This window comes from Acinetobacter sp. SwsAc6, assembly GCF_013391565.1.
GTDB lineage: Bacteria > Pseudomonadota > Gammaproteobacteria > Pseudomonadales > Moraxellaceae > Acinetobacter > Acinetobacter cumulans.
Map to the genome: position 1 here is coordinate 1 of NZ_JACAXE010000017.1, position 57,671 is coordinate 57,671.

At 40.5% G+C, this 57,671-nt stretch carries 52 protein-coding genes and 1 tRNA gene (1 of these 53 running past the window's edge); 23 read left to right on the top strand and 30 right to left on the bottom strand.

All coding sequences use genetic code 11. The features are described 5' to 3' along the window. A partial coding sequence (locus HYG93_RS11910; RefSeq protein WP_178962509.1) for an integrase core domain-containing protein occupies positions 1–147 on the top strand: 147 nt, incomplete at its 5' end. Positions 148–170: 23 nt separating this feature from the next. Here the strand turns inward: HYG93_RS11910 and HYG93_RS11915 are convergent. After that, positions 171–725 (bottom strand): hypothetical protein, encoded by a 555-nt coding sequence (locus HYG93_RS11915; protein WP_178962510.1) that lies wholly within the window; start codon positions 723–725, stop codon positions 171–173. Between the two features lie 29 nt (positions 726–754). Further along, on the bottom strand, positions 755–1,375 hold the full coding sequence (locus HYG93_RS11920) for an FMN-binding negative transcriptional regulator (protein ID WP_121533380.1): 621 nt from the start codon (positions 1,373–1,375) through the stop codon (positions 755–757). 151 nt (positions 1,376–1,526) lie between these two features. On the opposite strand from HYG93_RS11920, the gene HYG93_RS11925 reads away from it, so the two are divergent. Further along, the gene (locus HYG93_RS11925; protein ID WP_106984644.1) at positions 1,527–2,024 is read left to right on the top strand and encodes a phosphate-starvation-inducible protein PsiE; all 498 of its coding nucleotides are present in this window, start codon (positions 1,527–1,529) and stop codon (positions 2,022–2,024) included. A 94-nt stretch (positions 2,025–2,118) separates the two neighbouring features. Here HYG93_RS11925 and HYG93_RS11930 read toward each other — a convergent pair whose 3' ends face one another. Beyond that, positions 2,119–2,610, bottom strand: coding sequence for an RcnB family protein (locus HYG93_RS11930; protein ID WP_227865854.1), 492 nt, complete (start codon positions 2,608–2,610; stop codon positions 2,119–2,121). A 171-nt stretch (positions 2,611–2,781) separates the two neighbouring features. On the opposite strand from HYG93_RS11930, the gene HYG93_RS11935 reads away from it, so the two are divergent. Continuing rightward, complete coding sequence (locus HYG93_RS11935; protein WP_117007211.1) at positions 2,782–3,240, top strand: hypothetical protein; 459 nt, start codon at positions 2,782–2,784, stop codon at positions 3,238–3,240. Positions 3,241–3,327: 87 nt separating this feature from the next. Here the strand turns inward: HYG93_RS11935 and HYG93_RS11940 are convergent, their stop codons facing one another. Both HYG93_RS11940 and znuD read right to left on the bottom strand, forming a co-directional pair. Next, the gene (locus HYG93_RS11940; protein ID WP_178962511.1) at positions 3,328–4,794 is read right to left on the bottom strand and encodes a phospholipase D family protein; all 1,467 of its coding nucleotides are present in this window, start codon (positions 4,792–4,794) and stop codon (positions 3,328–3,330) included. Positions 4,795–4,909: 115 nt separating this feature from the next. Further along, entirely contained in the window at positions 4,910–7,021 is a 2,112-nt protein-coding gene (znuD, locus tag HYG93_RS11945; RefSeq protein ID WP_178962512.1) for a zinc piracy TonB-dependent receptor ZnuD, read from the bottom strand. 145 nt (positions 7,022–7,166) lie between these two features. On the opposite strand from znuD, the gene HYG93_RS11950 reads away from it, so the two are divergent. The 4 genes from HYG93_RS11950 to HYG93_RS11965 all read left to right on the top strand — a co-directional run bounded on the left by HYG93_RS11950 (position 7,167) and on the right by HYG93_RS11965 (position 11,440). Continuing rightward, positions 7,167–7,946: a DUF4184 family protein gene (locus tag HYG93_RS11950; protein ID WP_178962513.1), complete on the top strand. Its 780-nt coding sequence runs from the start codon at positions 7,167–7,169 to the stop codon at positions 7,944–7,946. Between the two features lie 160 nt (positions 7,947–8,106). Then, positions 8,107–9,891 carry an aspartate--tRNA ligase gene (aspS, locus tag HYG93_RS11955; RefSeq protein WP_106984639.1) on the top strand — a complete coding sequence of 595 codons (1,785 nt, stop codon included), beginning with the start codon at positions 8,107–8,109 and terminating at the stop codon, positions 9,889–9,891. Positions 9,892–10,226: 335 nt separating this feature from the next. Beyond that, the gene (locus HYG93_RS11960; protein WP_121594153.1) at positions 10,227–11,102 is read left to right on the top strand and encodes a lysophospholipid acyltransferase family protein; all 876 of its coding nucleotides are present in this window, start codon (positions 10,227–10,229) and stop codon (positions 11,100–11,102) included. A gap of 119 nt (positions 11,103–11,221) precedes the next feature. Beyond that, the gene (locus tag HYG93_RS11965) at positions 11,222–11,440 is read left to right on the top strand and encodes a hypothetical protein (RefSeq protein WP_106984637.1); all 219 of its coding nucleotides are present in this window, start codon (positions 11,222–11,224) and stop codon (positions 11,438–11,440) included. Between the two features lie 150 nt (positions 11,441–11,590). Here HYG93_RS11965 and HYG93_RS11970 read toward each other — a convergent pair whose 3' ends face one another. From HYG93_RS11970 to HYG93_RS11985, 4 genes are all read right to left on the bottom strand, one after another. Further along, positions 11,591–12,613, bottom strand: coding sequence for a glycosyltransferase (locus tag HYG93_RS11970; RefSeq protein ID WP_121594152.1), 1,023 nt, complete (start codon positions 12,611–12,613; stop codon positions 11,591–11,593). Positions 12,614–12,680: 67 nt separating this feature from the next. Continuing rightward, positions 12,681–13,790, bottom strand: a complete 1,110-nt coding sequence (gene glf / locus HYG93_RS11975) for a UDP-galactopyranose mutase (RefSeq protein WP_120365611.1) — start codon at positions 13,788–13,790, stop codon at positions 12,681–12,683. Next, positions 13,787–14,626, bottom strand: a complete 840-nt coding sequence (locus tag HYG93_RS11980; protein WP_120365612.1) for a DUF707 domain-containing protein — start codon at positions 14,624–14,626, stop codon at positions 13,787–13,789. The genes glf and HYG93_RS11980 overlap by 4 nt, the downstream gene beginning before the upstream one ends. Positions 14,627–14,696: 70 nt before the next feature. After that, positions 14,697–15,458 (bottom strand): glycosyltransferase family 25 protein, encoded by a 762-nt coding sequence (locus tag HYG93_RS11985; RefSeq protein WP_117007204.1) that lies wholly within the window; start codon positions 15,456–15,458, stop codon positions 14,697–14,699. A gap of 79 nt (positions 15,459–15,537) precedes the next feature. On the opposite strand from HYG93_RS11985, the gene HYG93_RS11990 reads away from it, so the two are divergent. Then, positions 15,538–16,422, top strand: coding sequence for a hypothetical protein (locus HYG93_RS11990; RefSeq protein WP_120365638.1), 885 nt, complete (start codon positions 15,538–15,540; stop codon positions 16,420–16,422). 4 nt (positions 16,423–16,426) lie between these two features. Here the strand turns inward: HYG93_RS11990 and HYG93_RS11995 are convergent, their stop codons facing one another. The 9 genes from HYG93_RS11995 to HYG93_RS12035 form a co-directional block, all read right to left on the bottom strand. Continuing rightward, positions 16,427–17,464: a glycosyltransferase gene (locus HYG93_RS11995; protein WP_120365613.1), complete on the bottom strand. Its 1,038-nt coding sequence runs from the start codon at positions 17,462–17,464 to the stop codon at positions 16,427–16,429. After that, positions 17,461–18,234 (bottom strand): glycosyltransferase family 2 protein, encoded by a 774-nt coding sequence (locus HYG93_RS12000; protein WP_106984633.1) that lies wholly within the window; start codon positions 18,232–18,234, stop codon positions 17,461–17,463. Before HYG93_RS12000 ends, HYG93_RS11995 begins: the two co-directional genes overlap by 4 nt. Further along, complete coding sequence (locus HYG93_RS12005) at positions 18,231–18,986, bottom strand: polysaccharide deacetylase family protein (RefSeq protein WP_121594150.1); 756 nt, start codon at positions 18,984–18,986, stop codon at positions 18,231–18,233. The genes HYG93_RS12000 and HYG93_RS12005 overlap by 4 nt, the downstream gene beginning before the upstream one ends. After that, positions 18,986–20,014, bottom strand: a complete 1,029-nt coding sequence (locus HYG93_RS12010) for a glycosyltransferase (protein ID WP_120401940.1) — start codon at positions 20,012–20,014, stop codon at positions 18,986–18,988. Before HYG93_RS12010 ends, HYG93_RS12005 begins: the two co-directional genes overlap by 1 nt. 158 nt (positions 20,015–20,172) lie before the next feature. Then, a complete protein-coding gene (locus tag HYG93_RS12015; RefSeq protein WP_120365615.1) occupies positions 20,173–21,060 on the bottom strand; it encodes an ELM1/GtrOC1 family putative glycosyltransferase in 888 nt (295 codons plus the stop codon). 41 nt (positions 21,061–21,101) lie between these two features. Continuing rightward, on the bottom strand, positions 21,102–21,848 hold the full coding sequence (locus HYG93_RS12020; protein WP_178962514.1) for a GT-D fold domain-containing glycosyltransferase: 747 nt from the start codon (positions 21,846–21,848) through the stop codon (positions 21,102–21,104). A 127-nt stretch (positions 21,849–21,975) separates the two neighbouring features. Further along, a complete protein-coding gene (locus HYG93_RS12025) occupies positions 21,976–22,902 on the bottom strand; it encodes a branched-chain amino acid transaminase (RefSeq protein WP_106984629.1) in 927 nt (308 codons plus the stop codon). An 18-nt stretch (positions 22,903–22,920) separates the two neighbouring features. Then, a complete protein-coding gene (gene glnE, locus HYG93_RS12030) occupies positions 22,921–25,680 on the bottom strand; it encodes a bifunctional [glutamate--ammonia ligase]-adenylyl-L-tyrosine phosphorylase/[glutamate--ammonia-ligase] adenylyltransferase (protein WP_106984628.1) in 2,760 nt (919 codons plus the stop codon). 85 nt (positions 25,681–25,765) lie between these two features. Next, positions 25,766–27,046 carry a sensor histidine kinase KdpD gene (locus HYG93_RS12035; protein WP_120367413.1) on the bottom strand — a complete coding sequence of 427 codons (1,281 nt, stop codon included), beginning with the start codon at positions 27,044–27,046 and terminating at the stop codon, positions 25,766–25,768. A 1,042-nt stretch (positions 27,047–28,088) separates the two neighbouring features. Here HYG93_RS12035 and HYG93_RS12040 point away from each other — a divergent pair. After that, on the top strand, positions 28,089–30,323 hold the full coding sequence (locus HYG93_RS12040; protein ID WP_106984627.1) for an NADP-dependent isocitrate dehydrogenase: 2,235 nt from the start codon (positions 28,089–28,091) through the stop codon (positions 30,321–30,323). A gap of 75 nt (positions 30,324–30,398) precedes the next feature. Here the strand turns inward: HYG93_RS12040 and HYG93_RS12045 are convergent, their stop codons facing one another. Both HYG93_RS12045 and HYG93_RS12050 read right to left on the bottom strand, forming a co-directional pair. Beyond that, the gene (locus HYG93_RS12045) at positions 30,399–31,091 is read right to left on the bottom strand and encodes a hypothetical protein (protein ID WP_178962515.1); all 693 of its coding nucleotides are present in this window, start codon (positions 31,089–31,091) and stop codon (positions 30,399–30,401) included. Positions 31,092–31,254: 163 nt separating this feature from the next. Then, positions 31,255–31,341: transfer RNA gene (locus HYG93_RS12050), tRNA-Leu, on the bottom strand. A 173-nt stretch (positions 31,342–31,514) separates the two neighbouring features. Between HYG93_RS12050 and queA the strand changes: the two genes are divergently transcribed. The 8 genes from queA (at position 31,515) to secF (ending at position 39,710) form a co-directional block, all read left to right on the top strand. After that, positions 31,515–32,555: a tRNA preQ1(34) S-adenosylmethionine ribosyltransferase-isomerase QueA gene (queA, locus tag HYG93_RS12055; protein WP_106984626.1), complete on the top strand. Its 1,041-nt coding sequence runs from the start codon at positions 31,515–31,517 to the stop codon at positions 32,553–32,555. Positions 32,556–32,566: 11 nt separating this feature from the next. Further along, positions 32,567–33,595: a hypothetical protein gene (locus HYG93_RS12060; RefSeq protein WP_121532153.1), complete on the top strand. Its 1,029-nt coding sequence runs from the start codon at positions 32,567–32,569 to the stop codon at positions 33,593–33,595. Between the two features lie 23 nt (positions 33,596–33,618). Continuing rightward, positions 33,619–34,185, top strand: coding sequence for a LemA family protein (locus HYG93_RS12065; RefSeq protein ID WP_121594149.1), 567 nt, complete (start codon positions 33,619–33,621; stop codon positions 34,183–34,185). Between the two features lie 50 nt (positions 34,186–34,235). Next, entirely contained in the window at positions 34,236–35,093 is an 858-nt protein-coding gene (locus HYG93_RS12070) for a DUF4303 domain-containing protein (protein ID WP_121594148.1), read from the top strand. Positions 35,094–35,210: 117 nt separating this feature from the next. Then, a complete protein-coding gene (gene tgt, locus HYG93_RS12075; protein WP_117007195.1) occupies positions 35,211–36,341 on the top strand; it encodes a tRNA guanosine(34) transglycosylase Tgt in 1,131 nt (376 codons plus the stop codon). A gap of 104 nt (positions 36,342–36,445) precedes the next feature. Continuing rightward, positions 36,446–36,775 (top strand): preprotein translocase subunit YajC, encoded by a 330-nt coding sequence (yajC, locus tag HYG93_RS12080; RefSeq protein ID WP_106984621.1) that lies wholly within the window; start codon positions 36,446–36,448, stop codon positions 36,773–36,775. Between the two features lie 54 nt (positions 36,776–36,829). Further along, positions 36,830–38,728, top strand: coding sequence for a protein translocase subunit SecD (gene secD, locus HYG93_RS12085; protein ID WP_106984620.1), 1,899 nt, complete (start codon positions 36,830–36,832; stop codon positions 38,726–38,728). Between the two features lie 7 nt (positions 38,729–38,735). Beyond that, positions 38,736–39,710, top strand: coding sequence for a protein translocase subunit SecF (gene secF / locus HYG93_RS12090; protein WP_171356329.1), 975 nt, complete (start codon positions 38,736–38,738; stop codon positions 39,708–39,710). Between the two features lie 110 nt (positions 39,711–39,820). Here secF and HYG93_RS12095 read toward each other — a convergent pair whose 3' ends face one another. The 5 genes from HYG93_RS12095 to cysM all read right to left on the bottom strand — a co-directional run bounded on the left by HYG93_RS12095 (position 39,821) and on the right by cysM (position 46,107). Further along, a complete protein-coding gene (locus HYG93_RS12095; RefSeq protein ID WP_106984618.1) occupies positions 39,821–40,432 on the bottom strand; it encodes a hypothetical protein in 612 nt (203 codons plus the stop codon). Between the two features lie 168 nt (positions 40,433–40,600). After that, positions 40,601–42,907, bottom strand: a complete 2,307-nt coding sequence (locus tag HYG93_RS12100) for a bifunctional (p)ppGpp synthetase/guanosine-3',5'-bis(diphosphate) 3'-pyrophosphohydrolase (protein WP_106984617.1) — start codon at positions 42,905–42,907, stop codon at positions 40,601–40,603. A 17-nt stretch (positions 42,908–42,924) separates the two neighbouring features. Beyond that, a complete protein-coding gene (gene rlmD / locus HYG93_RS12105; RefSeq protein ID WP_106984616.1) occupies positions 42,925–44,340 on the bottom strand; it encodes a 23S rRNA (uracil(1939)-C(5))-methyltransferase RlmD in 1,416 nt (471 codons plus the stop codon). Positions 44,341–44,346: 6 nt separating this feature from the next. After that, positions 44,347–45,165, bottom strand: a complete 819-nt coding sequence (locus tag HYG93_RS12110) for a 3'-5' exonuclease (protein ID WP_106984615.1) — start codon at positions 45,163–45,165, stop codon at positions 44,347–44,349. A gap of 21 nt (positions 45,166–45,186) precedes the next feature. Further along, positions 45,187–46,107, bottom strand: coding sequence for a cysteine synthase CysM (gene cysM / locus HYG93_RS12115; protein ID WP_106984614.1), 921 nt, complete (start codon positions 46,105–46,107; stop codon positions 45,187–45,189). A gap of 153 nt (positions 46,108–46,260) precedes the next feature. On the opposite strand from cysM, the gene HYG93_RS12120 reads away from it, so the two are divergent. The 5 genes from HYG93_RS12120 (at position 46,261) to rsfS (ending at position 52,187) form a co-directional block, all read left to right on the top strand. After that, the gene (locus tag HYG93_RS12120; RefSeq protein ID WP_106984613.1) at positions 46,261–49,074 is read left to right on the top strand and encodes an ATP-binding protein; all 2,814 of its coding nucleotides are present in this window, start codon (positions 46,261–46,263) and stop codon (positions 49,072–49,074) included. A gap of 104 nt (positions 49,075–49,178) precedes the next feature. Next, complete coding sequence (locus HYG93_RS12125; RefSeq protein WP_106984612.1) at positions 49,179–49,967, top strand: crotonase/enoyl-CoA hydratase family protein; 789 nt, start codon at positions 49,179–49,181, stop codon at positions 49,965–49,967. A gap of 34 nt (positions 49,968–50,001) precedes the next feature. Beyond that, entirely contained in the window at positions 50,002–50,871 is an 870-nt protein-coding gene (locus HYG93_RS12130) for an NAD(P)-dependent oxidoreductase (RefSeq protein ID WP_106984611.1), read from the top strand. Between the two features lie 46 nt (positions 50,872–50,917). Next, positions 50,918–51,706 (top strand): hydroxypyruvate isomerase family protein, encoded by a 789-nt coding sequence (locus HYG93_RS12135; protein WP_106984610.1) that lies wholly within the window; start codon positions 50,918–50,920, stop codon positions 51,704–51,706. A gap of 82 nt (positions 51,707–51,788) precedes the next feature. After that, on the top strand, positions 51,789–52,187 hold the full coding sequence (rsfS, locus tag HYG93_RS12140) for a ribosome silencing factor (RefSeq protein WP_106984609.1): 399 nt from the start codon (positions 51,789–51,791) through the stop codon (positions 52,185–52,187). 55 nt (positions 52,188–52,242) lie between these two features. Here the strand turns inward: rsfS and HYG93_RS12145 are convergent, their stop codons facing one another. The 4 genes from HYG93_RS12145 to HYG93_RS12160 form a co-directional block, all read right to left on the bottom strand. Then, positions 52,243–52,494, bottom strand: a complete 252-nt coding sequence (locus tag HYG93_RS12145; RefSeq protein ID WP_106984608.1) for a hypothetical protein — start codon at positions 52,492–52,494, stop codon at positions 52,243–52,245. A gap of 283 nt (positions 52,495–52,777) precedes the next feature. Further along, positions 52,778–54,232, bottom strand: a complete 1,455-nt coding sequence (locus HYG93_RS12150; protein ID WP_106984607.1) for an NAD(P)(+) transhydrogenase (Re/Si-specific) subunit beta — start codon at positions 54,230–54,232, stop codon at positions 52,778–52,780. Positions 54,233–54,235: 3 nt separating this feature from the next. Next, positions 54,236–54,556 (bottom strand): proton-translocating transhydrogenase family protein, encoded by a 321-nt coding sequence (locus HYG93_RS12155; RefSeq protein ID WP_106984606.1) that lies wholly within the window; start codon positions 54,554–54,556, stop codon positions 54,236–54,238. Between the two features lie 11 nt (positions 54,557–54,567). Further along, positions 54,568–55,695: a Re/Si-specific NAD(P)(+) transhydrogenase subunit alpha gene (locus HYG93_RS12160; RefSeq protein ID WP_106984605.1), complete on the bottom strand. Its 1,128-nt coding sequence runs from the start codon at positions 55,693–55,695 to the stop codon at positions 54,568–54,570. A gap of 889 nt (positions 55,696–56,584) precedes the next feature. Between HYG93_RS12160 and HYG93_RS12165 the strand changes: the two genes are divergently transcribed. Further along, positions 56,585–57,502 (top strand): DMT family transporter, encoded by a 918-nt coding sequence (locus HYG93_RS12165; protein ID WP_178962516.1) that lies wholly within the window; start codon positions 56,585–56,587, stop codon positions 57,500–57,502. Between the two features lie 43 nt (positions 57,503–57,545). Here the strand turns inward: HYG93_RS12165 and soxR are convergent, their stop codons facing one another. Beyond that, positions 57,546–57,671, bottom strand: the 3' portion of a protein-coding gene (soxR, locus tag HYG93_RS12170) for a redox-sensitive transcriptional activator SoxR (RefSeq protein WP_106984603.1). 375 nt of this gene lie beyond the right edge of the window; 126 of the gene's 501 nt are visible here — the last part of the coding sequence; the start codon falls outside the window, past its right edge; its stop codon occupies positions 57,546–57,548.

Genomic DNA, 57,671 nt, shown 5'->3' on the forward strand with positions numbered 1-57,671 from the left:
CGGACCATACGTTATAGTTGGCTGAGCAAGCATTTATTTGATACTTTGGATGAAGTACAAGATTATGCAACAAACTGGTTGTGGCATTACAACCATGAAAGACCACATCAAGCTAACAAAGGAAAGCTACCTCTAATGGCTGCTTAACCTCTACTTTTAACTTCGGTTATTTATGGGAGGATTACCGTCTTAGTAACATATTTACCTTCTGAAGTTGATAAAACAATACTTTTAGGAATTTTGGGATCACTCAAAACTTTAGTCAAATCTAACTTATATTCATTCGAACTATGCCAATGAATACGCTCAAACTCTCTCTGATGAACTTCATATGCTTTTAATATAAGTGGTTTCGATCTAAAGTCTTCAAGGAGAACATATGTATCGTAGCCTATTCTCAAATAAACTTTAAATACTACTATTGCTTTATCTTTTTCACTTTCAAGCAGATATTGATGAATGTAAGCTTTACCATAATGAGAGTCTGGGCTTGGAATATATGAAGCTTTTACACTAATTGATGATTTACGCCAATATGTTCTCAAGGCAAAAAAGAAAGCTATACAAGCAAGGACAAATGTTGCTAGCGGCAAATATTTGATAATTTTATCAAGGTCATATGTTATTAAAATTTTATAAATAGCAATAATATACAAGGGTATAACGATTATAGTTACAATATTCAAAAACCACTCTTTCAATTGGATACTAAATTGTTTAGACATATAAATTTATTTACCCTTATTTCAAATTATTATCGATACTGTCGAACTGACTCCGCCATTTCAGCATTCGAAATCTCTAGGGCCTTTGCGACATTTTCAGCATCTACAGCGCTACGGTTTTGACTCACTTTAAACTTACCCACAATTGAGTCTATTTCGATTTCAATCGCCACAATTTTCTCTAACTGTTCAGCAATAAAATCATTCGGTGCATCACCCATTTTCCATGGAACAGGTTGCTTCGCTTCATGAGTACGAGTTAAACGAGCCAAAATTCCACGCAAATATTTTTCATCTGCAATTTTACGTATCTTGCCTTTAACATGGACTACACGATAATTCCATGTCGGCACGACACGGTGATGTTCTTGTTTTCCTTCGTACCAATTTGGCGAAATATATGCCTGATCTGCATGAAAAATAACATAAGCTGATCGCTCATGTTCCAGTAAGTTAAACAGCGGATTTGCTTTGGCAATATGTCCACGAAGCATGCCCTTTTTGCCTGCTGAACGATCCAGTTCCAGCGGAATATGATTGGCCTCAATTTCCCCTTCATGAACCACCATCACACTGGCTAATGGATGCGCTTCAATACAGTCAAATAGCTCCGTTAAATCTTCCTGCTGAAAATGAGTCGGTAAATACATTCTATTTTTCTCAGACGAAATATTACCCGAACAACATAACATTAAAATTCAGCCGATTTATTTAAAAAAAAAATCTAATTTCGCTGTTTCATGTGCATGAAACTTGCTTGTTATTTAATGAAATTTAACACTTTATATAGGAGGATAAGCCATGAGCCACCGCGACCCACGAATTATAAAACTTGAATCCCTCCTCGATCGTTTAGGCAATCTTGCCGTAGAAAGCTTTCACTACATTGCTTTATTTATTATTGGCTGTATGGTGATTTGGTCTGCTGGACATACGGTTTTTGAAATACTCACCGTAAAAAAATTCGCGACTATTGACGATATTCTCTTGCTGTTTATTTACTTAGAACTGGGTGCAATGGTGGGGATATACTTTAAAACCAATCACATGCCCGTACGTTTTCTAATTTATATTGCCATTACAGCACTGACACGATTATTAATTGCTGACATCCAACACACGCACAAAGCCAGTATGGATTTGGTGATTATTACGGGGTCTATTTTAATTTTAGCCTTTGCCATTTTGGTCGTGCGCTATGCATCTTGGACATATCCATCGGTTATTCGTGATAAACACACCGAAAAACCACTACCTGAAGGCAAAACCCCACGCCCAGAAGATGATGAACTCGCATAGACTCTGATAGTGCCCGTCCTCACCTGAGCAAGCTTTAAAGCACTGCTTTAAAAGTGACGTGAAGTGAGGGTTCGGGATATCTGATAAAACCTGATCAATTCGATGCTAAGACATAACGACCATTTTCAAAGATCCAAAACATACCTGTTGGTGGTGCAGGCAAACCTAGTCGGTGCCAATCTGAAATCACACGATAAGTGGAACTCGAAATACTGGCCGTAGCAGGATCACCATTGACCCAACTATAACTTTGCGAATTTTGAATAATTGTTGTGGGTGCTTGGTACTGGATACTAATACCATTTTGAATTGGTGGACGGTGCTGTGGCGGACGCGGTTGATTTGGGTAAATGGGCGGACGATGCTGTGAATTGTTTGGATACTGCGGATAATGCTGAACATTAGGCTGTTGTGGATAGTTAGGACGGTGCCCCTGTTGCTGATAACCATTATGCGGTGGCATAGGTCTGTTTTGCTGCGCACTCGGAACACCCTGATAGTTTGCCCATTGATTTTCAGCAAAGGTCAACGGACTCGCACTGAGTAATCCAGCTGTTAGACTTAATGCAAATAATGCTGTTCTCACAAGATGCTCCTCCTCTATATGTGCATTCATTATAAAAGCATTTTTAGGAGAAAAAATGAACACTGCAGGGATTTTTTGCAATGCCGTAGATAAGCATGAATAAGATTGAATGAGCATTCATTACAGTGGAATATGCTAATATTCTTTTTATTTCGTTGTGGATCCAAAGCTGTGTCTGAATTAAGTTTTGACCGACTTTATCAATTCTTCTGTAAAGTTCCGAGTGTGCAACAAAACCATATTGACTCTTATGGTACAGATGGTAAAAGTGCATGGTGGTTTAAATTTCAAATTAATGTCGATCATCCCTTGGCATGGCAAACCGTACAAGAGCTTGGCCATGTGTTGAACTATATTTCTAAAAATGAACGCTTACCGACTCAGTTTTTACCGGTATCACCACCACCCTATATGAATGGTGAAGCTAAACAATTTTTAGCATGGGTCATTCAATGTAATCATGACGACTTTCCACCCGATGTGGTCTGTGATTGGCTTGAGGCACGCTTGCCACAACCTGTAGAAGATGAAACCAAGTGGAAAATCAAAACTGATTTGCATGAATTGGATAATATGACGGATAAGGATTTAGATACCTTAGTACCACCAAATCCAGAACCGAAGAATTAAAACTGATTAAATCCCTCCTAACCTCCCTTTAAAAAGGGAGGAAAGTCCCTCTTTTGAAAAGAGGGATTGAAGGAGATTAATACAATTCTAAAAAGTAGATAACCCGCTCCATTCCATAAAACGGTATAAGGCATATTTCAGTTTAGATTCATCAGCATATTGACGATATGGCACACTCATTTGACGGCCATCTAAATTTGACCATGCACGATTAAAATACTGATTGGCTTGTGTAAATACCTGAGCATCACGCCCACCAATAACATTTAAATCTGTTTCCAAATTATAGTTTTTTAAATTGCGCGCAGTGAAATTTGCCGAACCTAAAATCAATTGAGTCGTATACATATCACGTTTTAACAGCATTTTACTGTGGCACTGCTCGCCTTGGGTATTGCACCAACGCACATCAATACCCGCATTGTTCAGCTCAGCCGCCACTGGCCGGTTAGGAATACCATTTTTAGTACGGCCAAACGCATCTTTATTTGGATCTAAGAGTACTCGGATTTTTACACCACGCTTATGTGCTGCAATTAACTGTTGAATAATCTGACGCTCAGATAAATAAAACATTGCGATGTCGATTTCTACGCCAGCCTTTTGACTACTTTTAATCGAGTCAAGTACCGCCTGATAAATCGCACCTTCAGTCAGCACTTGAACTTGCGGTAATGTTTTCGCCTCTTCAAATTCGCCCGTAATCACTGCCGGCAAATTGGCTTTCGACATTGCACCAACAGCTTGTTCTGTCTGCAGCACATCCAGTGCGGTTTTGCCTTGAACTAACAATGCCACATTTGAATGGCGTGAGCTTCCATCATGTGGATTCATGGAACTAACTAAGGCTTTCCAACCATCAACCGTGTCCACCACCATAGTTTTACGATGATTGGCTTTAAAATTTAGAAGCTCAAAGTAGCTACGCAAAGTGATTTTTTCATTGCCAAATGGATTCGGCAACCAGCCTGATTCCGTGTTATTTCCCATTCCCTGACAACATAAATACCAAATGCCAGACCACGTTGGATTAGATGCACGCAATGGACTTAAATCGGTTTCAATCACATCAATCCCAACTTGGCGCAAGTCATGGTATTGCTCAGAATACACACCACCATAAACGGTATTGATTGGATCAGTGATGAACTTAATTTCGAGATTAGGATTGTATTTACGCTTCTGAATAAGCGCATTCGTCAATTGTTGCATAAGCGCTTGATGCTGTACTTTAGAATCGCCTACTTGCTGATTAAACAAGAACATATCGATCACAATCGTGCTTTGCGCCTGCTCAATCAATTGAAGCATTTGCTTGAAAATTTGCTGATCTACATGTTGCTGACCTGTTGTATCGAGATAAGTTTGATCAACCAAAAATTCCACATTTGCATGACGTAATTTACCCGTGTAATCCAGCCCTTCTGGTAAAGGGTTATACATGTGATATACAGCGGAAGATAAATAGCCTAGCGCCAATAACCCTACAACCAGCCCCACATATCGACGTGTAGACCAATTGAGTTTACGGTGGATTCGCTCAAAAATACGCATAATAAAAAACCTAGTCCAATATACTCAGACTAGGTATTATCCATTGATTTTTCAAGCGGATTTCTGTGATTGTATGCAATCAAAGAGCTATTGCGCACTCATGATTGCAACTCATTTAAAAGCCGAACTCTACGCCTACGCTAAAGTTACGGCCAACTTGTGGAATGGTCGATAAATACGATGCATGTGAATAAACTTGATCATCTAACAGGTTATTGGCTTTAAAATACACACGATAATCGTTGTCTTTGGCATATTGTCCTGCATACGATACGCCTAGGTTCACCATATTATAGCCTTGCGTCTCTTGCTCAAAGTCTGCAAATTTATCTTGCTTAAACACATGATAATACTCTGCTAAACCTGACCACTGATCCGTGAATTTTGCATCCACTTTAGTCCCTAAACGGCCTGAAGGTACGCGCGGTGCATTGGCGCCATCAATTTTACCTCGTACATAATCACCAAATAAGCTGATTTTATACAGATCGCTCAGTTGATAGCCTGTTTCCGCCTCTACACCATAAAATTTCGCTTTGTCTTGGGTATAGTCCACTAAGCGGAAGTTGTCATGTGTCGCCGTTGTTGCTGCATAAATATAGCTGTCATACCAGTTGTGATATACATGTACATGGTAGTCCAACTTATCAGCTTCGTAATGTAAGCCCAATTCAACATTATTCGACTTTTCTACACCCAGATTTTCATTGCCACGTTCATAGGTATTAGTTGCAAAGTGTTTGCCATTGGCATACAGCTCTTGCGCCAAAGGCAAACGTTCTTGATGTGATGCCACAAAGGATAGTTTATAGTCTGGTGCAAATTCCCAGTTGACTGCACCTGAGTACGAAATTGCATAATCGCTAAAGTCTTTTTGTGTCGAATCAATATCAATTTTTTGCTGATCGGCACGTAAACCCAGTTCCACGTGGAAATCGCCAAACTGTTTATGCTCTAAACCAAATAAGCTCCACTTTTCTGTGGTACTCGGATTCATCAAGGATTCTTCGCCTGAAATATTCAGCTTTTGGCGGTTATATTGAGTACCAATAACCCCTTCCCAATCGGCAATCGGGTTATGTACCAACTCTAAGCGTGCATCATAGCCTTTACTTTTAAAGGTGGTTAATACTTCACTTTCTTCTAACTCATCATGCTTATAGTCAGTATAACTCGCATGTGCACGAAGCTTTTGAAATCCTGCAAATGGCTCAGATAATTCCGTACGTAAATCATAACGCTCAGATTTTAAGTCAACCCAAGGCCCACCGTGCTCTTCTTCATCGTGGTCATGCGTATGACCACCTGCACCATGTGCGTCACAGTCCAACGCATCACCATGCGGATGGCAGTTTTCATATTCATGACTATGCCCAGGCAAACCATACTGATCTTCACGATTACTATAAGACAGCCCGACAAAACCGCGATCATGAATCCATGATCCGCCAATATTTACGGTTTGGCCTTCGGCAAAAGTATTATCAACACGGCGTTCTTTTACAAACTCAGTGTGGGTTTCATGCTGGCCATTGCCCAAATCATGTTCATGGCTGTGCTCATGTACATAATCTGGCGCGATATAATTATTGGCTTTACGTTTTGAGCCTTCTACACGAATCGCAAATTGATCACCCAATGCAGCAGTGACCCCAGCACTCGCCAGCTTTTCATCACTACCTGAGTTATAGCGGAGACCAACTTGACCTTCGTAGCCTTTATCAGGCATTTGCGTTGGGATTTTTTGATCAGTGACATTCACTAAACCACCCACCGTGCCTGCGCTATACAGTAAAGTTGATGGGCCTCGAATGATTTCTACTTGTTTTGCCAAAATTGGATCAACCGTGACTGCATGATCTGGTGAAAGTGCAGAAACATCTGCGGTTTCAGAAGCATGCTGTAATACTTTTACACGTGGGCCATCTTGCCCGCGAATCACTGGACGGCTAGAGCCTGAACCGTATTGGTTTGAATACACACCAAGTTCATCAGCCAAAGCATCACCAATGGTTGTACCACGTTCAGCTAATTTTTTCTGACTGACAATATGATCAGCAACTGCAAAATCGGCAGCTGATTGTTCTAGGGGATGGGCTTGTACATGAATGGTATCGAGTTGTTGTACGGCCCCCTGCTTAGATTGGGTTAAAACTTCATCTGCAAATGCAAACGGTGCCATAGAGGCAAAAATAGATACGCTGATTAATTTCTTCTTGAATAGCATGCTGGCAGCTCAGGTAGATGGCTTTGTTTTGTTATATTATAACATTTCAATATTTTTTCAATAAAAAACATTTCTAAGCTGAGCTCTCAGCTATACTTTGACGCATTAGTCTTTTGATTTATTTTAAATAATTATATTTTAAATTATGCCCTTTACCATTTCGCATGCTGTCTTAGCACCGCCCCTCTCTAAATTAAGCGGTGGTCGTTTGCCCATTGCCGCCTTAGCCATTGGCTGTATGGTGCCGGATTTATTTCGCTTATTTACCAATGCCAATTATGATGGATCACATCAATGGTCGGGGCTCATTGTGCCTAATCTTCTCTTGGGCTTAATGTTTTGCTTGCTGTGGTATGCATTTTACCGACCGATGCTGTTTGCTTTTTTTGGTCTACATAAATCTCTCAATCTACACGGCCTCAATCAATGCTGTGGTTTTATTCTAAGCCTCATCATTGCCATTATTATCGGCACATCCACACACATCCTTTGGGATGGCCTAACCCATGTCGACTTTCGCACCTTTGCCTTTAAAAATATTTTACTGCAGTCTATTCAGCTCTTTGGTCACAGCTATCCGCTACACCGTGTTTTACAAATTGGCTTGTCTATATTAGCGCTACCTGTTTTAGCATGGATGATTTACCGCCATCACCTAAACCACCGTAGTAGCGTAATCGTCAATCGATGGACTAAAGTTTATGTCTACGCTCTAGGGCTACTGTCCTTGCTTGCAGGCTTTCTCAGCTATCTATATTTTGCAGAAAGCGTCTATTCTGATGCTTTTGTTCATGATCTCTATACTTATATTGGTAAATCGATTAATTATTTTTTTCGCGCATTTTTAGCTGTGTTTACCATCGGTAGCCTTATTTTTGTCATCCTTAAATCGACAACAAATATTTTTAAGCCCTCAGTTGAATAAGCACGATTTAAAATGATCAATGCAGGGAAATTTTACGGTTTTAAAGCTAAGCCCTTGTGACAAAATGGTCAAAAAGAGGCATAATCGCTGTTTCGAATAAAAGCGGTACGCTGTTTACGTATTCGCTGACCTTAACCCATATAGTTGGATTTCTAACGCTATGATGCGAACTCATTACTGCGGTTCTTTAACCGAAGCTCAAATTGACCAAACCGTAACATTATGCGGTTGGGTTCACCGTCGCCGTGACCACGGTGGTGTAATCTTCCTTGACATGCGTGACCGTGATGGTCTTGTTCAAGTGGTTATTGACCCAGATACTCCTGAAGCATTCGCAACTGCGGACAAATCACGTTCAGAATTTGTTTTAAAAATTACAGGTCGCGTACGTCGTCGTTACGAAGGCACTGAAAACGCAAATATTACCAGCGGTCAAATCGAAGTTCTTGGTAAAGAAATCGAAGTGCTTGCTGCTTCTGAAACACCGCCATTCCCATTGAATGACGAAAATACCAATATTTCTGAAGAAGTACGTTTGAAATACCGTTTCTTGGACATCCGTCGTCCAGAAATGTTAGATCGCTTACGTTTCCGTTCTAAATTAACCAACCTCATTCGTAACTACTTCGAAGACAATGGTTTCTTAGACGTTGAAACGCCTATTTTGACTCGTGCTACTCCTGAAGGTGCACGTGACTATTTAGTACCAAGTCGTGTTTCTAACGGTAGCTTCTACGCGCTTCCACAATCTCCACAATTGTTCAAACAGTTGTTGATGGTTGGCGGTATCGATCGTTACTACCAAATTGCGAAATGTTTCCGTGATGAAGACTTACGTGCTGACCGTCAGCCTGAATTCACACAAATCGACGTTGAAACATCGTTCATGAGTGACGATGACATCATGGATTTAATGGAACGTTTAACAGTTAAGATGTTCAAAGAACTTCTAAACGTTGAATTCGACAAATTCCCTCGCATGACTTATGCAGACGCAATGCGCGACTATGCATCTGACAAACCAGATATGCGTATTCCTTTGAAATTGGTTGACGTTGCAGACATGATGCAAGACGTTGAATTCAAAGTATTCGCAGGTCCTGCTAAAGATCCTAAAGGCCGTATTGTTGCGCTTCGCGTACCAGGTGCTGGCGCGCTTCCACGTAGCCAAATCGACGAATACACTAAATTCGTGGGTATCTACGGTGCGAAAGGTTTGGCTTACATCAAAGTCAACGATCTTGAAAAAGGTATCGAAGGTCTTCAATCTCCAATCGTTAAATTTATCGAGCCAATCGTACTTGATCTATTAAAACGCGTTGGTGCTGAAAATGGCGATATCGTATTCTTTGGTGCGGACAAAGCAAAAGTTGTAAATGATGCAATGGGCGCTTTACGTATTAAAGTCGGCCACGACATGAAGATGGCAACTTGCGAGTGGGCTCCACTTTGGGTTGTTGACTTCCCTATGTTCGAAGAAACTGATGACGGCAAATGGACGTCTGTTCACCACCCATTCACGCTTCCAAAATCAAGCGTTGAAGAAGTGAAGAACAACCCAGGTGCTGCATTGTCTGTTGCTTACGATATGGTATTGAACGGTACTGAAATTGGCGGCGGTTCACTTCGTATCTTCAACCTAGAAATGCAAAAAGCGATCTTTGAAGCGCTTGGCATTGGTGAAGAAGAAGCAGAAGAGAAATTCAGCTTCTTGCTTAACGCGTTGAAATTCGGTGCGCCTCCTCACGGCGGTTTAGCATTCGGTCTTGACCGTTTAGTGATGTTGATGACTGGTGCATCTTCAATCCGTGACGTGATTGCATTCCCGAAAACTAAAACTGCGGAATGTCCTCTAACTCAAGCACCTGCGCCAGTTGAAACAAATCAACTACGCGATCTTGGTATTCGTTTACGCGAAAAACCAAAAGCAGAAGAAGCTAAATAATTTTTTAAATCCTTCTTTTTCTCCCTTTGGAAGAAATGCCAAGAAGGAATGAAGAAACCCTGCCAAGTGCAGGGTTTTTTTTATTCAATATTATAAATTTAAGATCGACTCACACATCATAAAACCGAAAATTTGGTTTACTTTGCTAATTCTAAATGTACATCTCTACGTTATGATGCCAAGCCTAATCATGCAAAATTGAAACCCTCAATTTTTCATGAATCATTTTATTTTGTTTTAAAGCTTCTGATCATTTTCATTCTTGAATACAACCAGTCCTCTCTTAGCAAAATTATTTTCATCCGCTTGCTCTACTTTTTGAGATCGACGACCTGATGTATTTCATTTTTAAAATCATCTCTGCCCTGCCTTTAGGACTACTACAAACTCTAGCCACTGTCATTGCATTATTTCTTTATTATTCCAATTCATCCATCAAACGCATTACTGCAATTAATATTCAACTGGCCTATCCCGAATTATCTCCGACATTACAACAACAGTTGACGAAAGAAAGTGTACAAAGCCAATGTCTGACTTATATTGAATTTATTAAGTGCTGGGGCATGCCACCAAGCTATAGTCTAGGCTTAATCCAACACATCCATGGAGAGAGCGTTTTAACCGAAGCACTGGCGACTAAAAAAGGTGTCATTGTCGTCGTTCCGCACTTTGGCTGCTGGGAATTGCTCAACGCATGGTTAAATGTACATACCAAACCGATGATTATGTATAAACCCAATAAAAATAAAGGTATAAATCGCTATCTATTAGAGGCAAGGGAAAAATTTAATGCGACTTTAGTGCCTACAGATGAAACTGGTATACGTGCTATTTTTAAACATTTAAAGCAAGGTGGATTAACTGTAATTTTACCCGATCATTTACCCAAGCCTTCTGGTGGCATTTACGCTGATTTTTTTGGACAAAAGACCTTATCCATCACGCTCGTTTCTAAGCTGGCAGCCAAAACACAATGTAAGGTTATCGGCTTAAGCTGTATTCGCAATCCCGACTTGAAAAGTTTTGATATTCACTGTCAGTACCTACCTGAAGACATCAACGCTCATGATTTACAGCACTCTGTAACGAGCCTAAATCTTGCAATGCAGGAGATGATCAATCAAGCACCAGCACAGTATATTTGGTCCTATAAACGCTTTAGAAACTGTTTGGGTGATATCAATATGTACAATAAGAAAACCATGTAAATTCGATGCAAGTTTGGCGCTATTGTTTTGGCATAGTGTGGATTAGTTTTATTCAATTGAGATCAATTTTCAACAGTGGCATAATAGCAATCTCTTAGATTGTTGCTGTGTATCTCCCTATGGCTATGCGTCCTGAAGTTCGCCGTCGTGCAATTGTGTTAATTGTATTTTCAATCGTGCAATGGATTTTCATGCGCTACATCGTGGATAACCAATTATTTAATTTAACAACCTATAACCGTATTGTGATTTTTTGTGTCAGTAGTTTGGCTGGCGCTTTTGCTATTTTTGTCGCGCTGATCTATATGGTATTAAAGGGTAATGCGGATAAAGAATAATTATTGTTTTAGCTTATGCCCATCTAAGCCTAGATCATTCACATAAGCTTTTTTAAGCATTTCTTATTGAATAAGCCTTGAACACACATTCTATACATCAGCCCCTTCTGCAATGAGCCAAAGGGGCTATTTAGCGAAAATAATAAACTGTTAAGCGGCCTGTACTTTTTGATCCGATACACTTTTATATGCATCAATATATTTTTGCGCAACGTTATTAATATCAAAACGGGCTGATTCAGCTTTCACTTTTGAAAACTTTTCATTGAATTCATCATAGTTTAAATAAACTTGATTCAATGTTTGAGTCAGCTTTTCTGCATCATCTTCAATAATAAAATCATCACCTAATACTTCACGATGATTCGCCGTATCTAATGCAAAGACCATTTTTCCATAATAAATGCCTTCAATGAGTGCTAATGAAAAGCCCTCTAATCTTGAAGGTAAAATTTGCAAATCTGAGCTACAAATATAATCCCAAGGATTATTTACAAAGCCAACTAATTTAACTTTATCTGCTACATTTAATTTCTCAATTAAGTCTTTAAGTTCTTGCTCGTAAACCCCTTGACCCAAAATATATAAGCGATAATCAAAATCGACCTGACTTAAAGCTGTAATGGCCAACTGCCAATTTTTATGTTCTTCTAGTCTTCCCACGCCAACAATATTAAAAACATCATTGTTTAGAATTTTTGTAGGATTTTGAAACTTAATACCATTTTCTATCAGAATATTTTTTTTCGCATTACAAAGTTTCAGTGTTTCTGGTGAAATACCCACGCAGATATCCGCATATTTCATACGCTTCTTAACAAACCAATTATGCTTCGTAAATACCAAAGGAATTTTTTTGGAGAGAAATATCTGACAATATTTCATAATTTCGAGCATCTTTGTATTATGACAATGAATCACATCAGGATTGATATTTTTTAAAATTTTGGCAATTTTATATAAATAGAAAATATTATGACGATTTCGGTCCGTTTCAATATCAACAAAATTCACAGTATCTTCAATATAATCTGTAATTTTGTTGCCTTGAAAATCGTAAGTATTGGCCAATAAGAATACTTCATTACTTTGACTCATTGCATTACACAAATCTACGCAAACCTTTTCTGTACCCGCAAATTCAGTAAAATATAGAGTATGGACAATTTTCAACTTTTCACTCCTTAACAAATTTGGGCTAATCGGGTTATAAAAAAGTAAGATATTTTTAACTTATCAATTATTTACTAAAATTATTTAATAACTCTTCTGCAATATTCATTGCCTGACGAATTGTTACATCCATATCCATATAACTATATGTCCCCAACCTTCCAGCAAAAGTTACATTTTTTTCAGCTTGGGCCATAGCCAGATATCTATCTAAAATTTCTTTATCATTCGCCAATCTTACTGGATAATAAGGAATATCATTATCTCCACATTCAGAACTGTATTCTTTAAAATAAATTGTCTGATCATGTTTTTCCCAAGGCGAAAAATGTTTATGCTCAGAAATTCTTGTAAATGGCACCGACTCATCGCCATAATTAATCACAGCATTACCTTGATAGTCACCTTCAGCATAATTTTTTTCAAATCTCAAAGTTCTGTAACTTAACTTTCCTTCAGAGTAGTTAAACCATTGATCTAATTTACCAGTCCAAATTATATGATCATATTCAACAATCATAGCGCGCTGAAACTCACAATCCAATTCAACCTCAATTTTTGTATGATTCAATATAGATTTGAAAATCTCTGTATAGCCATGCTCTGGCATACCCTGATATTTATGTGAAAAATAATTATCATCATAATTAAAACGAACAGGCAGCCTTTTTAAAATACTTGCAGGCAACTGAGTCGGATGAATCCCCCACTGTTTTAATGTGTACCCTTTAAAAAATGCATCATATAAATCTGGACCTATAAATCTTAAAGCTTGTTCTTCAAAATTTTTCGGATTTTCAATATTCGAATCGCCAATTGATTCTATAAATGCTTTCGCCTCAATTGGCGAAAACGTTTTTTTATAAAATTGATTGATTGTGTGCAGATTAATGGGCAATGAGAAAACTTGACCGCCAACAATTGATTTCACACGGTTAATAAAGGGTTTAAATGAGCCATGCTGATTAACAAAACTCCAAACTTCATCATCATCCGTATGAAAAATATGCGGACCATAAACATGCTCCATAATTTCTGTTTTTTCATCCCGCTCAGTGTAACAGTTACCGCCAATATGATTACGCTGATCGATAATTTTTACCTCATGAGAATGTTCAGCAAGCTTTCGCCCTATAACAGCTCCCGTGAATCCACATCCTATAATCAAAACTTTCATTGTGTTAACTCTATATTATCTAAAGCAAAGTTTATTGAATAATTTTCCAGTAACCGAATATCACAGCCTGCTAGATATAATTGCTTAAATTTGACGTGATCTGATTCAATATAACTGCCATCCCAATTCATTCCGCCGAGGCATCTTTCTTTTTGAATAAATTTGTATTTCTTAGCAAGAATTTTTAACTCATCCATTGGACTCAAAGTCTTATTCTTAGAAAAAAATGATTTCTTCGAGATAATTTTTTTCCCCATTCCTGAACCAGCAGAACCCACAGGTCGCGTGTGAAATACTGCCACTTCATCAATCACTGCTATATTTGCTTGCTCACCGAGAATTTGTGGCCATAAAAAATCTAACCCCCATCCAGATTTATTTTCTGAAAAAGTTGAGTACACTTTTTTAAATGCTTCTTTAGAAAAACATGGAATCATCACTTCTACAAAATTAGTTTTTCTATATTTAAAATTACTATTTTGCAAAAGTAACGCCCATGAAAAATAACTCCGGTGATCTAAAGAAGGTTGAGCAAGATCAAAATTATTCTCATGGAATAGTTCAAAAAATCTATTCAAAGTTTGAACATCTGTATCTATGTCATCATCAGGGATCCAAATTGCATCATATTCACGCCAAAAATCATTAGTTTGAAAGAAATCGTTCAGCCCCTCCCATTTAGATCCTTTATAAGAATGAAAATGGCGTAAATTTTCTAAATCAAATTTAGGCTCATTTCCAAAATAACTGATTACTACATCGTAATTTGCCTCTGATGATATCCATTTTTCATGTAAAGAATTATCACCACAGCGAACAACAATCAAATTTTTCATACCTAAACCAAGTCCCCCTCGTTTTACCGCTTAAATCAACTGAACACTAAATAATCTGTAATTTATTAACTTATAAAGGATATTTTTTATTAAAAAATTTAGCTATATTATAACGTAAACTTGAACCGTACTTACTGACGGATACATCGCTAAAATTTCCCCGCTCAGATTCAATTGTACTAAAATCTTGAACCGCTACATTCGATTCTAATATAGGATGATCCACAATAAATGCCATATAAATGCGTGAATTCGGATATAAGTCTGGAATATAACGCCAATCATCAGCCGCACGCAGCTTTTGATGATATTCAATTAATGCCTTCGCCATTGAACGATCGACAATATAAGAAACCGTATAACAAATTCGATGATAAAAATCTGCATTGACCTGTAATACAATCGCTTTATGTAATGTAAAGGGCTTTACTTCGCCTCGTACCTTACGACATTCTTTCATTTGAATGCCCCCGATACTAAATAAAAATTGAGGTGCTAGATTCGCTTGCTTTAATTCCTGTTCCAATAAAACTACATCAAAGTCATCAGGTAAAATTGCATCATCTTCAAGAATCAACGCAAATTCATCATCCGATTGCAAAAATACCTTTAATGCCTCCAAGTGAGACAACGTACATCCGACCATGCTCGGAGAAAGTGGTCTAGATCTCCCTTTAACACCTAATTCAAAATATTTTTTTGCAGACAGCTCCGCACCTTTAATTCCAATTTTAATCCAGTCATGCGCGTCATTTTTGAAATAGGGTTGACTGAATAGCTTTTTCAGACGAGGAGAGTTTTCTTCTTCAATACTTACTATAAATTTTTTCATAAAATGAACCACTTTTTTTCATCGCGTATCATACCTAATGTAGAATTAGATAAATAGTATTATGTCTTTACACAGCTTTATGATGCGCACAATTTTAAAGAAATGGTATAAATTTCAACAAAAGCAACATGCTAGAAAATTTGATTCTCATTGGTACATGCGTTTTGGCTGGTTGCAACAACCATTAAAACATCAAGAACAGCTTAAAACACTTTTTGAAATTCACTCACCGCGCAAATTTACATTTGCTGATTGTTTTTATGCGCAAGATAATGATCGACATTTCATTTTCTTTGAAGAAGTCGACGATATCCATCCTGTCGGTTTTTTATCAGTTCTGGAAATATTTAAAGACGGCACTTATACCGAGCCACAAACCATTCTAAAACTGGACTACCACCTGTCTTATCCATGTATTTTTCAGATTGAAAATGAATGGTTTATGATTCCAGAAACCAGTGCCAATAAAACTGTTGAACTTTGGAAATGCACTGACTTCCCTTTAAAATGGGAAAAGCATAGCAATTTATTAGAAGGTATAGAGGCTGTAGATACGACGCCATTTTTACATAATGGCATGTGGTATCTATTTACCTCAACCCGTCGAAATTGCAAAAAATTTGGTGATCGTTTAGATCTTTTTATGACTGAAGATCTTTTAAATCCAAACTGGCAAGAGCATCCACAAAATCCTGTCTGTAAGGGCCATCAACAATTCCGCATGGCTGGAAAACCATTTAGCTATGATGGCAAACTGGTGCGCCCAAGCCAAGATTCACTAAAACGTTACGGCGGCAATATTGAGCTTAAACATATTGTAGAACTCAGCCCAACCACTTACAAAGAAGAACTCCTAGAAGTGGTTCTACCAGATTGGAATCCACAAGATGATGGCTGTCATACCATCAATGCTGAAGGCGACTTTGTGGTACTCGATGCGATTCGCTTAACAGCTAAAAAGTAAATACTTATGCTGAGTGCAGCAAATCCTTGTAAATTTTCAGGGTTTGCTGTGTCATGGCTTCAACTGTGAGTTCTGCTTTTGCCTTTGCAAATAAAGGCGAAAATTCTTGATCGGCGACATTTGACAGCGCCTGCTGAATTGAGACATTTAACTGCTCAGCATTGCCAATCTCCGCCAAATATGGCGCAGGCAACCACTCAATCACACCATTCACTTTGGTCGATGCCATCGTTTTATCCGCTTGTAGCGCTTCCACCATGACCAATGGAAAACCTTCTCGGTCTGAGGACAACACCACAGTATCCGCTAGCTGGATTAAGTCACGTGCATCTGTACGAAAGCCAAGAAAGGCAACTTGAGACTGCATATTTTGCTGCTGAACTTGCGCCTCTAAAGACGTCCGTAAAGAACCATCCCCCACAATCCATAAGTTAGCATCAATCCCCTGCATTGCCTCAATCAACAAACTGATATTTTTAACTGGCTCCAAACGTCCAATGCACATCACCAGCTTTTTGGATCTATCCATGACCGGATACGCTGCATAAATATCGGCTTTTAGCTGGTCTTTCTGTTGTTCTGATAGCGCAGGCTGTGGATATACACCGTTATACACAATATGCGCTTTATGCGCGGAGATACCTTGTGTAAGCGCTTGGCTGACTGCAATGACCGCATCACCAGCAGCATAAATGGCTTTATTTTTTTTGGTGCCATGAACTGTCGTAACAAACTTGACTGGCTTAAGCCAGCCACGAATTTTAGTCATCAGCTCAGCAGCTTTACCCGCCTGCGCATGCACAATATCCGGCTGAATTTGATTAATCAGGCTTTTGAGTTGCCACAGCAAAAATATATTCCAGCGACTGCGAGCAAAATTCACCGGATGAAAATGAACCTTTTCATTGAATTTATCGGCATAACACGGATGCGCCAAAATATGCACTTCATGCTGTAGCGACATTTCATTGACTAAGTTGAAGCTATGCTGCTCCAAACCGCCTATACCGCCACTGGTTGCTAGAACTTGTACAATTTTCACGGTTGATCCTGTTTTTTCTTGGCTGCATTTTGATGCTGCTCAAAAAGCTTTGCCTCTTTTAAAAAGGCATAAAAAGCATTAATCATGCTATTTACGAAACCGCGCCAGCCATTCAAGCAACTACGACGGATAAAGTAGGACTTTAAGAAAGTTACCGGCATGACCAAACTTAATTTTAACAAACTCGGCTTTTTGCCCTTTTGGAATTTTTCCGCTGCTTTTAAATTTGAGTACTGATTATTTTTTTCTACTTTGACAAAAATACTCGATTCTCCGTAGTGATAAATATCGCCTTCCGCTTTGACACTTTGACCATCCACAATTACATTTTCGTGGACTTTATTTTCCAGGTCATATTGGCCTTTGCTTTTACGGAAAAAACGTACTTTGGCATGTTTTTTCGTATGCTTGCTGTTCGGCACCCCTAAGAACACATCATTAATCGGGGTAATCAGCGCATCAATTTGATTGGCTTGAATGGTCTGTTCAATTTCGGCTTTTAATTCTTTCGATAGAACTTCATCACCATCTAAATTCAGCACCCAGTCATTTTTGCATTGCGCCAAAGCCAAGCTTTTTTGCGCAGCATAACCCTGCCAGTCTTGATGTGAAATACGCGTATTGGCAAAAGACTGCGCAATTGCATAGGTATCATCGGTACTGCCAGAGTCTAAAATAATCACTTCTGAAAAATCTTGCACGCTCTGCAAGGTGTCCTGCAGCCAAGGACCGCAGTTTAAAGTTACGATATAAACACTGCATGGAATCATAATTTATAACGTCCTTTCGCTAAGGCAATACGCATTTGTAAGGCATTCATTGCGCCATGTGTACTTACGCGCGGAATATTAAATTGGTTCGCCGTGCTGATGTGTTCCACTTTTTTACGTGTAGACACCGCATTTTTAAAGCCGATTTCTTTGGCCATTTGCTGATGCTTTTCATTAAAACGGCCAAATGGATAAGCAAAGCTTGGACATTTACCAACAATTGCTTCCACATCTTTTTTAGATGCGTGCATTTCTGCAAATGCCTGTTCATCTGACAGTTTCAGCAAATTTACATGGTGCTGGGTATGTGCGCCAAATTCAATCACGCCTGAATCTGCCATTTCTCGGATCTGCTCAGGGCTTAACTTTTCAATGCCTTCAATTTGTGTAGCCAAATAAATTGTCGCTTTGGCCTTGTATTTTTTTAGTAACGGATAGGCATATTCGTAGTTATCTAAAAAGCCGTCATCAAATGACAGTGCAAACACATCTTTTTGTCCTTCATACTGATCAATTTCAGAGACAAAGCAGAATTTGGCATTCTTATTGACTAAATACTGTAGCAACTGCTCGAACTTAGCAGGAGGCATATTCATACCCGAAGCCTCTGCATTTGGCGTGACTTGATGTAGCATCACCACACGCGGAATATGTGCAGTACGTAATGGTGGCAACCAAAAAGTGTAGTTACCCAAGACATAGAGTACGGTGGCCAGTAGCACTAAGCCCGCCAACACATAAAGAATCCACATTAAGCATATACCTCGTGTGACCATTCATAAGCTTCAGACAATGGCTGATCAAAAGTAACTTCAATCATAAACTGGGTAATACGTTTTGCATTAAAACTACTGCGGGTTTTATTCCAGCCCGCTTGTGCAATTTTCTTCGCTTCATCAGGATGTCCTGCATAGTGCTTAATTTTTGCCGCCAAATCATGTTGGTCATCAAAATAAACCACTTCTTGCTCTGTATAGAGCTGATCGAAGCCTGGAATACGCGGGCTAAATGTTAATAAGCCATTGCCTGTGAGCTGCACAATTCGGTCTGAACTGTATAAGGTCACGTCATTTTTACGTGAATAATTGAGACCCATACGCGATTCTGACAGCACTTTATAATAGCCTTTGCCATATACGCCCGGTTGCTCAAAACAGCCATAATACTGATATTGAATACTGTTTTGAGTTAAGGTATCTGCCAAATCTTTTAAGAATTTCTCACGGACTGGTTCTTTATACACCACACCACAGAAGATAAATTCTTTATCAATGCGCGTAGATTCAAATTGTTTTAATACTTCAACATTGCGATGACCGACGTTCGGCATATAAGCAGTTTTTAAATGTGGTTGCTTTAATTTTTTCAGGTATTCGCCACCTGTAGTACAGAAAATGGCATCTAAATATGGCGAAAACTCACGAACAAAACCTAACTTCTGCTCTAAGTACAGTGGATCGACATACCAAAAAGCAATTTTAGTTTGAGGAAATTGCTGTTTGATATCGCGTAGCACAGTCGGACTCATCAAGTCACTGTGACCCACCAATACGAGATCGGGCTCAATATTATTCACGATCTTTAAAATTTCTTTATTGGCCCAATTCGCACCGAGTTTTTTCGTTTTAAAAATCGTGCCCATACGCGCCATATCGCGGAAACTGAAATCATAAACAAAGTGTCCGTTTTCAATTAAACCAGCGGAAATTTTACGGTCAGTGCAATAAAAATGTGCACCCTGTTTATTAAATCCAAAATTCGCGATATGTAAGATTTTCATAAATCACTCAAAAACAATCTGCTATCTGCCTATTCGGCATATTCTAATATTCAGTTTAAAAGCATAGCATAAAGCGGTTTTGACAACAGTAGCTTAGTGATTGCTTTTCTACGCTAAGCCATTGAAATTCTGTATATGAACTATTTCTCGTTATTGTCCTATGCTAAAAGCTTCTGCGCGACGATCGAAGCTTCTTCAAAAGCAACAGCCTCAGTGAGCTCTTTAAGATTAAACCGTGCAGAAACAATTTTTTTATCTAACAAGGTATCTACAGATTTCACAATTCGATCCGCTTTTAATCGATCCATCGAAATCACACCAACTTTACACCCAGCAGTTAGCGCCTCATAAATCATGGAAACGCTATCTTCTGTAACCCAAACAGCCTCAGCTTTTTGCATTTCTTCAAAAATCCAGCCTTGCGGTGTCTGCTCTACAGGAAAAATGTGCAATTTAGACGCATAATCCTGCCGTTCCAATTCAGCCAAAAACTCGGCTGGTGTACGACGTGAAGTCGTTAAAATAATCTCGGCTTGTGCATTATGAGTTACGATATTTTGAATTGCATTTAATACTTTTTCAGCATTCCACTGATGACGTTTTGATGAACCGCCCAAAGCAATCAGAATACGGTTTTGCACATGACGCTGTTCATTCACTATCGGGTTTAATGCACCTTGACTAAGTATCACGTTGCCAGTTTCTGCAACGCCATCATGTGCAGGAATAATCACATGATTAAACCAGCTGAATGGGAAATTCGGCTTCATCAAAATAGCTGTTTTAGCTTGAGAATAAACCTTGCCAAGCAGCAGCACCCTGAGCTGCGTATGGCTGCCGACACCGATAATCAATGCCGGTTCCCGGGCAACTAAAGGATGCTGTTTTTTAAATACCGCGCTGACCAGCTGAACAAACGGCAAATCATGAATAGCGATTTCCTGAAAACTCAGCGCCGCATCGGTTTGGCGCTGCAGCGCATTAAACAAACCCAGCGCCTGAGACCGGTGGCCTGCTTTGCCGTCACTGATATATACAATATGCATCTATGCCTCAACTGAAATGCAGCAGCATCTGCTGATCATCTTTATGCTCGATTTAATTCCGCAGCAGCCTCATCATAAGAGCTGGTGATATGCCCAATATCCAAGGCCTGATAGCCTAAATCCGACAGCCTTTTCGCCAAGACCGTCCCGGTAGGGCCAAGCGCAATCAGCACCAGGCTGCCCGGCGCTGCGCTCTGGCGCACTTCAGACAGCAGCCGCGGCACATCCGCATATGCATTCACCGCTTTGGAATAAATCACTTGTCTGGATCGAGCATTATCAAACAGCGCATGTTCTAAATTCAAACGTGAGCCTTCTCCAGTAATCAGCATAATCTCACGCTGATTCCAAATGGCTTTCCAAGAAAGCGCAGCCTGCTCCGGATACATAATGAAATAATCTGGCCGCGTCACCATCGAATGCCCATAAGCGCGTTCAGTATTTAATTTCGGCTGCAGGTCTTTCCAGCGCACATACCAAAATTTCAGCCACCAATTCACTTCATAATCATTGCAGGCTTTCAGCATGGTAGGCAAACAAACCGTCAGGTTTTCATCCTGATTATTTAAAATGACTTCCAGTTCCCGCGCCAACTCAGGATCTGCAGCCTGAAAATCAATGTCATCGCCATCCATTAAGGTGATTTCGCCGTCACCAAAACGGGCCAGTGATTTCCCCTGCGCAACCAGAGCCAAAGTCTCCGGCATACTGTGCAGCAGTTTGTCTTCAAATGCCTGCAGATCTTGCTTATTTTCATTAAGCCAGCGTTTTTTATCGAATTTATACATTCTTTTTTTCATACGCAATTTAAACCTGCGCATAGTCGATTCAAATGACATCCAGCACCTGCAATATTTCCAGACCATATAAAAAAGGCGGAACATCTGTTCCGCCTTTTCATCTTAACCGATCAGCTTATTTTACGTAAGTTAACCAGTGCGCATATTTAGGGTCTTTGCCCTGGACTGCATCGAAGTATGCTTTTTGGATTTGAGTCGTGATTGGACCACGTACACCTTCACCAATTTGACGATCATCGTATTCACGGATTGGCGTTACTTCAGCAGCAGTACCAGTGAAGAATGCTTCATCAGCAATGTAGAATTCGTCACGTGTAATACGGCGTTCTACAACATCATAACCCAAGTCTTTCGCAATGGTGATAATTGTTTGACGCGTAATACCGTCTAATGCACCACCAGCGATATCAGGAGTATGAATCACACCATCACGTACCAAGAATACGTTTTCGCCAGAACCTTGGCAAACATAGCCTTGTGGGTCAAGTAACATTGCTTCGTCATAGCCTGAATGCGCCACTTCTTGGTGTGCAAGAATAGACAATGTGTAGTTACCTGACGCTTTTGCTTTACACATCGTCACGTTAGGATGGTGGTGGGTAAATGATGAAGTTTTAACGCGGATGCCTTTCGCCATCGCTTCTTCACCAAGGTAAGCACCCCAGCTCCATGCAGCGACTACAGCATGAATGGTGTTGTCAGTTGCCGCAATACCTAGTTTTTCCGAACCAATAAAGATAATTGGACGCAAGTAGCAAGATGCCAGTTTATTTTCACGAACCACATCAATTTGCGCTTGTTCTAGTGTTGCCTGATCAAACGGAACTTTAAGTTGATAAATTTTCGCAGAATTTAGTAGACGCTTAGTGTGTTCTTTTAAACGAAAAATCGCCGTTCCATTCGGAGTTTCGTAAGCACGGACACCCTCAAACACACCCATACTGTAATGTAATGTATGTGTTAATACGTGAGTTTTCGCCTCACGCCAATCAACTAATTGTCCATCTTGCCAAATAAAACCATCACGATCAGCCAAATTCATGACCTAAACTCCAAATTTTTATACACAGTCATTTTTATCCAAGGCAAACATTGCACTCGGATCGATTAATCTTTGCCATAACTTGCAAACGACCTCTCGGGTATCGTGCCAGTCCGTCGCATTCACTTGCATTGATTGATTTGCAAGGGCTAAACGGTGGCTCTCGGCGCGTTCGCGAAGATAAGCTTGAATCAATGCTGTCGCATCGTCGCTGGATAAGCGACTTGCTTTTGCGGCGTCTTCAAGGATTCTTACATTGTCGGAGTAGTGAGCGAGATCAGAATTCGTTCCACTCCATGCTAATACCACATACTGTGCCATAAATTCGATATCAACGATACCTCCTGCGTCTTGTTTTAAATGAAAAATTCCATCTTTTTGTTGTTCTTTAGAAGAACCTAAATGGTCTTTCATTTTTTGACGCATTTTTAAAACTTCAGCACGTACGTTTTGCTCATCACGTGGTAGGGTCAAAATCTGACAACGTAGTTGCTCAAATTTTTGACGCAATGAAGGCTCACCCGCAATCGAACGCGCACGTACCAATGCTTGATGCTCCCACACCCATGCGCTCTTAAACTGATATTGTTCAAATGCCTTTAAGCTGGTCACCAGCAAACCTGCCTCACCTGAAGGTCTTAAACGGGTATCAATTTCATAGACCCGACCATCTAAGGTTTGCGTGGTCATCAAAGACATAAACTTCTGTGCAACACGCATTGCAAACTCAAAGCCACTAATCGGTTTCAAGCCATCGGTATCAGCTTGCTCATCCATATAATGAATAAACACTAAGTCTAGGTCTGAGCCATAACCCAGCTCAATGCCACCAAGTTTGCCATAACCAGCAACAGCAAATGCAATATGGTCTAGAGCACAGCGCTGACCCTCTGCATCCACTGGATATCCATGTTTTTTAGCCACAATTTGATAAGCCAAATTCAAGGTCGCTTCGACTGAAACTTCCGCAATATCGGTTAAGGCATCAGACACTTTCATCAATGGGCTTTCCGCCAACACATCGCTGGCAGCAACTGTTAATACATTGGATTTTTTAAATAAACGCAGTACACGCATTAAATCTTCAACATCATCCAGTTCAATACGTAATAACTGCTGACGAAGAGAGTCTTCTAAATCTTTGCGCTTTGGAAGTTCAAAGTCCATAGATAAGAACTCATCTAACAGTACTGGATAATGCGTCAATTCTTCACATATCCATGGGCTCACCGTAGCCATCTTCACTAAGCGTTGTAATGCACCCTTACTCTCAATCAACATCACCAAATACACCGTACGGCGCATAACTGATTCAACCAATGGCATCAGTCGCTGTAAAGCAACCTGCGGATTATCTGACTGAATCACCGCCTCGACCAAATGAGGCCAGAATGTTTTTAATCGTTGTACCGCTTTAGCAGGCAGTTTTTTTAAAGCATGTCCATGCCAAAACTCATGAACCAAATTTTTAGCATTATCATCCAGTACATCATTCAACTGCTTTTCCAGCTGCGCAAAACTTTCAACCAATGGATCGGGTTCTTTTTCTTTAATCAAATGCTCAAATTGATAAATCACCCGCGCACGTTTGCTGTTGAGTACGCGTAAGAAGCCCTCCCAAGTTGCATAACCCAAGGTATCCAAAATACGCTGACGAGGCTCATCTTCATGTGGCAAAGACTGCGTTTGCTGATCATTTAAGGCCTGAATTGCATGTTCAATTCGGCGTAAAAAAAGATATGCATCTTCTAATTCTTGCACTGCGGTTATATCGAGTAATCCGACCTCACCTAAATGATGCAAACTCACCAAACACTGACGGTCTTGTAATTCTAATTTTGAACCACCGTAAATCAGCTGAAAAACTTGTACGATAAACTCAACTTCACGGATACCACCAGCACCCAGCTTGATATCATCTTCAATATTACGGCGTAGCACCTCGCGCTCAATCATGCCTTTCATTTCACGCATGGCTTCAAAAGCGGTGTAATCCACATATTTACGGAATACAAAAGGTCGAGTCATCTCCAGTAATTCGTCACCTTCTTGCCCCCCAGTCACAATACGCGCTTTGATCCACGCATAACGCTCCCACTCGCGCCCATGCTGGCTTAAATACTTTTCTAAGGCCACATGACTAATGGCCAAGGCAGAGCCATCCCCCCAAGGACGTAAACGCATATCTACGCGAAAAACAAAACCATCTGCAGTAATTTGATCCAGCAAATAAATCAGTTTTTGTCCCCACAAAATACAAAATTGCTGTACATCAATACACTTACGACCGTTGGTTTCGCCTTGCTCATCAAAAGCAAAAATGAGGTCGATATCACTGGATAAATTTAGTTCTTGAGCACCCAGCTTGCCCATAGCAATCACAATCAAATCTTGAAGCTTGCCGTTATAGCCAATTGGCTCACCATGCTTTGCCACTAACGGCGCATAAGCAAATTTTTTCGCCATACAAATGGCAATATCAGCAAAGTCTGAAAGCTCTCTGGTCAGGGTAATGACATCAGTAAGTTTGTTGGCATCTTGCCAAATCCAGCGAAACATTAAACGCGCACGCAAAATACGCATTTCCCGCATCCATACTTGTTCATCTTGAATTTCGCACAGTGCAACTTCAACAAATTCTTGTATTTTTTCGGTGCTTAAAGGCAATAAAAATTGGTCAATTGCATAATCTTGTTCTATTAAATTGCGATGGATTCCCAACACTTGCTCTGCATATTGGCTAGCACGTAAGGTCTTCTGCAATTGTTCCACATTCATTTGTTAACCCATAAGCCTATTTTTTTCTAGTTATATCAGCTGCACATGGCAAATGGGGAAAAATTTAGCGTTAATTTAGCCTCAATTATAATTTTACTTCAGCAATCACTTTAGACGTATGCTCTACATTTAAAACTTGATGTGCACTGGTGGCCTTTGGCAAATTAACCACAAAAAGGGTGCCTTCTCCTTCTTTAGAATGTGCGCTGATTGAACCATGGTTTAAGTCGACAAAGCGCTTACACAAAACCAAGCCCAAACCTGTGCCTTGTTCTCCCGCTGTACCTTTAATACTCACTTTGATCTGTTGTTCAAATATATTGGCAATTTGGTTTTGAGTCATCCCTAAACCCGTGTCTTGAACGGTGAAACGAATAAATTCATCTCGCTCTTCTGCACGTAAAATCACTTTTCCAAAGCCATCAGTATTGGTGAACTTCAATGCATTCGAAACCAAGTTTTGCACAACCGAGGTAATCATATTAATGTCGGCATTCACCTTCAGCCCTGTAGGGATTTCATTTAAAAGCTGAATATTTTTTTTCACAGCCAAACTATTTAAAACACTGCAGACAATTTTGGCAGACTGATTTAAATCAAAATTAATTGGGTGGTATTCAAAACGCCCGCCTTCTGCCATGGCCCAATTGAGCAAACTTTCCAGCAAGTTATAGGTCGATTGGGCTGTATCACATAAATAATCAGCAATATTTTGAATACTGGATTCATCTAAGCTATCACGCTCTTGCGCCAGCACTTCAGAAAAACCTAACAAGCCATGAAAGGGTGCTCGTAAATCATGCGCAATAATTTGAAAAAACTTGGTTTTACTAAAATTCAATGCTGATTGTTGCTCATACATTTCTTTTAATTCAGCGTTTTCAATTCTTAGTTTTAATACGCTCAGTAGGCTTTGCACAAATTCAGCCACGATTTCCAATTGCTTGCGGGTATATTCTATTGTGTGGTCATCAAATAATAAAACTGTACCAATGCTTTGTTGTTCATCTCTTAAATGAAATGCAACCAGTCGCTGATGTGCAACCCCTAAGCTATGCACATATTGAGAAAACGCAGGATAGCATGCATGTTGCTGATCAATGAGACAATTTTCTTCTTCAAAAAACCGTTCTAATTGCTCATTTGAGTCCGCTAAAAAAGCTTTTACACCATCATCAGAACCATACCAAATATAGGGTTCATTTTTAAATGCCAAAATGCCACTTTCCATGCCTAAAATACTGCGGGCAAACTTCAAAAAATCGGCAATTTTATTATCATCCGTATAAACCCCCATCAACAAAGAGAGCCTACACGCGCCCAGCTGTTCCGTCTGTGCACCTATTTCTAATAAGTTTATTGCCATAGACTTCCCTCTCTTGAATTGACTAAATCCGCAAAACCGAGCTTTATACTCTACGTAATTAGCAAGATTACACATACATAGCAATAACAAAAAACAACATTACGACCAAAGGAATGTATTTAGGCCTTAATTTAATGTTTTTAACTTTTATGATTTAAAATACATATTTGAATTTTCTAAAAATAGTTTTGAACATTTTTCAAATAATTCATCACAAGCAAAAGCCTACTGAACGCCTCCAAGGGGCTATTTAAAGTATATTCACCCCTATATTTTACAGATTGATTACATTTAGTTTTTGTATTTTGTTATTTAAATCACAATTTTTTACCTATAGTGGGTACTTTACATTTCATCTAATCTATTCATTTCACAAGCAGATAAAAAGTAAAACTCTCATCAAAATATCGATCAATCTGTATCACTTAAAATCACACTTTTTTTGCAATTGTTTACAATTTTAGCTCTTCAAAACAGCGCTAACCACTATTGACTAACAACCTTCCCCAACTTCACTCTAAATCTAAGACCTAAAACAATACATTCCTTTTGTGAATAGAAGGAAAGAACAAGTTCCCATCAATAGAATGAAATCGAACAATTGTATGCCCGCAGTTTTTTTTATTTGCAACTCAGCGCGAAGGCCTATTTCTGTTTGAGGTTTTAAATCCATTTCAGTGAGCATGATTTAACATGATAGCCAAACTGGCTGAAGTTTTTTTTAATTTGGCGCTAGGGTCAATAGCCATTCTATGTAAATAGTGGTATATCTAAATTTAGGCGTTCTTGTCCCAAACGCTTTTCAAATCTTGCCTTTTATTGGATTGTTTAATTCAATTTCAATTTCTCACAAAATATTTGTGCGAAAAATAGTCATTTTTCTGTATTATTTTTCAGCGAAATGACGTCATCACTGTATCTATCGTTGACTGAAATGCGATGAGCACCGATACTTTCATAGTTTTATTTAAGCAAATCGGTTCGAAGGGGCTAAGTCATAAGCTCGGCCCTCAAAAACACAATCTCAAGCAAGGGGCTATATATGGCTGGTGGAAAGTCAACTATCATTTACACACTGACCGACGAGGCGCCATTATTGGCGACATACTCACTGCTACCGATCATTGAGACCTTTACTAAGCCTGCCGGCGTTGAAATCGTTAAACGCGATATCTCTGTAGCATCACGTGTGCTTGCAGAATTTTCTGACTTCTTAAGCGAAGAGCAAAAGGTTCCAAATAACCTAGCAGAGCTTGGCCGTCTTACTCAAGATCCAGACACAAACATTATCAAGCTACCAAACATCAGTGCGTCTGTAGGCCAATTGACAGCTTGTATTAAAGAGCTTCAATCTAAAGGCTACGCTATTCCGAACTACCCGGAAAACCCAGCGACTGAAGAAGAGAAAGAAATTAAAGCACGTTACAGCAAATGTTTAGGTTCTGCTGTAAACCCAGTGCTACGTGAAGGTAACTCTGACCGTCGTGCACCTGCTGCTGTTAAAAACTATGCGAAAAAACACCCGCACTCTATGAGCGAGTGGAAGCAATGGTCACAAACTCACGTGTCTCACATGGATGAAGGCGACTTCTACCACGGTGAAAAATCTATGACACTTGACCGTGCGCGCAATGTGAAAATGGAGCTCATCACTAAGACTGGTGAAACGATTGTTCTTAAGCAAAAAGTTGCGCTTCAAGACGGCGAAATCATCGACTCTATGTTCATGAGCAAGAAAGCGCTTTGCGATTTCTACGAAAAAGAACTTGAAGACTGTCGCGAAGCTGGCATCTTATTCTCATTGCACGTGAAAGCGACAATGATGAAAGTGTCACACCCAATCGTATTTGGTCACTGTGTTAAGATTTACTACAAAGAAGCTTTCGAAAAACACGGCAAATTGTTTGATGAACTAGGTATTAACATCAACAATGGTATGGCTGGTCTTTACGAAAAAATCGAAACTCTTCCGACTTCTGTACGTGAAGAAATCATTGCTGACCTTCATGCTTGCCAAGAGCACCGCCCTGCGCTTGCAATGGTTGACTCTGCTAAAGGCATCACAAACTTCCATTCACCTAACGACGTAATTGTAGATGCTTCTATGCCTGCAATGATCCGTGGTGGCGGTAAAATGTGGGGTGCTGACGGCAAACCTTACGACTGTAAAGCAGTAATGCCTGAATCTACATTCGCACGTATCTACCAAGAAATGATCAATTTCTGTAAGTGGAACGGTAACTTTGACCCACGTACTATGGGTACAGTGCCTAACGTAGGTTTAATGGCTCAAAAAGCTGAAGAATACGGTTCACATGACAAAACTTTTGAAGTTTCTGCTGCTGGTGTTGCAAACATCACGGATATCGAAACTGGCGAAGTGTTGATGTCTCAAAACGTGGAAGAAGGTGATATCTGGCGTATGTGTCAGGTAAAAGACGCTCCAATCCGTGACTGGGTAAAACTTGCTGTAACACGTGCACGTAACTCAGGCATGCCTGCGATCTTCTGGCTTGACCCGTACCGTCCACACGAAAACGAATTGATCAAGAAAGTTCAAACTTACTTACTTGACCATGACACTGATGGCCTAGACATCCAAATCATGTCTCAAGTACGTGCAATGCGCTACACACTTGAACGTGTTGCTCGTGGTCTAGATACAATTTCTGTAACTGGTAACATCCTACGTGACTACCTCACTGACTTGTTCCCTATTATGGAATTAGGTACATCTGCGAAGATGCTGTCTATCGTGCCATTAATGGCAGGTGGCGGCATGTACGAAACTGGTGCGGGTGGTTCTGCGCCTAAACACGTACAACAGCTTGTTGAAGAAAACCACTTACGTTGGGATTCTTTAGGTGAATTCTTAGCATTAGCTGTTTCTTTAGAAGAAATGGGCATTAAAGAAGACAACGCTCAAGCGAAACTTCTTGCGAAAACTTTAGACCAAGCAACTGGCAAACTTCTAGATAACGACAAGTCTCCATCACGTCGTACTGGTGAGCTTGATAACCGTGGTAGCCATTTCTACCTTGCAAAATTCTGGGCTGAAGCACTTGCTGCTCAAGACGAAGATGCTGCACTTAAAGCGAAATTTGCTCCACTTGCACAAGCACTTGCTGAAAATGAAGACAAGATTGTTGCTGAGCTTGCAGAAGTTCAAGGCAAATCTGTTGATATCGGCGGTTACTACGCAATTGATACAACAAAAGTAAATGACGTAATGCGTCCAAGCTCAACTTTAAATGCTGCACTTGCTGCTGCTCAATAAGTTGATGCTGAACTAACCTACGTTAGTGATGTAAAAAACCAGCGCTTCGGCGCTGGTTTTTTTATCTCAATAAAATTATATTTTTTCTAATCTTAAAAACTGTGTGGCTTTCCAAGGCTTAAACAAGGGATTAGCAACCATCAAGGCCATAAGTAAACACACGCCAAAGAAAAAGGATTGAGCAACAACAAAACTGTGCGGGATTGCACTTAAACTCTCACCTGTTACAACACATAAATAAACCACATAAACCATTGGAAATAATGACCCTAAACTTATAGCGAAATAAAGGAAAATACCGATCCTATCAATCAAAGTTACTACCCAATCCTTACAATAGCTCTTCAACTTAAACCTTTTAGTCACTTCATTTTTTTCAATATATTTACCTGCTGACTTGTAGTAAAAGATTGCCAGATCTTTATTCTTACATGACAAAATATATTCTAATAAATCAATATCATGGTGATTAAATTTAAGCAGCTTATTTAGTTTAGCAATTTGTAAATGATATGCCATTTGATCACTATATTTATTTAATGATTCATCAGCTAACAATAATTCATGATCTGAAATTTCGTCTTTAATTCTTCTCAATCGATATTCTTGGTGCTCTCTAAAAATACTTAAAACACCCGATTTAGCAATAAAAAATACAATTACGATAAATAAAACTAAAATCAAGAAAATACCTGTTGCATACGGATTTTCAAGTATTAGCCCCAATAATGGATTTAAATTTAACTCTGCATTTAAATTTGCTGCCATATACCCCCCTTTTCTTTTACTGTTTTATTAAAGCTAAGAATTAAAAAAATTTTCATATTAATTTCAAAGCATAAATAAGCGATTCTAAAATTTATAAGTTTTATAATTTTCATACAGCCAATAAAAAACCCCAAGACTTTAAGTCTTGGGGTTTTTTGAATCTTGGTCCCGGGGGTCGGACTCGAACCGACACATCATCTCTGATAGTGGATTTTGAATCCACCGCGTCTACCAATTTCACCACCTCGGGAATGAAGGCTATAATACGCTGTTTTAAAACACTGTCAACACCACAAAGACACAATTGATTATTTTTAACCCAATGATGATTTTTTCGTCTTAAAATTAAGCAAAATCAGCGCTAAAATCCAAAAAAGCATATAATAGCTCTTATTCAATCCCCTATTGTTTTAAGCACAAACCATGCAACTTTCAGATTTCAGTTTTGATCTCCCCGATGAGCTTATCGCTCGCTACCCATTAGAAAATCGCACCGCTTCACGCCTTTTACACCTCGACACCACGGGGCAATATCATGACCATTGCTTTACCGACATTCTCGACCTACTCAATGAAGGCGACTTGTTGGTTTTAAATGACACCAAAGTGATGAAAGCACGCTTAAAAGGTAAACGTGCAACAGGTGGCGCAATTGAAGTATTGGTTGAACGTATTTTAGATCCACAAACAGCTCACTGCCATATTAAAGCCAGCAACACTCCAAAAGAAGGTGCTGAGCTTTTTATTGGCCCAGATGAAGTAAAAGTGACTGTTAAAGGTCGCCATGAAAATCTATTTGTAGTTGAGTTTTCACAACCTATTTTACAAGTATTAGATTTATACGGCGCATTGCCAATTCCGCCTTACTTTAACCGTGAAGCAGAAGCCATTGATACCGAACGCTACCAAACTGTATTTAACGACCCAACTAAACTTGCGTCTGTTGCCGCTCCAACGGCGAGCTTACACTTTGATGAAGCACTGTTAGCCAAACTCAAAGCCAAAGGCGTACAAACAACATTTGTGACTTTGCACGTGGGCGCAGGTACATTCTTACCAGTACGTACAACAGATATTGAAAATCATATTATGCATAGCGAATGGTGTGATGTATCTGATGAATCAATGGCTTTAATACGCGAAACCAAAGCCCGTGGTAATAAAGTGATTGCTGTAGGTACAACTGCAACTCGCGCAACAGAAAGTGCAGCTCAAGCCAATGGTGGCGAGCTCAAAGGCTGGACAGGTGATACACAAATCTTTATCTATCCAGGCTACGAGTTCAAAGTAGTTGACCGACTTATCACCAACTTCCATTTACCTGAATCTACCCTACTCATGTTGGTATCAGCATTGTCTAACCGCGACAATATTCTTAATGCCTATAACCACGCTGTAGCAAGCAAGTACCGTTTCTTTAGCTATGGCGACGCCATGCTGATTGACAACATCAACCTAAAATAAAAAGAGCAGCTATGCCGATCGATTCTGTTAAACACTCCTTTCATATTCGTCGTAAAAAAAACGACGTCGTTTTTCGGAATATCGCTCGGCTTTGGGAGTTGGGGCGTAGTGCCCATGATCATCAAGCCCTCCTCGATGGCTTGCATCCATGGAATGCCCCAATTAACCTAAAATTTGAAAATGTCTTAGCCTGGTTTCAAGGCTGTATCGGGCTCATTTTTTTACTGCCAGTATGGATTACACCTTCCAATATTTGGGCACAACTGAGCTTCATTCTCGGCTTAGTGATTATGGCATGGGCCTATTTTAGCTATGAACAAGATGATCCGATTGAGGAAGTCATCGATTTTTTAGAACAACAAAGTATTGCTAAAAAATATCAATTGGCTTTCGATCGCCAACCTCACCATATTAGTGTTCCATTTAATTCCATACATTTTATTGCGCATTTAAAACAGCTTTTCCCTGTATTTGAACAAGGCAGTGTTTCCAATAAAATCACTCGTTATGCCAGCACAGTTTGGCAAGACGAAAATGATCAAGCACATCAAGTCATGCTATTTCAGTACCATTATGTTAATGAAATTAGGGTACGCGATAAAAATGGCGATGAGCATCAAGTTAAAGAAATTCATAAAGATCTATGGGGCGTATTTGTTTTTGACATCAACACCCAAGGACTTGCTGTCAGCACCTCAAATAAAAAATTTTATTATCCTTATAGCTACCCTTGGCACAGTAGTGATATCCAAATCAATCAACGCCTTAAATTCTATGGCAGTGATGAAATGGAAACTGCTAAATTAATGACCCCCGCATTTGTACTTCGCTTAGCTGATTTTTTTAAAAACCGAGAAGGTGATTTGCTTTTTCATCCAGAAAGTAAAATGCTGTGCTATATTGGTCCACATGATTTATTTAAAATTAGTAGTAAAACAAATGTGATTCAGGACATTTCAGCATTGCGTGGACACCTAAGAACATTTAAATTAATAGAATTAGAAAACTTACAACGTGATTTATTACTTTTTTTAAAGTAAAGGACTTATGGGGGCTTAAGTCGATGGGTTTACTGATTTTTCTGCTTTTAATCGTCGCTGTGGTGATTGCCTGTATTGCGATTCGCAATAACATTGTGCGTCATCACAATGCAACGGTGCGTGCTTGGGCAGATGTAGCAACCTATGAACGCCAAAAAATTAAAATCTTAGATGGCTTACAAACCTTGGTTGAGCAATACTCAAGTTTTGAAAAAGGAACTTTAGAAAAAGTCACCGAGCTAAGACAAAACATTCTAAATCTTAATTTAAAAAATACCGATGTTTCGCAATTGCAACGCATTGAGTCTTTAAATAAAGAATTAATGCACAGCTTAAATGTTGTGGTAGAAAATTACCCAGAATTAAAAGCCAATGAAATTTATCTTAAAATGATGAATGAAATTGAAGAGCAAAATGAAAATGTGGGGGCAGCCATTAGTATTTTTAACCGTAATGTCGAGCTGTTTAATAATCACATTCAGATTTTCCCAAACAACATTGTCAACACCATGACATTGAGCAAAAAAGCGATTCGTCCTTTTCGCGATGCTCAAGCAACACAAAACTTCGACTACAAACCTAATTTTTAAAATAAATCGGTATTGCTTGGCATACCCTCTAAAAAAAGAACATAAACCTTATGATAGAACATATAGATATTTTAAAAACGGCACTCATTCAAGAGTTTTATCAACTTTATGATTATTATTATGAAGACGAAATTTACGCCTGCACCTTGGTGTTTAACAAATATTTATCGATCGACTATTTAGCTGTATCGACGAAGCGCAGCATATTTTCAGAAGATGAAGATAGTAAACAATATTTATCACCTAGTGATCAATGGAATGTTCCAAAGTGGCGTTATCGCTCTAGTCCTGCTGTCGACTCAGGACTAACCAAATTTAAATTTATTTTAGCGGATTATTTCAACTCGCAGCATAGTTTCGGTAATCCCCTATTGGACAACCCACAACCTGATGCAAGCAATAATCTCGACATCCTACTCAATGCCTTTAAACAAGCCAAAGAAGCTTTAGTTGATTCTTACGGCTTAGACATCGATCAAATTTTATTTTTTATCAGTATTCCAACGCAGCCCGAAATTGAATTGCAATCTGCACGCTATCTCAATCCTGAAAACCGTTTGTTACTGAATTTTCTCAAAATCAAAGAACCTAAAAAGAAAGTTGATCAGCCCAATAATAAGCGTTTTAAGCTCACCCAAGCCGATAAAGACATGCTGATTGATATTGCACAGCTGGTCGAAGTTGAACCTTATGACTATCTACAAGTTGCACAAGCGGCCTACATGCTGACGCTTGAGCCTCACTTCATCGACACCAATATTTATATACAGAAGTTGGTGCAAACCATTGCCGCTATGCCATCTGGTGAACGCGGGAGCTGTGAAATGCCCAAAAAAGAGATTTTGGCACGCCTGAGCCAGTTTTATCATTTGTCAAACTTTGCTCAACATCCAGCAGATTCACTCTAAGAAAATTACATCGACTACACGATGCAAAGCTGGTGTTTAGTTGCAGAATCAAGGAAAATAGCGCGTTTTAGCATTAACAATCAGCGAACTGTTTTTTCGCCTTGATTTGGAACACCTATGAAGTTTGAAAAATTAGCGCAGTCGGGCCGTGCCCGTCGTGGTCGCTTAACCCTAGAACATGGCGTCGTTGAAACGCCAATGTTCATGCCTGTAGGTACTTACGGTACAGTTAAAGGCGTGTTACCACGTGATATTAAAGAAATTAAGTCACAAGTTATTTTGGGTAATACCTTCCATTTATATTTACGCCCTGGCTTAGAAGTGATTAAGCAACATGGTGGCTTACATCAGTTTATGAAATGGGATAAACCTATTTTAACTGACTCAGGTGGCTTCCAAGTCTTTAGCCTTGGCGCAATGCGTAAGATTAAAGAAGACGGCGTAACCTTCCGTTCTCCAATTGACGGATCTAAAGTATTTTTATCACCAGAAATCTCAATGGACATTCAACATACGTTGAACTCTGACATTGTGATGATTTTTGATGAATGCACGCCATATCCAGCAACACATGAAGAAGCGCAAAAATCTTTGCAGCTTTCACTTCGCTGGGCGAAACGCTGTAAAACGCAACATCACGAAGTCCTCAAAAACCGTAATGCCCTATTTGGTATTATCCAAGGCGGTATGTATGAAGACCTACGTGATGAATCTTTAAAAGGTTTACTCGACATTGATTTTGACGGCTATGCGATTGGCGGTCTTTCAGTGGGTGAACCTAAAGAAGAAATGATCAAAGTATTGGATTATCTTCCTGAGAAAATGCCAGCAGACAAACCACGTTACCTGATGGGTGTGGGTAAGCCTGAAGATATTGTGGAAGCTGTACGCCGTGGTGTCGATATGTTCGACTGCGTAATGCCAACTCGAAATGCACGTAATGGTCATTATTTTGTGACCGATGGTTTGGTGCGTATTCGTAACAGCCAATATCGCCATGACCAAGGTCCACTTGACCCACATTGCGATTGCTACACATGTACCAACTTCACTCGCTCGTATTTATTCCATTTAGAGAAATGCGGCGAAATGTTGGGTTCAATGCTCGGCACCATTCATAACTTACGCTATTACCTGCGTTTAACTGAAATGATGCGCGACGCACTCGACAACGGTACATTTGATGAATTTGTGCAAGACTTTTATGCCCGCCGTGGCCTAGAAGTACCGCCTTGTCCTGAAGATTAATCCTTCAGCATTTGCGCTAATGAAAAAGACAAGGTAAATTGCAGAACAAGCCAATTTATTGTCATGTAATTGATATACAATTTTATTCGTTTTAGGAAATACAAATGAGCCTTTTTATTTCTACCGCTCACGCAGCTGGTGAAGCAGCACAACAACCAAGCATGATGGCAAACTTGCTCATGATCGCTGTGTTTGTTGCTATTTTTTACTTCTTGATCTGGCGTCCACAGTCTAAACGTGCGAAAGAGCACCGTGCACTAGTTGATAGCTTAGGTCTAGGCAGTGAAGTTGTTTTTGCTGGTGGCCTCATGGGCAAAATCGTTAAAATTGAAGGTGATTTTGCAGTGGTTGAATTGAGTCGCGGTGTCGAAGTGAAAATCCAACGTGCAAGCGTGATTTCAGTTCTACCTGAAGGCACTTTAAACAACCTTTAATCAAAAAAACAGTCGTGCATTTGCACGGCTTTTTTCATTTTAAGAAGAAAACAGATGCGTTACCCAGCATGGAAATATCTGCTGATCATCGTTGTTCTCGTGATCAGTACATTATATGCCCTGCCAAGTTTGTATCCAGATGAACCTGCCGTTCAAATTTCGGGTGCCAAAGCCGGTACTCAGATTGACCAGAGCATCGTGCAAAAAGCAGAGCAAATATTAAAAAGTGACAATATTGCATCGCATGACAATAGTTTCACCAACAATGCTGCACTCTTACGTGTAGATTCAAGTGAAGCACAATTAAAAGCAAAAGACGCTCTACGCCGTGGTTTAGGTGATGACTATGTTGTCGCACTGAACTTGGCACCGACAACACCAGAATGGCTACAAAAAATTGGTGCTAAGCCAATGAAGTTAGGTCTGGACTTACGTGGCGGTGTTCACTTCCTGCTTGAAGTTGACATGAACAAAGCCATCTCTCAGCGTATGGAAACATCAGCTGCAGATTTGCGCCGTCAATTGCGTGACAATAAATTAAAATTCAATAGTCTGACTCTGAACAATAATTCGCTTACTTTGCAATTTGCAAACAATGACGACCGTTCAGCTGTGATGGATTTTCTACGCCGTAACGGTAACGAATATACACAACAAGCGATTGCCACTGATAATGGCTCAACTTTGCGTTTGACGTATACCGATGTGCGTAAGCAAGAAATTCAATCTTATGCAGTAAACCAAAACTTAACCACACTCCGTAATCGTATTAACGAGTTAGGTGTGGCCGAAGCATTGGTGCAAACCCAAGGTAGCAACCGTATTGTGGTTGAATTACCAGGCGTACAAGATACTGCAGAAGCTAAACGTGTTTTAGGTCGTACTGCAAACCTCGAGTTCCGTTTAGTCTCTGATCAAAATGATCAATACATTGATCCGTATACGGGTCAAGCAAAAGGCTCAGTTCCACCAGGCACAGAAGCATTTGCTTATGAGTCTTTAGATAGTGGTCGTCAATTACTACTGAACCGTAACCGTATTCTTACGGGTGAACGTGTACAAAATGCCTCTTCAGGCTTTAGCCAAGACACTGGTGGTGCTGAAGTAAACATTACCTTAGATACTGCGGGCGGTAAGCTCATGTCTGAGGCAACACGCGCTGCCGTTGGTAAACGTATGGCGGTTCTGTTTATTGAAAATAAACAAAAAATTAGCTATGTAACAGATCCTGCTACAGGTGTTCAAACAGAAGTTCGTACACCATATACTGAATCTGTTGTGATTAATGCTGCAACGATTCAAGCGGTATTAGGCTCACAATTCCGTATTACAGGTTTAGCATCACCACAAGAAGCAGCAGAGCTTGCATTAATGCTACGTGCTGGTGCTTTGGCTGCACCAATGTACTTTGTTGAAGAACGTGTTATTGGTCCAAGTCTTGGTCAAGAAAACATTGATAAAGGCGTGCTATCTACACAAATCGGCTTCTTGCTTGTTGCCATTTGGATGGTGGTCTTCTTCCGTCTATTTGGTTTAATTGCCAATTTCGCCTTGGTGGTGAACTTAGCGATGATCTTGACAGTTATGTCATGGATTGGTGCTTCCCTCACCCTCCCAGGTATTGCAGGTATTGTCATTACCATTGGTATGGCCGTCGATGCCAACGTGTTGATCTGTGAGCGAATACGAGAAGAAATGAAATGGGGTGCCTCACCCAAGCAGGCCATTATGGCCGGCTATGATCGTGCCTATAACACCATTTTCGACTCGAACCTCACCACATTCTTGGTTGCATTTATTCTTTTTGCCATCGGTACGGGCCCAATTAAAGGTTTCGCCGTAACACTGATGATTGGTATTGTTTGCTCAATGTTTACTGCTATTACAGTAACACGTGCAATCGTACAGCTCATTTATGGCAAAAAACGTAACTTAACCAAGCTGAGCATTTAGGAGATCGATCATGACTGACAATACTCAATTGGATCCTAAAAAATACGGCCGACCAGACAATGAACGTGTAATTCCGTTCATGAAGATTTCAGTGCCTGCTGCCATCATTTCAATTCTGCTCACCGTTGCCAGTGTTTTCTTTATTACGACCAAAGGTCTAAACCTCGGTTTAGACTTTACGGGTGGTGTATCTGCGGAACTCAACTATAGCAAGCCTGTGCAAGCTACGGATGTAACAGCTGCACTTGCTCAGGCTGGCTTCAAAGACTCTGTAGTACAGACATTAGGCTCAAACCGTGACCTTATGGTCCGTATGCCTGTACAAGAACATGCAGAAGCAGCTGATTTAACCAAAGAGATTACAGCAGCAGCACAGTTACCTGGTAACAAAGCTGAAGTGCATAAAGTAGATGTCGTGGGTGGCCAAGTTGGTAACGAGCTTTATCTACGTTCGGGTGGTGCTGTTGCACTTGCTCTGTTGTTAATGCTGGTTTACGTCACGATTCGTTTCGAATTCAAACTTGCAATGGGCGCAGTGCTCTCTTTGTTTCACGATATTATCGTGACACTGGGTATTTTTGCCCTCATGCAGTGGCCATTCGACTTAACAGTATTGGCGGCAATTTTGGCCATTATCGGTTTCTCTCTTAACGATAACATCGTGGTATCAGACCGTATCCGTGAAAACTTCCGTAAGATTCGCGGTGCTGAGCCTGTTGAGATCATCAACATTGCCTTAACTGAAACTTTACGTCGTACAGTTCATACCTCAATGACATTATTATTGGTTGTTTTAGCCATGATGTTCTTGGGTGGTGATGGCCTTAAATGGTTCTCTGTTGCGATGTTTGTTGGTGTATTTGTGGGTACTTACTCATCTATTTACATTGGTACGGCTTTCGCTTTATGGCGTGGTCTCAACCGTCAAGACTTTATCGTACAAGTTAAACCTGAATTTGATGAAGAAGAAATTCCTCACTAATTGAGCTAACCACATAAAAAGCCCATCTTCGGATGGGTTTTTTATTGCGTTATTGCAATCCTATCAAATATTTTACAGCCCTAAAAATGGCCAATATTACTATGCCAATTTCAATCAGAACGTGTATAAATCATAACGATTGGATCGATATGTCGCACATCAGCACAGGCAAAACTCACCGCTTTTTTCTGGTCTAAACTTTGAAAATAATGCTCTGTCGTGGTCGTTCGTACAAACTGTAAAAATAAACATAACTCATTGACCAATTTTACACAGACCCAATCCTGTGCCTGCGCGTCTAAAGCCCGATTACACAGCACCGTCCAGCCTGCATTTAACATGGGGGCATAATCCGAGCCCGTAATACCGATCTGATATAAATCCTTAGAACTTTTCCCATGTAAGTCTACATTTGCGCTGAGTACATCCGAGCTTATTTCCAAAGCGAAAACCTGCGCTTGCACACTCGCCATTGCATAATGCTCAATTTTTTGACCAATGCTTATATGATGTAAAGGTTGCGATACTTGTACCTGCTGAGTGCAGTATTGAAGCATTTCCTCTAAATCTAAAGCCCCCTCAGCCAACTGCAATTGCTGCTCAAGCAAGCGTGCTGTTTTTTGTGAAATCGGTCGGTGGCTATTTAACATTTGAGAAACTTCAGCCACACTCAAACCATAATGCTCACAAATGGCTTTTCCGGTTTGAAACTGCGTTTGCATTAAATATTCAAACCACTGATTTAGATTATCTCTGCGTCGTTCTGAAAGCGTCATAAATCGCAATATGTATTGTTTTAATGATCATTGATAATACATTACATGAAAAAACCCGCATTGACATGCGGGTTTTTTCATCAATTTATGAAGCTATTATATTAAATGAGAAGCTTAATTCCCTTGAACTAAACGTCGTGCACTAATAATGCCAGGCTGCTGCTCAAGTCGTGCGAGTAGACGTGAAAGCTGTGCCAAACCCTTAACTTCAATTAACAATTTCATGTTGGCAATACCATCAGACTCTGAAATGGTATTCACCTGACGAATGTTAATTTGGTCTGAGAAAATCACCTGCGTTAAGTCTTTCAGTAAACCACGGCGGTCGTATGCTTCCACCACAATTTGTACGCTTTGACCACGCGTTGGTTGCATTTCCCAATCTGCTTCTACTGCACGTTCAGGCTCTTGCTGAATCATACGCATGTAGTCAGGGCATGCAACTTTATGAATACTCACGCCACGATTAAGTGTGATATAGCCCCCAATCGATTCACCATGTACAGGCTGACAGCACTGAGCCACATGTAGCTCTACATTGTCTAAACCATCAATTAAAATACCATGTGCAGACAGTGTATGGCTGGCACGCGGGTTTAATGTCGGCTTCAGCACCAGTTCAGGCTCATCCTGATCTAAGTGCATGTGACGGTTCACCTGATTAATCAGCGCATGCAGGCTAATATCGCCACTCACCAATCCAATCAGAATATCTTCGCCCGTTTTGACATTGAAGTGACTGCAATAGTCATTTAGATCAATACTTTTCGGGTGAATCGCCAAACGTGCAAGTTCTTTATTTAGAATCTCACGTCCAACTTCTAAGTTCTTACTTCGATCTTGTTGGCGGAACCAATGACGTAACTTATCACGCGCGCGGGCAGTTTTAATGTAACCCAGCGAATTGACAATCCAATCACGGTTTGGTTCACGGTCTTTCTTGGTTAAGATCTCAACTTGCTCACCTGTTTTTAAAGTGTAAGTGAGAGGAACATAACGCTGATTGACCCGTGCGGCATAACATTTATTGCCGACCTGCGTATGCACGTGATAAGCAAAGTCTAATACAGTTGCGCCACGCGGTAATTCTTTAATGTCACCATCACGACTAAACACATAAATTTTTTCAAAGCCTTCGAAGTCTTGAATTTGCTCAAAACTTTCTTCACCTTCTTCATCTTTATGTGCACTAGCATCATTACGTTCTTGATAATGTTCTAAAACCGAACGTAATGAATGTAAACGATGGTTAAAAGAATGGTCGGTGTTTTTCGACCCTTCTTTGTAGTTAAAGTGTGAACACACACCCAATTCAGCTTCTTGGTGCATAGTTTGGGTACGAATTTGCACTTCGAGTGATTTATTTTCAGCAATCACAGCCGTATGCAATGAACGGTAACCATTGGCTTTCGGATTGGTAATATAGTCATCAAATTGATGTGGAATATGACGCCAGATTTGATGAACAATCCCTAAGGTGTGATAACACTCTGGAACGCTCTTTACCAATACACGCACGGCACGAATGTCGTAGAGCTGATCAAAACTCAAGTTCTTGCTTTTCATTTTTCGATAAATCGAATAAATGTGCTTCACTCGGCCGTTAATTTCCGCTTCGATATCATGATCGAGCAGTTCTTGGCGCAATTTATCGGTAACGAATTGAATATATTGTTCGCGCTCTAAACGCTTTTCATTCAATAAGGACGCAATTTCTTTATAACGCTCTGGTGCCAGATAACGAAAAGCCAGATCTTCTAGCTCCCATTTGAGCTGAGCAATGCCTAAGCGATGCGCCAATGGCGAGTAAATTGTTAAAATTTCACGTGCAACACGTTCCTGACGCTCTTTTGAAGAATGCGCCAATTCACGTAAAGCATAGGTACGTTCTGCCAACTTAATTAAAACAACTCGAACATCTTCCGTCACGGAAATCAGCATTTTATAAATGCCAGTTAAGTGTTCACGTTGGTTATTATTAAAATGATCTTCCAGACGTTTATTTTGTTCAATCAGCTCTGAAAGCTTACCCATGGCCAAAGTACCTTTGACCAAGGCGAAAACTTGTTCACCGAATTTTTCATGTACTTCATCCAGCGACATAACACCTTCACGTACGCCACGGTAAAGCATCGCTGCCGACAAGGTATCTTCGTCTACGTGTAAATGCGCTAAGATATCAGCCATCTCAATACCTGTATAAAAGGTATTGGAACGATGATGAATCGTCGACTCAAGCTCTTTTTGTAGCGTTAGATGTGCAACTTCTTCAAGCTGTGATAATGATTCACCATCTAGTATGCCACGCACACGATCTAGCCATTCGTCTAGATCATGTAGTGCTTGATCGGCATGTTCTACAGTCGTTTCCTGAGACAACTCATTGAGACGCCCCGGGAGCTGTTCACGTACTGTGACCATACCCTACTCCTATTTTTTTACTCTTCATCACTTCTTACATCGTCAATCTGAGTGGTTGGTTCAATCTGTTCAAATAACGCGATAGACTCTACGTGCCCAGTATGCGTAAACATATCCATAACACCTGCCCGGCTCAGCTGATAACCCTGCTGTGCTAACACACCTGCATCGCGTGCGAGTGTTGCGGGATTACATGAGACATAAACTATTCTTTTTGCACCAAACTTGGGCAGATAATGCATAACCTCTTCTGCACCTGAGCGTGGAGGATCAATCAATAATGCATCAAATCCCTGATTTGCCCAAGTTTGATGCGAAAAATCTTTTGTTAAATCTTGTGAATAGAAGCTCAACCAAGAAATTGCATTGTTTTTTGCATTTTCTGTACCTCGAGCGACCATTTCTTCACTTCCCTCAACCGCTACCACTTCACCTTGTGCACCAACACAGCGCGCCAAAGGTAAAGAGAAATTACCCAAACCACAAAATAAATCCAAAACACGCTCACCTGGCTTCAATTGAAGCAAATCACATGCCAGCTTCACCATTTTCGGGTTAACACTTGAATTTACTTGAGTAAAATCTAATGGACTAAAGGCAAAAGTCGTATCAAATTCTTCTAATCTGTAATGCAAACGCATTTCAGTCCCTTGGCCGTCCTCTCGAACTAAGCTTTCAGGCCCTGCTGCTTGTAAATAAAGTTGCCACTGTTTCTGTAACGTAAATTTTCGTAATTCGTTGACATCTGCGTCACATAATTTATCGGTATGACGAATCAGCAAAGCAACTTCAGCATCCCCCATCGCTAATTCTACATGACCGATGTCAGCTTTGCCTTTTAGACTTTGGAGTAATTGTTTTAAACGTGTAATCGAACCAAATTGCTGATCTAAGACCATACATCGGTCAATAGAAGTCAATTTATTGCTGGCATTTTCACGAAAACCCACCACCAATTTATCTTTATGAGGCAAATAGCGCACACCAATACGTGCTTTACAGCGATAGTCCTCACGACCTGAGCGTAAAGGCGAAAGCCATTCTTTCGGGCTTAATCCTGCAAAATGGGTTAAATGTGATTTTAGTACATCTTGCTTTAAACGAATTTGTTCGTCTGGGTGAATGTGTTGCATATTACAACCACCACAAATCCCAAAGTGCGGACACGGCGCAGGCACACGCATTGTAGAGGCTGCACTCAGAAGCTCTAGACTATCCGCTTCTTCTAAACGCTTTGCGGTATGAGTAATCACTGCGCGTACAGTTTCACCAGGTAAAGCATAACGAATAAAAACTTTTTTACCCTGTTTTTCAATCGGATGCTCAGGGTGTGAACCATAATGAGCAATGCCACGCCCCTCATGTGACAGCGACTCAACTTGAAAAATATAGCTTAGTGCTGGTGCTTTTGGGGACTTGGCTTTGTATTTCATGTGAACCTAATGTGTGGAAGATGGGAAATCAAATTGGGTAAAATCGGTTTGTTTCGAATTTTCTCGCCAAACCGCTAAAAATTCAGCCTGTTGTGGCTGTGTCGCTAAATACTGAATGGTCGATTGCACCAAGTGTTGATGATCGGAGGCTAAAATTTGCCCCTTCAACAATTGCCAGCGCAAATAAATCAACCATGTATTGAGCACATCACCTTCGCAATAGCTGGTCAGCTGTTGCCACTGTTCAGTACGGACATATTCAGGCACATGATATGCCCCATCACCACGCTTACCAGGAAAACCCAATAAATGTGCAATGTCATCCAGCTTTTGAAAATGACGACCATTAAACATCGCCATGACATCCATTAAATCGACATGACGGTGGTGATAGCGATTTTGGTAGTTATTATAACGCTTTTGTGAATCAATCTCGCCCTGATCAAATAAACTTGGCGCAGATAGACCATGATACATCGCACGAAATAAAATCACGGGGACATCAAATTGCGAGCCATTCCAACTTACCAATGTCGGTTGGCGTTTATCAAAAATAGATAAAAAGCGCTTTAAAATTTCAGCTTCACTATAGTTTTCACGGCTAAATGAAAACAGTTTCATGCCATTTTCATCTAACCAAAAACCTGAAATACAGACAATTTCATGCAAAGCCAAACGCTGAAAGTCTGTACCACTTTCTTGGCGTCTTAACTTTGCCAAAGCCGCGTCTAAATCGGCTTCGGGTAAATCGAGTCCGTATAAATGCGCACCTGATTTTAAATCAGTCAAAGTTTCAATATCGAAAGTTAAAATAGGTAAACGCATAAAGACTCTTCAACCCCGAAATTATTCAGCATCAACCACAGAGAATAAACCTGTAGATAAATAGCGATCGCCACGGTCACAGATAATGCAAACAATCACAGCATCTGGATTCTCTTCAGCCAATTTCACTGATGCCCATACTGCACCACCTGAAGATGTACCTGCACTAATGCCTTCAACACGTGCCATTTTACGGGCAGTTTTTTCAGCTTCAATTTGCGGAATATCCATAATACGGTCGACACGACTCGGATCAAAAATCGTCGGCAAGTATTCTGTAGGCCAGCGGCGAATACCTGCAATATTTGAACCTTCAGAAGGCTGTAAGCCAACAATTTGAATCTCTGGATTTTGTTCTTTGAGGTATTTTGAAATCCCCATGATGGTGCCTGTGGTGCCCATCGCGCTCACAAAGTGAGTAATTTTACCGCCTGTTTGCTCCCAAATTTCTGGGCCAGTGGTCAGGTAATGTGCTTCTGAATTATCTGGGTTACCAAATTGATTAAGAACCAAGCCCACGCCGTCTGCTTGCATTTGCGCGGCCATATCACGCGCTTCTTCCATGCTTGCAGATTCAATTAATTCTGCACCGTAGGCACGCATCGCGTCTTTTCGTTCTTGGCTTGAGTTGGCTGGCATAATCAGCTTCATCTTATAACCACGCATGGCAGCAACCATTGCCAATGCAATACCTGTATTTCCGCTTGTCGCTTCAATTAACGTATCACCCGGCTTGATCTGTCCACGCTTTTCAGCTTGCATAATCATATTATATGCTGGACGGTCTTTGACTGAACCTGCTGGGTTATTGCCTTCTAACTTGGCCAATACAGTTGCTTGAGTGTGACATGCCAGACGCTGTAAACGCACCAACGGAGTCTTTCCGACATAATGGTCTAACAAAAAATCGTCTGCTTGGAAATCAGGGGTTGTATTACTCATTATTTGTACCTATATCGAGGTGCGCCTATTGTATGAAAAAATGACTGCGCCTGCACCCATTTGCAGGGCTTTTTCGTGAAAGTGATTAAAGCGCAGTCAGTTTCAAATAAAGCATGCTAATATGCAGTGCATAAGGAATAAACTGCTTGAATCATGTCAAATATCAACAAAAAGCTTTTTAAACGCCTACACTTAAATCATGCCTATGGACAGCTCATTGCGTTAATTTTTGTGCCCATTACAATTTTGGCATGTGTGGGTGCAACCTTGGTCATTAGCGAAACTTCCAATGCCGCCAAAGCACAACAACGCCAAATGGCGATTGCGATTTTGACGCGTTTTCAGCCTGCATCCGAAGATGCGCTCAACTTATTGGCACAATATCCATGGCAATTCGATCAAGCACGAAATGCCATGCAAAATATGTTTAGCGAAAAACATTTGATTCGTGCTGCAATCTTAGACAGCCAAGAAAAAAATAGAATTAGTTTTGGCTTCCAAGATGATGCGCCATGGCCAAAGCTTGCAGAGAACAAAAAATCAGAGTTTATTGGGCCTATTCGTTTAAATCACAGTAATGTGTATGCCACACAAATTCATGATGAAATGAATACGCCTTACTGGCTGGTGATTGAGCTCGACAACCAACCTCTAGAAATTGCACACTATCGCGTGCTGATGGTGTTGGTCGCAACAGGTTTACTGACCCTACTTTTATTATTGTTATGCCTCAATTTCTATTCGCGTCGCTGGATTGCACCGATGTACGAAATTCGTATGCAATTACAACGCCTCAATGCTGACACCTTAGATCAGCACATGATTATTAACAGTACAGGTGAGCTTCGCCTTTTACAGCGTGACATTGCCAACGTGGTCAATCGTCTGCATTTTAGTTTTTTAGAATTACGCGAACATACAGAACAAACCGAAGACGATTTACGCCGTACGCTCGATACTTTAGAAGTGCAAAATATCACTTACCGTCAAGCACGCGACCAAGCGATTCATGCCAATCAATCTAAATCGGTTTTTTTAGCCAATATTTCCCATGAACTCAGAACACCCTTAAACAGTATTGATGGCTTTATTCATCTGTTACTGCGCCAAGGTAATTTGAGCAATGAACAAAACTTATATTTACAAACCATTCGCAAATCTTCTGCACATTTGCTGGCACTCATTAACGATGTATTAGATTTTTCTAAAATTGATGCCGGAAAACTCGAACTCGAAACTGCACCTTTTGATCTAGAAGAAGCCGTTTTTGATGTTATGGACATGCTTTCGCCTTTAGCGGCACAAAAGCATATTGATATGACCTTTTACTATGCGGACAACGTGCCCGTGCATGTGATTGGTGATGCCTTACGTTTTAAACAAATTTTGACCAATTTAATTTCTAATGCGATTAAGTTCACCCCTGATGGTGAAATTATTGTTCGTGTGCGAATGGAACATGATGATATTGGCCAGTGCCTACTTCATTTTAGCGTACAAGACAGTGGTATTGGCCTAAGTGGCACAGACCGTAAAAAGCTGTTTGAATCCTTCTCACAAGGTGATGCCTCCGTTACACGTCAATTTGGCGGTACAGGTCTTGGTTTGGCAATTTCTAAACAATTGGTCAACCTCATGCATGGTCAAATTGGCTTTGAAGACAACCAAGAACGTGCACCGACCGAAAAAGGGTCAACCTTTTGGTTTACCGCAATGTTTAGCGTGAATGAAGATGAAGAAGTCATCCATCCACAATTTGAACATTTAACTGTGGTATCATATTTAGCACATCCTGCTACAGCCAATGTACTACGCCACTACCTTGAAGATTATGCTGTACAACACGTCGAAGCACAGTCGATTTTAGATTTATTTAGCCGTCTAAATCAGTTTGAACATGCTGAAAATACTTGGCTCATTTTAGACCATAGTGGCGATACCGAAGCCATGCTCAAAGAAATTCGCTCACGTTATCACGGCAATTTGGCGATTTATGGCTATCAAATGCTACTCGATCCAAGCATGCTAAATGAATACCGTGCTCGTCCATTACATCAACCGCTGAGTCGTAGTGCATTGGCACAATTGTTGGGTAATGAGCCCTTGTTTGAACATGACGCCATGGATAACTTTGATGGCCAAGGCTTACATATCTTAGCGGTCGATGACCATCTACCCAACTTGATTGTATTAGAGGCGCTCTTATCTGAACTTAACGTGACCACCACCAAAGCACTCAGCGGTCAAGAAGCCTTAGATATTATTCAATCTCGCCATGCGCAAGGGCTCAAAGATTTTGATTTGGTCTTCATGGATATTCAAATGCCCGTAATGTCTGGCATTGATACCACGCGTGCGCTGCGTTCATTAGAATCCACCAAAGAAGAACAAAAACGTCTGCCGATTATTGCGCTCACGGCACATGCACTTTCGGATGAAAAGCAAAAGCTGTTGCAAAGTGGTATGGATGATTACGTGACTAAACCGATCCAAATGGAACAGATTATTCAAATCTTGACCCATTGGACCGCTGAAAACTTTAAAAAGCCTGTTGCTGTAGAACGTACTGCTGTTATTGATTCACTCGACAGCAATATTTTAGATTGGCAACAATGTCTTATGCTAGCGGCCAATAAAGAGGACTTGGCGGTCGATTTGCTCAAAATGCTTACTGACAGTTTCGAAATAGAAGTGAATGAAATTGAACAGCTGATTGAGCTTGAAGATTTCCCACAACTCGAACATGTGCTCCATCGTTTATACGGTGCAACTCGCTATGTCGGCACACCCAATTTGCAAAATGTTACGGGTAGCTTTGAGCAATTTGTTTCAACCTTACGTAAAGAACGCCGCAGAGCCGATGATGCCTTCATTCAAGAAGTCCACAAACGCTTTGATGAAATGAAAGCCATCATTGCGCAAGTTGAACTGGCAGCCCAACATATTTTAAGTCAGCACAATACTTAAACAGGTCGTCATGCCCGATTTAAATAGAAGGATGACTGAGCTGTCATGCATGCAAGATAAGCTCATGCTATGCTCGTCGCAAAGAAACAAAAAGAGTGTACAACATGGCTTTGGTCAAATTTGAAAATAACAACGGCATTGCAACCGTTAGCCTAAATCGCCCAGATAAACGCAATGCCATGAGTTTTGCCCTGCTCAAAGAGCTGGTAAACATTGCCAATCGTATTAAAAAAGACCGTACGATTCGCTGTGTGATTTTAACTGGCGAAGCACAAGTATTTAGTGCAGGCATTGATTTAAGTGATTTAAACAACCCGAAAAACACCGCTTATGCTGCATGGGAACTGATCCGCCCTGGTCAAAGTCTTTTTCAAAAAGCATTTTTGATTTGGCAAGAACTGCCTGTTCCAGTGATTGCCGCGATTGAAGGCTATTGCTTTGGTGCAGGTATGCAACTTGCTCTGGCTGCCGATATTCGTATTGCACATCCAGAAACACAAATGTCGATTATGGAAAGTCGCTGGGGTTTGGTTCCAGATATGGGGCTCAGCCGTTCGCTTAAAGGCATTATTGGCTTAGATTTGGCGAAAGAATTGACACTTACTGCCCGTATTTTTGACGCCAACTATGCCAAAGATATTGGTTTGGTCACGCATCTCAATGCAACACCGCTTCAACAAGCTCAAACACTCGCTGAAGAGATGCTTGGCCGCTCACCTGATGCCTTAACCGCAGCCAAACGTGTACTAGATGCTATGGAACATCAACCAAGTAAATCTTTACGTTTAGAAAAAATTTGGCAACTTAAATTATTGCTCGGCAAAAACAGCAAACTGGCACGTAAAAAAGACAAGAACCCTGAAGTTCAATTTTTACCGCGCCAATTCCGCTAAGCTTAAAACAGTATGATCATCTAATGGAACACGCATGAACTTCGACCTTCAAACTAAAATTGCATTTTTGGGCATGGGACTCATGGGAAGCCGTATGGCAACTCGTCTCTTGCAAGCTGGCTTTGCAGTCGCAGTTTGGAATCGTAGTCCGAGTGCTTGTGATGCCCTGATTGAACAAGGTGCAACTGCACTCGATTTGAGCCAACTTGGCCAATATCCTGCCATTTTAACCTGTTTGGCCGATGATCATGCTGTGCAAAATGTCTTTAGCTTAATTCAACCACACTTAAGCAAAGGGCAAATTATTGCAGATTTTTCAAGTCTATCCGTAGAATGTACAAAGCAACTTGCTCAAGCAGCACAGCAACAAGGCGTCAATTGGATTGACTGCCCTGTCTCTGGTGGAACAGCTGGTGCCGAACTTGGCACTCTGGTTATTTTTGCAGGTGGTGATGCACCAAGCATTCAACGCCTAGAACTGATTTATAATGTGTTATCACAGCGTGTTACCCGCATGGGAGAAACAGGCGCAGGCCAAGCCACAAAAATTTGTAATCAGCTCATCGTCGCAGCCAACAGCACCCTCATTGCAGAAGCTGTTGCACTGGCCGAACACGCGGGTGTCGACACAACACTTCTCGCACCTGCTTTGGCAGGTGGGTTTGCTGACTCAAAACCTTTTCAGATCCTCACACCTCGTATGGCGAGCCAAAGCTTTGAACCCGTGCAATGGAAAGTACAAACTTTATCTAAAGACCTAAACAATGCCTTAAAGCTGGCAGCTTCATATCAATTGCATATTCCTGTTGCCATACAAGCCCTTGATCAATTACAACAACATCAAGCCAATGGTTATGCCGAGGCAGACTTATCTACCATACGTTTACAGGTCAAATCTAACTAACTGTGTGCTGTCATCATTTTTCGCTTAATTTCAGAGGGTGCCAACCATGATTAAATTGGCCGTTAATCTGTCCATGATTTTTACCGAAGTGCCCTTGCTTGAGCGCTTTGCGCTGGCACGTGCTCATGGTTTCGATCATATTGAAATCCAATTTCCATATGAGCTAAGTATTGAGCAAATTCAAACCCAACTCACCATACATGACTTAAGCCTATGTTTGATTAATGCGCCTGCAGGTGACTTGATGACTGGTGGCAATGGCCTTGCTGGTATTCCAGGTCAAGAAATTGAATTTCATCATGGTTTAGAAAAAGCCATTCGCTATGCCAAAGCATTACAAGTACCTAGCATTAATATCCTTGCGGGTAAACAACCCCTAGATGCAGATTTACTACCCTGCTTAAAAACCTTGGCGACCAATTTAAAACTGGCATGCCACATGTGCAGTGATCACGATATTCAACCAGTATTTGAAATGATCAACGGCACCGATATGCCCCGCTTTTTGGTGCAAAACATTGCTCAAGCACAGGAAATGCTTGAGGCTGTACGTCACCCTGCCTTAAAAATGCAATTTGACTGCTACCACATGGCCATGATGGGCGAAAATTTATTGGAAAGCCTACAAGAAAATATCGATGCGATTGGTCATATTCAATTTGCAGACAATCCAGGTCGACATGAACCTGACACAGGAAACATTGATTATGCAGTCATTTTTGATTGGCTCAAACACAGCCAATATACAGGTTTCAGTGCTGCCGAATATCGCCCACAAAATTTGTCACAAAATTCTTTTGCGTGGAAAGACAAATACTTCTCATCAATAAACTGAAGAGATCAAGGTGCTGATTTGAAATTCAGCACCAAAACCGCTATATTAGATGATGAATAATTGTCTGGAAACCATACCCTCCATGAATTTAGAACCATCGCCCGGCGCTTCAAACTTTCAAGAACCTGCATTAAGTTCAAAAAAAGACGTACAAGCTTGCTTAGAAGTGGTACGTGAAGCTCTCGAAGATGTAAAAGCGAAAGAAATCGTCGAAATTGATGTTAGCGCGATCAGCAACGTTGCAGATGCAATCGTGATTGCATGCGGTACATCAACACGTCATCTCAAATCCCTTGCAAACAACGTTGCTGAAGAAGCACGTAAAGCTGGCTTCCGCCCGATTGGTGTTGAAGGCGAGCGTGATGCAGAGTGGATCTTGATTGACCTCGGCTTTGTCGTTGTTCATGTTATGCTTCCTACAGCACGCAAATTCTATGATTTAGAAAGCTTATGGCGCACAGCACCTGAGTCTGTGGCATAACATCTTTATCAATAAAAAAGCGGTCAATAGACCGCTTTTTTATTGCCTATAATATTTACCACTCACGCTGTTCTAAACTGGTCAAAGCCCGCAACATTTGACGCATAATGTGGCGACGGCAGTGCTTCAAATCATCTGTTTCACAAACATCATTTAAAAAATGATTCAATGCATATACCGGCTGATTGCTATAACGTTGCTCCCAAAGACTTAATGCTTCTTCTAAAGCTACACTACTGATATAAGGCTCTAAGCTGCTGGCAATTGCAGATCTGCGGTTCTCAATATTTAATCGTTCTGTACTCATAGCGTCCCCCTGCTCAAATCAATAAACATGCCTTTCACTACGGTTATAAACTGCTTATTACTTATAGTTTTGCAAGAAAAATGCCAACAATATAAAACATAGCAATCATCAGGCTTTGCTTATAACACTCCCCCATTTGCCTACAAAAAATTGTCAGCTTGCGACCAGTTTTAGAGAATAATCTCTCAATATGTAGCAATTTTTGCGCATTACAGCATAGCTATCTTTTTTCATTTTCCATAAAAAACCGCCCGAAGGCGGTTTCTCATCAAAAGTTTGAGTCTTAATGACCGCCACCATTGATTGCTTTTGTCATATCTTCTACAACTTTCTTCGCATCACCAAAGATCATCATAGTCTTGTCGTTATAGAACAAGTCATTATCTAGGCCTGCATAACCTGTTGCCATAGAACGTTTGATCACCATGATCGTACGTGCTTTATGTGCTTCAAGAATTGGCATACCGTAAATTGGCGATGTTGGATCATCTTTGGCTGCAGGGTTTACAACGTCATTCGCACCAATCACAAGTACAACGTCTGTTGCTGGGAAGTCTGAGTTGATTTCGTCCATCTCTAAGATGTCTTCATACGCAACGTCCGCTTCAGCTAAAAGTACGTTCATGTGACCTGGCATACGACCCGCAACTGGGTGAATCGCAAAACGAACCGTTACACCTTGTTCTTTTAAGATTTCACACAATTCTTTCACTGCGTTTTGAGCACGACCTTGCGCCATACCATAACCTGGTACGATCACAACGCTGTCCGCATTTGACATTAAGAAACCAGCATCGTCTGCCGAACCTGAACGGTAATTACGTTGAACTTGCTCACCTTTGTCTGCAGATGCAACTGCTGCACCACCCATTGCACCACCAAACAAAACGTTGATGATTGAACGGTTCATAGCTTTACACATAATGTAAGACAGAATCGCACCAGATGAACCTACAAGTGAACCCGCAACAATCAGCATGTTGTTTTCAAGTGTGAAACCAATACCTGCTGCAGCCCAACCTGAGAAAGAGTTCAGTAGTGAAACGACCACTGGCATGTCACCGCCACCCACTGGCGCAATCCATACCCAACCAAACGCAAGTGCAAGTGCAGTCATTGCCCAGAATGCATTCATGTTACCCGTCGTAAAGAAGTAAACACCACATGCCAACATTGCAATAAACAACAATGCTTGTACTGGTTTTACCCAACCGCCTGAAATGGTTTTTGCCCATTTTTTGGCAGCCAATTTACCATAAGCAAATACAGATGCAGTAAAGGTAATCGCGCCTACAAAACAGCCCACAAACAATTCAAATAAATGAACACTGCTCATGTGCGCATGCTGTACGCCAGCAGCTGTTAACGCCGCTTCGTTTTCTGCAAATAAAGCAGTTAACTGGTTGTTATGCAAAATGGCTGCTATCGCAATCAATACCGCAGCTAAACCCACCAATGAGTGCATCAATGCAACAGTTTCAGGCATTTGCGTCATTGGAACTGTACGTGCACGTGCAATACCCACGACTGCACCCAAAACCATCGCGCCACCAATCATCCAAACTACAGGATGATCTGCTACAAAGAATGTGGTAATCACGGCAATCGCCATAGCGATCATACCGTAGCGGTTACCTGCGATTGCAGTTTTCGGGCCAGATAGACCGCGTAAAGTGAGAATGAAAAGGACCGCACCAACAAGGTAGAACCAATCCGCATATTCTTTAATGAATTCCATGGATTAGCCCTCTTTTTTCTTTTGTTTTGGCTTAAACATTTCGAGCATACGTGCAGTTACTGCGAAGCCACCAAAAATGTTAATACTTGCCAAAAATACTGCTACTGCACCCAATACGCTCACTACGTTCACGCTTTGGAATTGTACGCTTGCTTCTAATACCCCAGGAATACCTACGGTTTGTAGCATTGCACCTACAATAATAATTGAAGACAACGCATTGGTTACTGCCATTAAAGGCGTATGTAAAGCCGGCGTTACACCCCAAACAACGTAGTAACCTACGAAGATAGCGAGGACAAAAATCGTAATCGTTTCAACCATGACAAGTCTCCTTAGCCGCGCTTCAACAGCACTTGACCGCTGTGAGTGACCAATAGGGCTTTTTGAATTTCTTCTTCTGGATTAATCGCGAAGTTTTTCTCAGCATCAAATAATGTGTCTAAGAAATTCAAAACGTTGCGTGCATACAGTGCCGAAGCTTCAGTCGAAACTGTAGAAGGAATATTTGGAATGCCTAAGATTTTTACACCGTTAGCAGTCATCACATTTTCACCACACACAGAACCTTCAACGTTACCGCCAGTTTCAACCGCCATATCTAAAATGATTGAGCCTGGTTTCATTTTGGCAACTGTTTCTGCTTTGATTAAACGTGGTGCATCACGGCCTGGTAATAAGGCAGTCGTAATCACGATGTCCGCATTTGATACAGCTTTATCAACAATAATCGCTTGATCACGGATGTATTCTTCACCCGGCATCCAACCATAACCATTCTTCGCAGCATCTGCCGCTTTTTGCTGTTCTTCTGGTGACATTGGTACGTCTAACCATTTACCGCCAAGTGATTCAACTTGATCACGTGCCGTTGGACGTAAATCTGTTGCTTCTACAACTGCACCTAAACGTTTTGCTGTTGCAATCGCTTGCAAGCCGGCAACACCCACACCCATAATCACTACACGTGCTGGTTTTACTGTACCCGCTGCAGTCATGAGCATAGGGAACATACGTTGATATTCAGCAGCAGCTAACAATACAGATTTATAACCTGACAAGTTGGCTTGAGATGAAAGTACGTCCATGTTTTGCGCACGAGATAAAGTACGTGGCAATAGCTCCAACGCAAATGCAGACACTTGCTGTGCAGCAAATTGGTCCAACTCCGGATTACGGTATGGGTCAAACATTGCAATGACTGCGGTATTTGGCGCAAGCTTTTGAATTTCGTCACCCTTCGGCGCACGTACTTTCAAAATAATTTGACTGCCGGTATAGGCATCATCTGTAATTTTGGCACCAACCTGTTCATAAGCACTATCGATATAAGCAGCGTTTACACCTGCTCCACGTTCAATAACGACATTATGACCAGCGCTGATCAACTTCTTTACTGTCTCTGGCGTCGCAGCGACGCGATGTTCACCGACAACAGTTTCGGCTGGAATTCCGATCTGCATGAGCGTTCCTCAAGCTAATTTTTCTTAAGTAAACATCGTAAAAACGATGCTTCCCCTCAGGATGTTCTTTTGTTGAATTTTTGGATTCTAATGGAACTTTTTTAAATTACCACCCAATATTTAGTTAATAAATACCCATATTTTGAACTGGTGATTCATAAAAAATATGATGCGATAAAGCAGTTATTCATTTTTATTTTTAATGGTATGAATCTTTTTTATACAAAATAATGCTGTTTTTAAGTTTTATTAAGCTAATTTAAATCTCAACTTATTGCTTATTGATCTAAATGACAAAAAAACATTCGTTTGATATTTATATTTTTAGTTGTGAAAGCCTTTAAATGCCATACATAGCAACCTATTTTAAATATCCCAAAAACAACAGTTGACCTTGCTGACAAATTTTAGGATTTTTAAACTCAAATAAATTAAGCTGTTTTTGAAAGACTTGTACAATTATCACCCCACATAAATTCTTTGATTAAATTGGCGTGATCGACAGCATTTCCCCTTAAATTATGCCATTTATGGCATTCGCCTTAAGTCTATAGATCGCATTTTTTGCTAAAAAAATAATTTCTGCGACATTTTGCACCATGATGAACACCTCACAATTTGGCGAATTTGGCTCTTTTATGCACAATATTGGTGCGTTATGAAAAAATTGATGTATTTCAAGGCCAAACAATCATTTTTTACCGCCATCGTATTAAATTTGATATTTCACACAATTCGTCAACTCAGAATTCCTGTGCTGAGCTATGCCCATTCCAAATGAAGCATTCCATTTGGGTATCGTGCCCATTCATTTTTTTGCATTTAATCTTTGTCTGTAATTTTCTTATAATCATCTTATATTCTTTTCTCTCCCAGCCATTGCATCGCCATGCCTACGCTCAGTCTATCCCCACGTCAAATGGGCGCACTTTGTGCTATTTGTGCCGCTTTTTTATTTAGCACTAAAGCTATATTTATTAAGCAAGCTTATGCATTATCCCCTCTGGTGGATGCCACCGTATTAATGGCACTCCGCATGGGCAGTGCTTTGCCCTTTTTCTTGATCATGTGTTGGTTTAGCCGTCGCTCTTACCAATATCTAACAGCTCGTGATTGGGGCATGCTTATCCTTGCAGGTTTACTTGGCTACTATCTTGCGAGTTGGTTAGACTTCATGGGTCTGATGTACATTAGTGCTTCGCTGGAACGAATTATTTTGTTTTTATATCCTACCCTGACAGTTCTAGCATCTAGTGTTATTTATAAGCAAAAACTCAGCACCAAAACTTACCTTGCGATCCTATTAAGTTACGGTGGTACCGTACTCGTCATGCTACAAGAACAAAGTAATACGCCGCAGGATGGTAATTTTTGGATTGGCGCGAGCTTTGTTTTTGCCAGTGCCGTGGCCTTTGCCTCTTATTTACTGCTTACCCCTAAAATGATAACCAAATTTGGCTCATGGCATTTTAATGCCTTAGCGTTAAGCATTACCTGCTTAGGCACGCTCATTCATTATGTTTTATTGGTACCAGCACCAATACAACTCATTCAAAATCTGCCACCCGCAGTCTGGGGCTATGGGATTGCCATTGGGCTATTTGTGACTGTACTCCCAACGGTACTGATGATGCAAAGCATTGTTCGATTAGGTCCTGGCCACTCCGCCATGATTGCATCCATAGGTCCAATCTTAACGATTTTATTGGCAGTAGCCTTTTTAGATGAACACCTAAATTCTATACAGTGGCTGGGCTGTTTGCTCAATATCGTGGGTGTGTTGATGATTAGTCTATCCAAAAAATAACATTAATCATTCGCCTCATGACGGTGCTCGAACACCATGCATATTAGGATGTTGAATCATGATCAATCCCAGATTCAGTAAAGCGTTCTAAATGCATCAAGATGTGCTGAAAATGTGCGCCAGCCGATTGCTGGGATAGTTGGTCATCAGGGTTACGCAATGGACATTG

Coding starts and splice junctions, on each gene's coding strand:
- HYG93_RS11915 (WP_178962510.1), bottom strand. CDS start 725: ATGTCTAAACAATTTAGTATCCAATTGAAAGAGTGGTTTTTGAATATT.
- HYG93_RS11920 (WP_121533380.1), bottom strand. CDS start 1,375: ATGTATTTACCGACTCATTTTCAGCAGGAAGATTTAACGGAGCTATTT.
- HYG93_RS11925 (WP_106984644.1), top strand. CDS start 1,527: ATGAGCCACCGCGACCCACGAATTATAAAACTTGAATCCCTCCTCGAT.
- HYG93_RS11940 (WP_178962511.1), bottom strand. CDS start 4,794: ATGCGTATTTTTGAGCGAATCCACCGTAAACTCAATTGGTCTACACGT.
- znuD (WP_178962512.1), bottom strand. CDS start 7,021: ATGCTATTCAAGAAGAAATTAATCAGCGTATCTATTTTTGCCTCTATG.
- HYG93_RS11950 (WP_178962513.1), top strand. CDS start 7,167: ATGCCCTTTACCATTTCGCATGCTGTCTTAGCACCGCCCCTCTCTAAA.
- aspS (WP_106984639.1), top strand. CDS start 8,107: ATGATGCGAACTCATTACTGCGGTTCTTTAACCGAAGCTCAAATTGAC.
- HYG93_RS11960 (WP_121594153.1), top strand. CDS start 10,227: ATGTATTTCATTTTTAAAATCATCTCTGCCCTGCCTTTAGGACTACTA.
- HYG93_RS11965 (WP_106984637.1), top strand. CDS start 11,222: ATGGCTATGCGTCCTGAAGTTCGCCGTCGTGCAATTGTGTTAATTGTA.
- glf (WP_120365611.1), bottom strand. CDS start 13,790: ATGAAAGTTTTGATTATAGGATGTGGATTCACGGGAGCTGTTATAGGG.
- HYG93_RS11980 (WP_120365612.1), bottom strand. CDS start 14,626: ATGAAAAATTTGATTGTTGTTCGCTGTGGTGATAATTCTTTACATGAA.
- HYG93_RS11985 (WP_117007204.1), bottom strand. CDS start 15,458: ATGAAAAAATTTATAGTAAGTATTGAAGAAGAAAACTCTCCTCGTCTG.
- HYG93_RS11990 (WP_120365638.1), top strand. CDS start 15,538: ATGATGCGCACAATTTTAAAGAAATGGTATAAATTTCAACAAAAGCAA.
- HYG93_RS12000 (WP_106984633.1), bottom strand. CDS start 18,234: ATGATTCCATGCAGTGTTTATATCGTAACTTTAAACTGCGGTCCTTGG.
- HYG93_RS12005 (WP_121594150.1), bottom strand. CDS start 18,986: ATGTGGATTCTTTATGTGTTGGCGGGCTTAGTGCTACTGGCCACCGTA.
- HYG93_RS12010 (WP_120401940.1), bottom strand. CDS start 20,014: ATGAAAATCTTACATATCGCGAATTTTGGATTTAATAAACAGGGTGCA.
- HYG93_RS12015 (WP_120365615.1), bottom strand. CDS start 21,060: ATGCATATTGTATATATCAGTGACGGCAAAGCAGGCCACCGGTCTCAG.
- HYG93_RS12020 (WP_178962514.1), bottom strand. CDS start 21,848: ATGTATAAATTCGATAAAAAACGCTGGCTTAATGAAAATAAGCAAGAT.
- HYG93_RS12025 (WP_106984629.1), bottom strand. CDS start 22,902: ATGAATTTGGCTGATCGTGATGGTTTTATTTGGCAAGATGGACAATTA.
- glnE (WP_106984628.1), bottom strand. CDS start 25,680: ATGAATGTGGAACAATTGCAGAAGACCTTACGTGCTAGCCAATATGCA.
- HYG93_RS12035 (WP_120367413.1), bottom strand. CDS start 27,046: ATGGCAATAAACTTATTAGAAATAGGTGCACAGACGGAACAGCTGGGC.
- HYG93_RS12040 (WP_106984627.1), top strand. CDS start 28,089: ATGGCTGGTGGAAAGTCAACTATCATTTACACACTGACCGACGAGGCG.
- HYG93_RS12045 (WP_178962515.1), bottom strand. CDS start 31,091: ATGGCAGCAAATTTAAATGCAGAGTTAAATTTAAATCCATTATTGGGG.
- queA (WP_106984626.1), top strand. CDS start 31,515: ATGCAACTTTCAGATTTCAGTTTTGATCTCCCCGATGAGCTTATCGCT.
- HYG93_RS12060 (WP_121532153.1), top strand. CDS start 32,567: ATGCCGATCGATTCTGTTAAACACTCCTTTCATATTCGTCGTAAAAAA.
- HYG93_RS12065 (WP_121594149.1), top strand. CDS start 33,619: ATGGGTTTACTGATTTTTCTGCTTTTAATCGTCGCTGTGGTGATTGCC.
- HYG93_RS12070 (WP_121594148.1), top strand. CDS start 34,236: ATGATAGAACATATAGATATTTTAAAAACGGCACTCATTCAAGAGTTT.
- tgt (WP_117007195.1), top strand. CDS start 35,211: ATGAAGTTTGAAAAATTAGCGCAGTCGGGCCGTGCCCGTCGTGGTCGC.
- yajC (WP_106984621.1), top strand. CDS start 36,446: ATGAGCCTTTTTATTTCTACCGCTCACGCAGCTGGTGAAGCAGCACAA.
- secD (WP_106984620.1), top strand. CDS start 36,830: ATGCGTTACCCAGCATGGAAATATCTGCTGATCATCGTTGTTCTCGTG.
- HYG93_RS12095 (WP_106984618.1), bottom strand. CDS start 40,432: ATGCAAACGCAGTTTCAAACCGGAAAAGCCATTTGTGAGCATTATGGT.
- HYG93_RS12100 (WP_106984617.1), bottom strand. CDS start 42,907: ATGGTCACAGTACGTGAACAGCTCCCGGGGCGTCTCAATGAGTTGTCT.
- rlmD (WP_106984616.1), bottom strand. CDS start 44,340: ATGAAATACAAAGCCAAGTCCCCAAAAGCACCAGCACTAAGCTATATT.
- HYG93_RS12110 (WP_106984615.1), bottom strand. CDS start 45,165: ATGCGTTTACCTATTTTAACTTTCGATATTGAAACTTTGACTGATTTA.
- cysM (WP_106984614.1), bottom strand. CDS start 46,107: ATGAGTAATACAACCCCTGATTTCCAAGCAGACGATTTTTTGTTAGAC.
- HYG93_RS12120 (WP_106984613.1), top strand. CDS start 46,261: ATGTCAAATATCAACAAAAAGCTTTTTAAACGCCTACACTTAAATCAT.
- HYG93_RS12125 (WP_106984612.1), top strand. CDS start 49,179: ATGGCTTTGGTCAAATTTGAAAATAACAACGGCATTGCAACCGTTAGC.
- HYG93_RS12130 (WP_106984611.1), top strand. CDS start 50,002: ATGAACTTCGACCTTCAAACTAAAATTGCATTTTTGGGCATGGGACTC.
- HYG93_RS12135 (WP_106984610.1), top strand. CDS start 50,918: ATGATTAAATTGGCCGTTAATCTGTCCATGATTTTTACCGAAGTGCCC.
- rsfS (WP_106984609.1), top strand. CDS start 51,789: ATGAATTTAGAACCATCGCCCGGCGCTTCAAACTTTCAAGAACCTGCA.
- HYG93_RS12145 (WP_106984608.1), bottom strand. CDS start 52,494: ATGAGTACAGAACGATTAAATATTGAGAACCGCAGATCTGCAATTGCC.
- HYG93_RS12150 (WP_106984607.1), bottom strand. CDS start 54,232: ATGGAATTCATTAAAGAATATGCGGATTGGTTCTACCTTGTTGGTGCG.
- HYG93_RS12155 (WP_106984606.1), bottom strand. CDS start 54,556: ATGGTTGAAACGATTACGATTTTTGTCCTCGCTATCTTCGTAGGTTAC.
- HYG93_RS12160 (WP_106984605.1), bottom strand. CDS start 55,695: ATGCAGATCGGAATTCCAGCCGAAACTGTTGTCGGTGAACATCGCGTC.
- HYG93_RS12165 (WP_178962516.1), top strand. CDS start 56,585: ATGCCTACGCTCAGTCTATCCCCACGTCAAATGGGCGCACTTTGTGCT.